This window comes from Pedobacter polaris (assembly GCF_005116505.1).
Taxonomy (GTDB): Bacteria; Bacteroidota; Bacteroidia; order Sphingobacteriales; family Sphingobacteriaceae; genus Pedobacter; species Pedobacter polaris.
The window spans coordinates 346,027-403,697 of the sequence record NZ_SWBR01000001.1 but is presented as its reverse complement, the minus strand read 5'-3'; the positions used below and the strand labels follow the sequence as shown (position 1 = coordinate 403,697).

53 protein-coding genes (2 of these 53 only partly in view) are annotated in these 57,671 nt (G+C 33.8%); 22 read left to right on the top strand and 31 right to left on the bottom strand.

All coding sequences use genetic code 11. The features are described 5' to 3' along the window. Positions 1-173, top strand: the end of a protein-coding gene (locus FA048_RS01810) for a superoxide dismutase family protein (RefSeq protein WP_136838367.1). The gene continues 355 nt to the left of window position 1, outside the view; only the last 173 of its 528 coding nucleotides appear in the window; its start codon lies off the left edge, out of view; its stop codon occupies positions 171-173. Between the two features lie 96 nt (positions 174-269). After that, complete coding sequence (locus tag FA048_RS01805) at positions 270-803, top strand: ExbD/TolR family protein (protein ID WP_136838365.1); 534 nt, start codon at positions 270-272, stop codon at positions 801-803. Between the two features lie 51 nt (positions 804-854). Here FA048_RS01805 and FA048_RS01800 read toward each other — a convergent pair whose 3' ends face one another. The 3 genes from FA048_RS01800 to FA048_RS01790 all read right to left on the bottom strand — a co-directional run bounded on the left by FA048_RS01800 (position 855) and on the right by FA048_RS01790 (position 3,968). Next, the gene (locus FA048_RS01800) at positions 855-2,150 is read right to left on the bottom strand and encodes an inorganic phosphate transporter (protein WP_136838363.1); all 1,296 of its coding nucleotides are present in this window, start codon (positions 2,148-2,150) and stop codon (positions 855-857) included. Positions 2,151-2,159: 9 nt separating this feature from the next. Continuing rightward, positions 2,160-2,801 carry a DUF47 domain-containing protein gene (locus FA048_RS01795; RefSeq protein WP_205943408.1) on the bottom strand — a complete coding sequence of 214 codons (642 nt, stop codon included), beginning with the start codon at positions 2,799-2,801 and terminating at the stop codon, positions 2,160-2,162. Positions 2,802-2,942: 141 nt separating this feature from the next. After that, entirely contained in the window at positions 2,943-3,968 is a 1,026-nt protein-coding gene (locus tag FA048_RS01790) for a sensor histidine kinase (RefSeq protein ID WP_136838359.1), read from the bottom strand. A gap of 48 nt (positions 3,969-4,016) precedes the next feature. Between FA048_RS01790 and FA048_RS01785 the strand changes: the two genes are divergently transcribed. Further along, positions 4,017-4,511, top strand: a complete 495-nt coding sequence (locus FA048_RS01785; protein WP_136838357.1) for a hypothetical protein — start codon at positions 4,017-4,019, stop codon at positions 4,509-4,511. Between the two features lie 41 nt (positions 4,512-4,552). Here the strand turns inward: FA048_RS01785 and FA048_RS01780 are convergent, their stop codons facing one another. The 5 genes from FA048_RS01780 to FA048_RS01760 form a co-directional block, all read right to left on the bottom strand. Then, on the bottom strand, positions 4,553-5,314 hold the full coding sequence (locus tag FA048_RS01780; protein ID WP_136838355.1) for a TIGR03915 family putative DNA repair protein: 762 nt from the start codon (positions 5,312-5,314) through the stop codon (positions 4,553-4,555). Beyond that, positions 5,314-6,570, bottom strand: a complete 1,257-nt coding sequence (locus tag FA048_RS01775; protein WP_136839381.1) for a putative DNA modification/repair radical SAM protein — start codon at positions 6,568-6,570, stop codon at positions 5,314-5,316. The genes FA048_RS01780 and FA048_RS01775 overlap by 1 nt, the downstream gene beginning before the upstream one ends. A gap of 88 nt (positions 6,571-6,658) precedes the next feature. Further along, positions 6,659-7,306, bottom strand: a complete 648-nt coding sequence (locus FA048_RS01770; protein WP_136838353.1) for an HD domain-containing protein — start codon at positions 7,304-7,306, stop codon at positions 6,659-6,661. Between the two features lie 65 nt (positions 7,307-7,371). Then, positions 7,372-7,629, bottom strand: coding sequence for a helix-turn-helix domain-containing protein (locus FA048_RS01765; protein WP_136838351.1), 258 nt, complete (start codon positions 7,627-7,629; stop codon positions 7,372-7,374). 95 nt (positions 7,630-7,724) lie between these two features. Continuing rightward, positions 7,725-8,915: a THUMP domain-containing class I SAM-dependent RNA methyltransferase gene (locus FA048_RS01760; RefSeq protein ID WP_136839380.1), complete on the bottom strand. Its 1,191-nt coding sequence runs from the start codon at positions 8,913-8,915 to the stop codon at positions 7,725-7,727. A gap of 192 nt (positions 8,916-9,107) precedes the next feature. On the opposite strand from FA048_RS01760, the gene FA048_RS01755 reads away from it, so the two are divergent. From FA048_RS01755 to FA048_RS01745, 3 genes are all read left to right on the top strand, one after another. Beyond that, on the top strand, positions 9,108-9,476 hold the full coding sequence (locus FA048_RS01755) for a DUF3127 domain-containing protein (protein WP_136838349.1): 369 nt from the start codon (positions 9,108-9,110) through the stop codon (positions 9,474-9,476). A 308-nt stretch (positions 9,477-9,784) separates the two neighbouring features. After that, the gene (locus FA048_RS01750; RefSeq protein WP_225872453.1) at positions 9,785-11,596 is read left to right on the top strand and encodes a sensor histidine kinase; all 1,812 of its coding nucleotides are present in this window, start codon (positions 9,785-9,787) and stop codon (positions 11,594-11,596) included. Positions 11,597-11,636: 40 nt separating this feature from the next. Beyond that, a complete protein-coding gene (locus FA048_RS01745; protein ID WP_136838345.1) occupies positions 11,637-12,332 on the top strand; it encodes a response regulator transcription factor in 696 nt (231 codons plus the stop codon). An 80-nt stretch (positions 12,333-12,412) separates the two neighbouring features. Here FA048_RS01745 and FA048_RS01740 read toward each other — a convergent pair whose 3' ends face one another. Both FA048_RS01740 and FA048_RS01735 read right to left on the bottom strand, forming a co-directional pair. After that, positions 12,413-13,201: a GLPGLI family protein gene (locus FA048_RS01740; RefSeq protein ID WP_136838343.1), complete on the bottom strand. Its 789-nt coding sequence runs from the start codon at positions 13,199-13,201 to the stop codon at positions 12,413-12,415. A gap of 4 nt (positions 13,202-13,205) precedes the next feature. Beyond that, a complete protein-coding gene (locus tag FA048_RS01735; protein WP_136838341.1) occupies positions 13,206-16,016 on the bottom strand; it encodes an outer membrane beta-barrel family protein in 2,811 nt (936 codons plus the stop codon). A gap of 396 nt (positions 16,017-16,412) precedes the next feature. Here FA048_RS01735 and FA048_RS01730 point away from each other — a divergent pair, with 396 nt between their 5' ends. After that, entirely contained in the window at positions 16,413-18,710 is a 2,298-nt protein-coding gene (locus FA048_RS01730; protein WP_225872452.1) for a helix-turn-helix domain-containing protein, read from the top strand. Positions 18,711-19,172: 462 nt separating this feature from the next. On the opposite strand, the gene dapF is transcribed toward FA048_RS01730, so the two are convergent. Further along, positions 19,173-19,955, bottom strand: coding sequence for a diaminopimelate epimerase (gene dapF / locus FA048_RS01725; protein WP_136838340.1), 783 nt, complete (start codon positions 19,953-19,955; stop codon positions 19,173-19,175). Positions 19,956-20,206: 251 nt separating this feature from the next. Between dapF and FA048_RS01720 the strand changes: the two genes are divergently transcribed. The 4 genes from FA048_RS01720 to FA048_RS01705 all read left to right on the top strand — a co-directional run bounded on the left by FA048_RS01720 (position 20,207) and on the right by FA048_RS01705 (position 25,549). Next, positions 20,207-21,757, top strand: coding sequence for a trypsin-like peptidase domain-containing protein (locus FA048_RS01720; protein WP_136838339.1), 1,551 nt, complete (start codon positions 20,207-20,209; stop codon positions 21,755-21,757). 226 nt (positions 21,758-21,983) lie between these two features. Next, complete coding sequence (locus tag FA048_RS01715; RefSeq protein WP_136838338.1) at positions 21,984-22,682, top strand: succinate dehydrogenase cytochrome b subunit; 699 nt, start codon at positions 21,984-21,986, stop codon at positions 22,680-22,682. A 30-nt stretch (positions 22,683-22,712) separates the two neighbouring features. After that, positions 22,713-24,692, top strand: a complete 1,980-nt coding sequence (locus FA048_RS01710; RefSeq protein WP_136838336.1) for a fumarate reductase/succinate dehydrogenase flavoprotein subunit — start codon at positions 22,713-22,715, stop codon at positions 24,690-24,692. An 86-nt stretch (positions 24,693-24,778) separates the two neighbouring features. Further along, a complete protein-coding gene (locus tag FA048_RS01705) occupies positions 24,779-25,549 on the top strand; it encodes a succinate dehydrogenase/fumarate reductase iron-sulfur subunit (RefSeq protein ID WP_136838334.1) in 771 nt (256 codons plus the stop codon). Positions 25,550-25,708: 159 nt separating this feature from the next. Here the strand turns inward: FA048_RS01705 and FA048_RS01700 are convergent, their stop codons facing one another. The 5 genes from FA048_RS01700 to FA048_RS01680 all read right to left on the bottom strand — a co-directional run bounded on the left by FA048_RS01700 (position 25,709) and on the right by FA048_RS01680 (position 30,159). Then, positions 25,709-26,230, bottom strand: coding sequence for an energy transducer TonB (locus FA048_RS01700; protein ID WP_225872451.1), 522 nt, complete (start codon positions 26,228-26,230; stop codon positions 25,709-25,711). 4 nt (positions 26,231-26,234) lie between these two features. Next, on the bottom strand, positions 26,235-27,047 hold the full coding sequence (locus FA048_RS19885) for an energy transducer TonB (protein WP_136838330.1): 813 nt from the start codon (positions 27,045-27,047) through the stop codon (positions 26,235-26,237). A gap of 27 nt (positions 27,048-27,074) precedes the next feature. Next, positions 27,075-27,800 (bottom strand): energy transducer TonB, encoded by a 726-nt coding sequence (locus tag FA048_RS01690; protein ID WP_136838328.1) that lies wholly within the window; start codon positions 27,798-27,800, stop codon positions 27,075-27,077. 5 nt (positions 27,801-27,805) lie between these two features. Continuing rightward, entirely contained in the window at positions 27,806-29,623 is a 1,818-nt protein-coding gene (locus FA048_RS01685) for a TonB family protein (protein ID WP_169306793.1), read from the bottom strand. A gap of 158 nt (positions 29,624-29,781) precedes the next feature. Beyond that, positions 29,782-30,159, bottom strand: coding sequence for a BlaI/MecI/CopY family transcriptional regulator (locus FA048_RS01680; protein WP_136838324.1), 378 nt, complete (start codon positions 30,157-30,159; stop codon positions 29,782-29,784). A 164-nt stretch (positions 30,160-30,323) separates the two neighbouring features. On the opposite strand from FA048_RS01680, the gene FA048_RS01675 reads away from it, so the two are divergent. Next, the gene (locus FA048_RS01675) at positions 30,324-31,724 is read left to right on the top strand and encodes an MBL fold metallo-hydrolase RNA specificity domain-containing protein (protein ID WP_136838322.1); all 1,401 of its coding nucleotides are present in this window, start codon (positions 30,324-30,326) and stop codon (positions 31,722-31,724) included. Between the two features lie 12 nt (positions 31,725-31,736). Here FA048_RS01675 and FA048_RS01670 read toward each other — a convergent pair whose 3' ends face one another. The 3 genes from FA048_RS01670 to FA048_RS01660 form a co-directional block, all read right to left on the bottom strand. After that, positions 31,737-32,378, bottom strand: coding sequence for a response regulator transcription factor (locus tag FA048_RS01670; protein ID WP_136838320.1), 642 nt, complete (start codon positions 32,376-32,378; stop codon positions 31,737-31,739). Between the two features lie 3 nt (positions 32,379-32,381). Then, complete coding sequence (locus tag FA048_RS01665; RefSeq protein ID WP_136838318.1) at positions 32,382-33,173, bottom strand: sensor histidine kinase; 792 nt, start codon at positions 33,171-33,173, stop codon at positions 32,382-32,384. 614 nt (positions 33,174-33,787) lie between these two features. Next, complete coding sequence (locus FA048_RS01660; RefSeq protein ID WP_136838316.1) at positions 33,788-34,327, bottom strand: hypothetical protein; 540 nt, start codon at positions 34,325-34,327, stop codon at positions 33,788-33,790. 225 nt (positions 34,328-34,552) lie between these two features. Here FA048_RS01660 and FA048_RS01655 point away from each other — a divergent pair, with 225 nt between their 5' ends. The 4 genes from FA048_RS01655 (at position 34,553) to FA048_RS01640 (ending at position 37,310) form a co-directional block, all read left to right on the top strand. Continuing rightward, a complete protein-coding gene (locus FA048_RS01655) occupies positions 34,553-34,849 on the top strand; it encodes a hypothetical protein (protein ID WP_136838314.1) in 297 nt (98 codons plus the stop codon). Positions 34,850-34,851: 2 nt separating this feature from the next. Beyond that, positions 34,852-36,033 (top strand): hypothetical protein, encoded by a 1,182-nt coding sequence (locus FA048_RS01650; protein ID WP_136838312.1) that lies wholly within the window; start codon positions 34,852-34,854, stop codon positions 36,031-36,033. A 76-nt stretch (positions 36,034-36,109) separates the two neighbouring features. Beyond that, positions 36,110-36,955 carry a hypothetical protein gene (locus FA048_RS01645; RefSeq protein ID WP_136838310.1) on the top strand — a complete coding sequence of 282 codons (846 nt, stop codon included), beginning with the start codon at positions 36,110-36,112 and terminating at the stop codon, positions 36,953-36,955. Positions 36,956-37,085: 130 nt separating this feature from the next. Beyond that, a complete protein-coding gene (locus FA048_RS01640; protein ID WP_136838308.1) occupies positions 37,086-37,310 on the top strand; it encodes a response regulator transcription factor in 225 nt (74 codons plus the stop codon). 45 nt (positions 37,311-37,355) lie between these two features. On the opposite strand, the gene FA048_RS01635 is transcribed toward FA048_RS01640, so the two are convergent. After that, entirely contained in the window at positions 37,356-38,936 is a 1,581-nt protein-coding gene (locus FA048_RS01635) for a M28 family metallopeptidase (protein ID WP_225872450.1), read from the bottom strand. Between the two features lie 175 nt (positions 38,937-39,111). Between FA048_RS01635 and FA048_RS01630 the strand changes: the two genes are divergently transcribed. Continuing rightward, positions 39,112-40,464 carry a M20/M25/M40 family metallo-hydrolase gene (locus FA048_RS01630; protein ID WP_136838306.1) on the top strand — a complete coding sequence of 451 codons (1,353 nt, stop codon included), beginning with the start codon at positions 39,112-39,114 and terminating at the stop codon, positions 40,462-40,464. A 59-nt stretch (positions 40,465-40,523) separates the two neighbouring features. Here the strand turns inward: FA048_RS01630 and FA048_RS01625 are convergent, their stop codons facing one another. The 3 genes from FA048_RS01625 to FA048_RS19660 are packed head-to-tail and all read right to left on the bottom strand — an operon-like array spanning position 40,524 to position 42,452. Further along, complete coding sequence (locus tag FA048_RS01625; protein ID WP_136838304.1) at positions 40,524-41,318, bottom strand: ABC transporter permease; 795 nt, start codon at positions 41,316-41,318, stop codon at positions 40,524-40,526. Between the two features lie 47 nt (positions 41,319-41,365). Next, positions 41,366-42,274, bottom strand: coding sequence for an ABC transporter ATP-binding protein (locus FA048_RS01620; RefSeq protein WP_136838302.1), 909 nt, complete (start codon positions 42,272-42,274; stop codon positions 41,366-41,368). A 1-nt stretch (position 42,275) separates the two neighbouring features. Continuing rightward, entirely contained in the window at positions 42,276-42,452 is a 177-nt protein-coding gene (locus FA048_RS19660; RefSeq protein WP_169306792.1) for a hypothetical protein, read from the bottom strand. Positions 42,453-42,706: 254 nt separating this feature from the next. Between FA048_RS19660 and FA048_RS01615 the strand changes: the two genes are divergently transcribed. Both FA048_RS01615 and FA048_RS01610 read left to right on the top strand, forming a co-directional pair. After that, a complete protein-coding gene (locus FA048_RS01615) occupies positions 42,707-43,735 on the top strand; it encodes a sensor histidine kinase (protein WP_136838300.1) in 1,029 nt (342 codons plus the stop codon). Beyond that, complete coding sequence (locus FA048_RS01610) at positions 43,732-44,484, top strand: LytR/AlgR family response regulator transcription factor (protein WP_136838298.1); 753 nt, start codon at positions 43,732-43,734, stop codon at positions 44,482-44,484. Before FA048_RS01615 ends, FA048_RS01610 begins: the two co-directional genes overlap by 4 nt. Positions 44,485-44,572: 88 nt before the next feature. On the opposite strand, the gene FA048_RS01605 is transcribed toward FA048_RS01610, so the two are convergent. The 5 genes from FA048_RS01605 to FA048_RS01585 form a co-directional block, all read right to left on the bottom strand. Beyond that, positions 44,573-45,451, bottom strand: a complete 879-nt coding sequence (locus tag FA048_RS01605) for a TraB/GumN family protein (RefSeq protein WP_136838296.1) — start codon at positions 45,449-45,451, stop codon at positions 44,573-44,575. Continuing rightward, positions 45,448-46,194, bottom strand: coding sequence for a lysophospholipid acyltransferase family protein (locus FA048_RS01600; protein WP_136838294.1), 747 nt, complete (start codon positions 46,192-46,194; stop codon positions 45,448-45,450). The genes FA048_RS01605 and FA048_RS01600 overlap by 4 nt, the downstream gene beginning before the upstream one ends. Positions 46,195-46,199: 5 nt before the next feature. Next, positions 46,200-46,754, bottom strand: a complete 555-nt coding sequence (locus FA048_RS01595; protein ID WP_136838292.1) for an NUDIX domain-containing protein — start codon at positions 46,752-46,754, stop codon at positions 46,200-46,202. A gap of 383 nt (positions 46,755-47,137) precedes the next feature. Beyond that, complete coding sequence (locus tag FA048_RS01590) at positions 47,138-49,549, bottom strand: TonB-dependent receptor domain-containing protein (protein ID WP_136838290.1); 2,412 nt, start codon at positions 49,547-49,549, stop codon at positions 47,138-47,140. Between the two features lie 20 nt (positions 49,550-49,569). Beyond that, entirely contained in the window at positions 49,570-52,017 is a 2,448-nt protein-coding gene (locus FA048_RS01585; protein WP_225872449.1) for an outer membrane beta-barrel family protein, read from the bottom strand. A gap of 144 nt (positions 52,018-52,161) precedes the next feature. Here FA048_RS01585 and FA048_RS01580 point away from each other — a divergent pair, with 144 nt between their 5' ends. Next, positions 52,162-52,764 (top strand): thioredoxin family protein, encoded by a 603-nt coding sequence (locus FA048_RS01580; protein WP_136838286.1) that lies wholly within the window; start codon positions 52,162-52,164, stop codon positions 52,762-52,764. A 45-nt stretch (positions 52,765-52,809) separates the two neighbouring features. Here the strand turns inward: FA048_RS01580 and FA048_RS01575 are convergent, their stop codons facing one another. Then, entirely contained in the window at positions 52,810-53,091 is a 282-nt protein-coding gene (locus FA048_RS01575; protein WP_090991709.1) for an ATP-dependent Clp protease adaptor ClpS, read from the bottom strand. 122 nt (positions 53,092-53,213) lie between these two features. Here FA048_RS01575 and FA048_RS01570 point away from each other — a divergent pair, with 122 nt between their 5' ends. Together FA048_RS01570 and FA048_RS01565 are read left to right on the top strand one after the other, a co-directional pair. After that, positions 53,214-54,260, top strand: coding sequence for a 3-oxoacyl-ACP synthase III family protein (locus FA048_RS01570; RefSeq protein ID WP_136838284.1), 1,047 nt, complete (start codon positions 53,214-53,216; stop codon positions 54,258-54,260). Positions 54,261-54,410: 150 nt separating this feature from the next. Further along, the gene (locus FA048_RS01565; RefSeq protein ID WP_136838282.1) at positions 54,411-55,355 is read left to right on the top strand and encodes a Smr/MutS family protein; all 945 of its coding nucleotides are present in this window, start codon (positions 54,411-54,413) and stop codon (positions 55,353-55,355) included. Here the strand turns inward: FA048_RS01565 and FA048_RS01560 are convergent. Together FA048_RS01560 and FA048_RS01555 are read right to left on the bottom strand one after the other, a co-directional pair. Further along, positions 55,352-55,795, bottom strand: a complete 444-nt coding sequence (locus FA048_RS01560; RefSeq protein WP_136838280.1) for a DUF1569 domain-containing protein — start codon at positions 55,793-55,795, stop codon at positions 55,352-55,354. The two genes, FA048_RS01565 and FA048_RS01560, sit on opposite strands and share 4 nt — an antisense overlap. Continuing rightward, positions 55,796-57,671, bottom strand: partial view of a hypothetical protein gene (locus FA048_RS01555; protein ID WP_136838278.1) — the 3' portion only. The gene runs 974 nt beyond the window's last position; only the last 1,876 of its 2,850 coding nucleotides appear in the window; its start codon lies off the right edge, out of view; its stop codon occupies positions 55,796-55,798.

Sequence of the window (57,671 nt, the reverse complement as noted above, 5' to 3'; positions counted from 1 at the left end):
GGCATGCTACACTTAGTGTAAGTACAGATAGATGGAATACCAATACCGGAAATATTAAAAATATTATAGGACGTGGAATAATTGTACATGGAGGTACAGATGATTACACCACACAACCAACGGGAAATTCTGGCCCTAGAATAGGCTGCGGGGTTATTGAAGTAATAAAATAAATCTTCATTTAAATTAATTAAAAGCGATTTAGAAATAAATCGCTTTTTTTATGCAATTGAGTATTAAAAAACATCATGCTTTAAAACCTAAACAAGATGGCAACACTCAACGTTCCTGAAAGCAGCAAGGCTGTAAAGGGAAGAACTCAAAAACCACTTCCAAGAGTAGATTTAACTGCAATGGTTGATCTGGCATTTTTACTAATCACATTTTTCATGCTCACTACGTCCTTATCTAAAATGAAAGCTTTAGATATAGCTAAGCCTGTTGCGGTTAATCCACCTATTTTTGCCGATTATCCAGCCTCAAGAACGATGACCATTCTTTTAGGTAAGAATAATCAAGCAGTTTACTATATGGGCGAGACAGCTAAAGCTATAATGAAAACCGTTGACATGAAAAGTTTGAAAACAGAAATACTAGCTAACAAACGGATGGTTGAAAGGACACATGCTACCCCAAAAGATAAGGAGATGCTAGTGGTTATCAAGCCCACCAATACATCAAACTATAAAAATTTTGTAGATGCGATTGATGAAATGAACATTGCTAATATTCAGTCTTATGCAATTGATGATAAATACATTGCTGAGAAAGAAAAAACTTTTATGAAGTCAAAAGGGATATAAAAAAAATGTCCCGACTAACATCGGGACATTTCTCAAATATTTTATAACAGCTTAGCCCAAAATAGGATTAAGGAGGTAATATATAATGGCAGCTAACAATGCTGATACAGGGATTGTTAATACCCATGCCCAGATTAATTTTACCGTTACACCCCATTTAACAGCCGATACACCTTTTGTTAAGCCAGAACCGATAATTGAGCCAGTAATGGTATGTGTTGTACTTACAGGGATTTTTAAGTGTTCTGTAAAGTATAAAGTCAAAGCACCTGCTGTTTCTGCAGTTACCCCTTCAAATGGAGTTACTTTAGTGATTTTTGAACCCATTGTTTTTACAATTTTCCATCCACCACTTAATGTTCCTGCAGCTATAGCACTATAGCAGGCTAGTGGAATCCAAGATGGCATATGGCCAGCAATTTCTTCGCCATTAGGTCCTTTAGAAGGTAAAGAAACATGTAGCCAAGTAGGAAGAGAATCCATTGCTACGCCACTGGTATGTATATAAACTACAACAGCTGCGGCAATAATACCCATTACTTTTTGAGAATCGTTACCACCATGCCCTAAGCTAAATGAAGCTGAAGATAGCAATTGCATTTTTCTAAGCCACTGTGTAGACTGAGATAAATTTAAACTGCTAAAAATTAAACAGAAAAAACTAATTGAAAGTATAATAAAGGCAACTAAAAGCCATTTAATATTGTGGGATTCTAAAATCACGCTTAAAAAATGAGATTCGAAACGAGGTTTTGCTATTTCACTATAAAACAACATCTGTTTTGTAACAAACCAAATTGTTCCAATGATAAGGGCTGTAGTAAATACTTTAGGCCAAATGCTTTTTTTGGATGAGTGTAATAACCAAATTGAAATAAAATAGGAGACGATAGCTCCAATAAATGGGGCTAAAACAATAAATCCAACAATAACCAATACACCAGTTGGCATTTCACCTGCTTTACCTTCTTTATACCAGTTTACTACATTAAAACCAGCATGTGCAATGGCAGCTCCAGCAAAACCACCAATCAAAGTATGAGAAGAACTAGAAGGAATCCCAAACCACCAGGTCAATAAATTCCAAAAAATAGCAGCAATAACACCGGCTAATATAACTGTTAAGTTAATCTCCATAGTATGTGCTGTTTTTGCAACCGTATCTGCAACACCAAAACCGAAAACCCAATAGGCTAAAAAGTTAAAAAATGCTGCCCAAACAACCGCTTGAAAAGGAGTTAAAACCTTCGTGGCAACAATGGTAGCAATTGCGTTAGCTGCATCATGAAAACCATTGATGTAATCAAAAACTAAAGCTAATGCTATGATAACAATAAGTAAAGTCATATTTTAAGCTTAAGCGTTTTTAACCAAAATAGATTCTAGTACGTTCGCTGCATCTTCACATTTGTCTGTTGCAATTTCTAGCGTTTGTAAAACCTCTTTTTGTTTAATTAATTCTATTGCGTTTGTTTCAAATTCGAATAAACGAGCTATAGCTAAGTTGCAAACGTAATCTGCTTGGTTTTCTGCACTGTTAATTCTTACACAAGCATCAGCGATTACGCGGATATTTTTAAAGTTTCTTAATTCTTTAATGGCTTTCTCTAAATCGCTGCACATTTCTACTAAAAGCTCAGCTAATTTAACCATAGCATCGCCAATATTGGTTACTTGATAAAGTTCAATGTTTCCTGCAGATGCGTGAATATAATCAGCAATATCATCAATAGCACTCGCTAAAGTGTGAATATCTTCTCTATCAAAAGGAGTGATAAAGTTTTTACTTAATTCTATAAAAATTGTGTGAGTAATGTCGTCTCCAACATGCTCAAGGCGTTCTACTTCCTTGATCGCTTCTTTTCTGCGCTCTAGATCATTTGTAGTCACAACAACCAATAAAGCTTCGGCAATTTTTAAAACGTTGCTTCCAGCCTGTTCAAACAGCGGTTGGAATTTTTTGTCTTTAGGTGTGAAGAAGGTAAAAATACTATTCATCTTAATTTATATATGGTGCAAAGCTACAACCCCAATGTTAAGTTAATGTTAATTCATAAATATAATAGCAAGAGTTAATGTTTGCTAAAACTTAAAGGATCTTAGTTTAAATATTTTCTATGTTTTGATGTGGAGATACAATTAATTGCTCTTCTGCAAGGTAAAAGCGAAGGTTGTTCCAATATTTGGTGTACTGCGAACAGAGATGGTTTGTTGATGGGCTTCTAAAATATGTTTCACAATTGCTAGCCCTAGTCCTGTTCCTCCTTGTTGTCTGCTTCTGTGCGAATCAATTCTATAGAAACGTTCAAATAATCTGGTTAAATGTTTTTCTTCAATTCCAATCCCATCATCGGTTACTTCAATAAGAAACTGATCATGCAGTTCGAAAACTTTTATAGCCGTAGATCCATTTTCATTACCATATTTAATAGAGTTCTGAAGCAGGTTAATCATAATCTGCCTAATCTTCTCTCTATCTGCGTAAACCATGGTTGGTGCAGTATATTTGTCTTTAAATGAAAGCTTAATTTTATGTGTTAAAGCACGATCCTCTAAATTTTCCATTACTTCTTTTGCTAAAATAACGAAATCAAATTTTTCAAAATTAATGGGCATCTCACCAGTCTCTAATTTAGAAATGGCATCCAAATCATTAATTAAATAACTTAATCTCTCTACGTTATTTTCTGCTTTTTTAAGAAATTTTACAGCCATCTCCGGATCATCAACTATGCAATCTTGCAAAGTCTCTATATATCCTTGAATTGCAAATAAAGGAGTTTTAAACTCATGAGAAACATTAGATAAAAATTCACGTCTAAATTGTTCTTGCTTTTTAAGTAGGTCAATCTCTTTTTTCTTTGCACCAGCCCATTCTTTTACTTCTTGCTCAACATCATTAATAGGGTCAGAACTCACGTATTCGCCTAAAGCCTCTTTTAAATCTTTTCCCAATTTTAAATTGTGAATCAGTTTGTAAATCAATTTGATTTTGGTGTAGATGTATTTTTCGAAAAGATAATAGAAAACCAAAAAACTGGTTATAAAAGAAATGGCAAATGAGACTAAAAGATAATACCAACTATGCTGAAAATAGAAATTTACAATGCCAATAGAAAGGCCAACAGCAAATGCGGTGATTAAAACAAGTATGCTTAGCTTCATGAAGCTAATTTACGCTTTATAAGTTAAGTAAACGTTAATGACAAATAAATGCTAGATTTATCACTAGGATTTCAAATATTATTGATTTTTATGAGGTCATTTTTTATAAGCATGCTGCTTTTTATTGGTTGTTTCGTTTTGGTAAGCTGTAATAAAAGAGTTGACCATTTCTATTCTCCTGACAAAAAACAATGCATTAGTATAATAACAGAGGGAAATATTAGATATATAATGGATGGTCGCCATAATTCAGTACCAAAATCTGACTTTGTTAAAATAGATTTGAGCAAGATAGATCGACATGTTGCAGATGAAATTGTTGGATGTTGGAGCCGGGATAAGCTAAAATGGATTGTGATTATGGATAATGTTACAATTCTGGAGAATAAATTAGATCAAAATAAATTCAGTTTTGTAGAAAAATTTCCAATAGACAGTAAAGGTATTCCAACATTAATTGATTATAATGGTAAAGCTAATTGTTTTAACATAAGCTATGAATACAGAACTTTAATTAGGATTAATGGCTCTATATCGGAATAAAGTGGATAAAGAAATAACGAAAAAGCATTTGTAATTAATCTTTACTCCAACTGTTTTTCTGTTAAATATTTCCAATACCTTTTTGGTACATGTTTTACATGAAGTTTAGTGTTCTTTCTCGATTCGATATTGGTGCTTTTAAAATAATCTTTCCATAAATTGGCATACAACTCTTCTTTTTCACTTAATTGATTACTAGAAGGTTGCTTAAGATTTTGATTGCTCAGTTCTATGCTAATTTCCTCAACTGATAACAAATTATAAAACAACCCGTAGTGTCTTTTCAAATCATATATTATCCATTGCTGATCTGCATAACGGTCTTTAAAATGCTTAACAATTAAAGGCAAAACATTAAAATCTGGATCTATACCACAATAGAAAATTCCATCAGCAGTATGCTGAAAACGGATAAATGCTTCCATTCTATGTTTTTCTCTTTCTACTTTGGTTGCAATTTGTGAAGTCACTAAAACATATGGATTGCCATAGTTTTTTTCAGCACCAGCTTCATTTGAGAAAATGTAACATGCAAAATGGAAAAGGGAATTGTGAATTTCTGGTAATTCTGATAGATAGGCACAATAGAATTTCCTACTCCATTGTCCATCCAATCTTTTCTGCAAGCCTTGCCAAACTCTATCTGCTTTCTTTCTATCGTTTACAATGTGCAATGTTTCTGTAAAAGCATCTGGCTGAAAAAGTTTCCCAGTTTTTAATGCAATAGACTTTGGTTTTCTTTCAAAATATTCAAAAATCGCGGTGAGTAAGCCTTCTAAACTTCCATCAAACACATAAATCATTAAAAAAGAATTAGTTGTTGTATATCGGTTTTCAAATATTTGCTTTGACTTTCTGCCAGTATAAAGGCTTTAATTTGTGTAGATTGGAAATCTTTCATTTGAAAAGGTGTGTCCGCACATTTAATAAAATGTTTTGCCCTGTTATAAGATACCCCTATATTTTTCAACTGATAAATGTGAAGCTTTCCAAATTTTCTTGCCTGTACTATTTTATTTGCCGAACCAACACCAATACCTGGAATTCGTAAAATCATTCGGTAATCTGCTGTATTAATATCAACTGGAAAATGGTGTAGATTTCTTAAGGCCCAACTTAGTTTTGGATCAATGTCAATATCTAAATGAGGATTTGCATCATTTAAAATCTCTCTAACATTAAAGCCATAAAAACGCATTAACCAATCGGTTTGATAAAGTCTGTTTTCTCTTAATAAAGGGGGCTGAGTTCCCAGTATCGGCATTCTCGTATCGTTACTAATTGGAATATAACCAGAATAATAAACCCTTTTTAAGGAGAAGTTTTTGTAAAATCTATCAGCGGTATACATAATGTCTTTATCAGTTTCTGGCGTCGCGCCAATAACCATTTGTGTGCTTTGTCCGGCAGGCACAAATTTCGGAACACTCTTAATTAGCTTTTTCTCATCTTTAAACTGAACAATTTGGTTTTGTACAAAGGCTAAAGGTTTAATTACATCTTGATGGCTTTTTTCTGGCGCTAGTAATTTTAATCCGCTTTCAGTAGGCATTTCTAAATTAATGCTCATTCTGTCTGCATATAATCCAGCCTCTTTAATTAATTCATCACTAGCTCCGGGTATGGTTTTAAGATGTATATACCCGTTATAATTTTGTTCCAAGCGCAGTTTTTTAACTACTCTTAAAAGCCGCTCCATGGTAAAATCGGCATTCTTAAAAATTCCAGAGCTTAAAAAAAGACCTTCAATGTAGTTTCGTCGATAGAAATTCATTGTCAATTCTACCACCTCATCCACTGTAAAAGCTGCTCTTTCAATGTCATTGCTCTTTCTAGATACGCAGTATGCGCAGTCGAAGATACAATGGTTGGTTAATAAAATTTTAAGAAGAGACACACAACGACCATCTTCTGTATAAGTATGGCAAATACCTGATGTATGTCCGTTGCCAACACCTTTGTTCGTGTTTTTTCTATCACTACCGCTAGAAGAACACGAAACGTCATATTTTGCTGCATCTGCTAAGATGTTTAACTTCTCTCTCAATCGCTCAGACATACCAATTTTATATACTAACAAAAATAGTAATTAAACTAAAAATATTAGCTTTTAAAAGTGTATAACGTAAAGCTTTTAAGAATAAAGATTACTTTTTACCATTCCATTCCGCATAGAACTGGTCAAGATAATCAAGCATAAACTGATGGCGCTGAGTGGCCATTGCTTTTCCGGCATCTGTTTTCATCAAATCCTTAAGGAGCAGCAATTTTTCATAGAAATGGTTGAGCGTGGGTGCGGTTGTATTTTTATATTCTTCCTTGCTCATATTTAAATTTACTTCAATTGCTGGATCATATAAAACCCTGTTCTTGTAACCGCCATAAGTGAAAGCCCTAGCTATACCAATAGCTCCAATTGCATCTAATCGATCAGCATCTTGTACAATGTCTAGTTCCTTAGATTTAAAATTAATTACACCTAGGCTTGCTTTGTAAGATAAATTTCTGATTATTTCTTGTACATGCAAAGTGATATCAGCTGATACACCAATGCTTTTTAAAAAATCACCAGCTATTTTTGGACCAATCTCCTCATCGCCATTATTAAACTTACTATCAGCAATATCATGTAATAAAGCTGCCAACTCAACTACTAATTTATTCCCTTTTTCTAGGATATTAATTGTTTGAGCAGTTTTATACACTCGCTCAATATGAAACCAATCGTGCCCAGTTTCTGCGTTGGCTAATGTAATTTTAACAAAATTGATGGTTTGGTCGATGATAGCTTGCATGATAGAAATTTGAGTGTGCAATTTATCTCGAAAAAAATTAGAAAATCTCTTATGTTGAAAAGTAGTTACGCAAAGGGGCCCAGTTTATTGAAGCTATCTTTATCAAAATAAAGCAACTGCATTACTTGTACTTCTAAAATTAGAGCAATGTGAAATAACCTATCTAGTGTTATTTTGCTATATCCAAGCTCTATTTTACTATAAGCGTTTTGAGAGATTTCAAGTTTTGCAGCCAAATAATCTTGCGTATAATTTCTAAACTCCCTCACTTTTCTAATATTGGAGGCTACCTCCTTCATTTCCAATCTTAATTTTTCTTTCATTGAATCATAGGTTGACTTGTGACTCTATAAACGAAATTTAGTGTAGAAAGGTTTTAAAGCATTTTTGGTGAGCTTAATAAGAGAACTTTATAAGCTTAATTTTTAGCTTTAGGACGTTCTTCTTCAGGCCTTCTAGTGCCATCATATAGTTCGTATTCAAGCATCCTGCAATCTAGCTTGCCATTGTAGAATTCTATTTTTTTATCAGCTTTTAAGCCGATTTTTTTTGCTAAATCAGGATTTCCAGTAAAAATGTACCCATGATATCCTTTGCAATTTTTCTTCATAAAATCGCCAATGCGTTTATAAGTTAATTCTAACTTGCTATGAACTCCTAAGCGCTCACCGTATTCTGGGTTAAAGACAACAACACCTTTGCCACCTTCAGGAACTGGAGTTTCTTCGAAATCACAAACTTCAAATGTAATTAAGGTATCAACGCCTGCTGTTTTTGCATTTCTACGTGTTACATCAACAGCATCTTCAGAAATATCTGATGCAATTATTTGTAAGTCGACATTTTTAATTACTTGATCTTTTAATATTCTTCGTTCTGCAAAAAAAACTTCTTCATCATAGCCTAAAATATGCATAAAACCATAATTCATTCTATATAAACCTGGTCTACGGTTTGTTGCCAATAGTGCAGCTTCAATTGCCAAAGTTCCAGAACCACACATCGGATTAACGAATGGTGATTTTTGATCCCATTGCGTTGCCATGATAGTACTAGTTGCTAAAGCTTCTAACATAGGGGCTTTCCCTGGTATTTTACGATAGCCATGTTTAGCAAGGGTTTCACCGCTGGTATCTAAGAAAACATCTGCTTCATCGTCTTTCCAATACAAGTGTACAACAGTTTTGTTGGCATCTGAACCTGAGTTAGGGCGAATATTTTTCTTTTCTCTAAACCGATCTACAATAGCATCTTTAACCTTTAAGTTTGCAAAAAGTGGGGTTGTAATTGTAGGATTGTCTACGTTGGAGGTAACTGAGAAATAGCCTGCAAAATCAATTAATTCTTCCCATTCCATTGCTACAAGATTTGTATACAATTCGTCAGGTGTGTTAGCTTTAAAGCTATTTATGCAATATAAGATCTGACTGGCACATCTTAAATTTAGGTTTAGCTTAATACATTCAGTTAAAGTGATATTTAACTCAACACCTGTTGGAAAATCTCTTACAATCTCATAGCCTAAAGCTGTAACTTCTTCTTGTAAATAAGGCGAAAGCCTTTTATTGCAGGTAATAATTACCTTGCTTTTGGTTTGGAAAACTTGCATCATATTAATTGCAAAGTTACCAATAAAAAAAGAGAATTAATTTTTAAGAATATATTGGATATTAAAGCACTATGAATTTCGTTATTAATTAAATAATTAACTATTAATTGTGTGGAAAACTTGATGTTATTGCATGCTTAATTATCAATAAAATTTAGGAAATTTGATTTAGGTATAATTATAAGTATTGAAATGGAAATTAAAGGCAAAGTACACGAAATAGGTGCATTACAACAAGTAAGTGAAACGTTCAAAAAACGTGATTTAATTATAGAATACGCAGAAAACCCTACATACCCTGAATATATCAGGTTTGAGGCTATACAAGATAAAACAGCATTATTCGATGTTTTAAAGCCTGGTGACGAAGTTGAAGTTTCTTTCAATTTACGCGGTCGCCCTTGGACAAACAAAGAAGGTGTAACTACCTATTTTAATAGTTTAATAGTTTGGAGATTAACTCAATTAACTAATACGGCAGGTGCTGCTGCTGCTCCAGCTTATGCTGCTCCAGTAGATTTGAACACACCAGCTGGTGAGGAAGATGATCTTCCTTTTTAAAGATCTTTTTTAAGATTACAAATTAGTAAGCTAAGCCGTTCAGACATACTGAACGGCTTTTTGTATTTTAACTAATTGGATGCTACTCTGTTAAAAAGTGTTAAAACAAGCTTTTTTGCTTATGAATGGTTTATTTTTGAATTACTTTAAATGAATTCATTATGATTAACCTATTATTCAATGTTAGCACAAACATGATAACTTCATCCAAAATAATAAACTGAGCTTGCATTCTCATTGATAATAATAAACACATTAAATAATTAATACGGTTGAAAAAGAGAAGCCTTTGGGTAATAACGGCCTTAATGACCCTAGCATTGCTTGGGGTTTTTGTAATGCAATTGTATTACATTAAGGAATCGTATAAACTAAAGTCTCAATTGTTTGAACAGGATGTAAATCAGGCATTAAATGCAGTAGTTAATAAAGTGCAAAAGCGCAATGTTGCTGGTCATATTAACAGAAAAGATGTTGAACTTAAGGCGCAGAGAGAAAAAGGAATAAGAAGCCAAACCGATACCATTGTTGCTTTTAGAGTTAAGTTTAAAGAAAATGAAAATCTTAGGAAGATTAATCAGCAACAACAGATTATCAATTATTTAAATTCTCAAGATAGTATCATCAGAAGTAATTATGTCCAGCCGCAAATTATTTCTGAAGAAACCTTTAGGCTTTATAAAAATCCTAATGCAGACAAAATTAACAAACCAACCCTAGATATTGTTGATGTTAGAGATCCGTTTACAGGTGAACTTTTGGGAAGATCTGTAAATCCGCGAAAAACGAAGACTATGCCACAGATGCAGGTTGGCAAGCTTCCTGATACAATTAGATATCTCGTATATAGTAAAATTGACGGTTTGCCGCTATTGGTTTCATTACCAAGTATGGAGCCAGATTTAATTTCTAAATTTAAAGTTGAAGATGCAAAAGCCCAACTTAAATATGAGATGGAATTGAATCGTTTGTATGCAGATACTGTAAATGTTTTAAGCAATGAAAGTGTAGATTTAGTTCGCGATGTTGCTAAAGAAATAAACAATAGTGACGTTCCATTGGCTCAACGAGTACCCGAAAGAGAAAGCTTAGATACCTTAATAAAAAGCGAATTATTAAGCAAGGGTATTACTTTGGACTATGACTTTTGGATAACACCAGTTAATAACAACAGAAATATAATTTATAGAAAAGTTTCGAATTCTTCAGTTGAGCCAATTGCCGATAATACATATTCTCATGTGTTGTTTAGTAATGATGTTGCAACAAAAGATCCAGGGATGATTTACTTGAGATTGCCAAGTAAAAATGCAGCAATTTTTAGCAATATGTTCGCAACTTTAGCATCATCTGTTGGCTTGCTATTGGTGCTTATATTTATATTTACGTATACAATTTATGCCATCATCCGTCAGAAAAAACTTTCTGAAATGAAAACGGATTTTATCAATAACATGACCCATGAGTTTAAAACTCCGGTTGCAACAATTATGATTGCAAGTGAGGCTTTAAAAGACCCAGAAATTGTAGAGGATAAAAATAGAATCAGTAGGCTGGCCAATATAATCTATGATGAAAACGTACGGCTTGGTAATCATATTGAACGAGTTTTAAGTGTAGCCCGATTAGAAAGGAAAGAAATTGCCCTAGAGTTTAATCCAGTAAATGTGAATGATTTAATTACCGCAGTTGTAGATAGCATGGGGCTACAGCTTCAGAAGAGAAATGCAACAATAGCATTAAACTTAAATGCTAAGGAAGATGAAATAATGGGAGATGAATTACATCTCTCGAATGTGATTTATAATTTAATAGATAATGCTAATAAGTACAGTATGAATGCCCCAAATATTAGCATTAATACAAAGAACACTGCAAAAAATCTTTACATTGAAGTAATTGATGAGGGCATTGGGATGACAAAAGACCAAACAAAACGCATTTTTGATCAGTTTTATAGAGTTCCGACAGGAAATTTACATGATGTAAAGGGTTTTGGTTTGGGATTAAACTATGTGCAAGATTTAGTAACTGAAATGGGTGGCACTATTAAAGTAAGTAGTGAAAAAGACAAGGGTACCACGTTTGAGGTATGCCTTCCATTTAAATACAACAATTGATTAAACTGAAACCATCATCATTAAAAATAAATATACACAGATGAAAAAAATTCTATTGGTAGAAGATGATCCAAATTTAGGGCTATTATTACAGGATTACCTGCAATTAAAAGGCAAGTTCGATGTTATGTTGTGCACAGATGGAGACGAAGGTTTAAAAGCTTTTAGCAAGCAAAATTTTGATTTATGTATACTTGATGTAATGATGCCGAAAAAAGATGGCTTTACATTGGGTAAAGACATTAGAAAGGTTAATCAAGAGGTGCCAATTATTTTTGCGACAGCAAAAGCAATGATGGAGGATAAAGCTTCTGCTTATGATCTTGGTGGCGATGATTACATTACCAAACCCTTTCGTATAGAAGAATTATTGCTTAGAATTAACGCATTATTAAAACGCGTTTCTAGTAAGGATTCAGCAAATAATGAACCAGTACAAACGCAATTTGAGATAGGAAAATATACTTTTGATTATACTACCCAACTTATTCATTTCGAAGGAAAACAGCAAAAGCTTTCTACTAAAGAAGCTGAACTTTTGCAACTGTTGTGTCTAAAGAAAAATACTGTTCTAACGAGAGAGGAAGCCTTATTAAGTATTTGGCATGACGATAATTACTTTAACGGCCGCAGCATGGATGTTTTCTTGAGTAAATTGAGAAAGTACCTAAAAGAAGATCCTAAAGTTGAAATTTTAAATGTACACGGAAAAGGTTATAAGTTATTAGTAAACTAAATAAGTTAGAACTTACAATTAAACAAAAAACTCGTAGTGTGTGCTACGAGTTTTTTATTGAGTTTTATTTGGGAATTAAATTATAATGCAAAAGCTTTTAGATATTCCTTAGCATAATCTCCCCAATCTTTTAATGCGGCTTTTAATGTTGTCATGAGTTGGGTTGCATTTAAAGGCTTCCCCTTTGTTGGCACCTTCATTTTATCATCTGTTACAGGCTGATCGGTTACTGCAGTTGCAAACCATGTAGTATGCTCATAAGGTAAAGCCACGCCTAAGATCATCCCTGGTAATCCGGTAAATGATTCTGGTCCGCCAGAAACAGGGATTTCCTCAGTATAAAATGCCACAACATAAATCGAATCCATAATCACAGCATTTGCCCTGCGACAGTCGTAACCAGCAATATTTCTCATTTCGTTGGTAATTTTCCAGTTTATTTTACGGGTACTATCTTTTACCAAATAGGTTTCCTCATAAACTTTTTTCTGGCTAGTGCTTGTTCCTGCTGCAGTATTTGTTAGTATAGTATTATTTTGTTGTGCAGCTGGATAATCACCCCAGTAATTGTTGCTTTGCGCTAAATTTACTTCCTCTGGTTTAAATAATGTTTGATCTTTACTAAAAGTCAGCACACTTTTTAAGGTCTTAAACTGAGGTTGAGTTTTCTGATATTCCTCAAACATCCTAGGGTAATAAGAACTGTTCGGATATTTTTTGATTTCTTGTTTGATTAGTGCATACATGTTTACGCGCTTCTCAAATTCAATAGTACCTTGAGTAGCAAAACGAGCATTTTGTGCATTAGCAAGCTGTATTGTAAACAACAATAAACAAGCAATTATAATTTGATTAATTTTTATTTTCATGACCTTATTTTTTAACACCTGCACCCATTTTACTAAAATCCCATGTTAATGAAAACATAAAAAATCTCTTAATGGTAATATAGCTTTCTTGCGTAATGTTGTTATTGTTTGCTCTTCTGCTAAAACCTCTATTTTGATTTAGTAAATCGTTCCCTTTAATCGAAAGTTTTAGGTTTTCACTTTTAAAGAAAGATTTAACAATAGAAGAATTTAAAATAAATACTGTTACATCTTCATTAAAAGATTTTGTTTTGCCTGTATATTCTACATTCGCATCAGATTTTAATTGCACTTTTCCTGGTAAGAACAAGGTAAATGATCCACTACCATATGCGCTATAACCATCATTATTTTGATCTGGCTGTAATGAAGTTTGTGATTTATTATAACTTGGACCTCCATACAATTGAAAATCATATTTCTTTTCTTTCGATTTATAAAGGCTAAGACTTACCGAATAAGAAGAGGTTGTTGTTTTATTAATTTGAGTTATGTTAGATAAACCAGTTACATAGTTATAATTAGTTCTTCCATACACGTTAAAGCTTAAACCTGCATTAATATCTAATCCTTTTATTTTCCTATTAAAATCTAAATAAGCACTATAATTAATAGGTGTTTCATCTACTAAATTTACTGCTTTATAAACAGATTTTCCACCGGCACTTGTAGTTGTACTATTAGTGATTTGATTATTTGTAAAACCAAACCTTCCACTCAAATAAATACCTTGGTTACTAATTACTTTATAAGAGTTATAATTGATGCTAAAACTGTTATTATATGATGGTTTTAAATTTGGGTTTCCCTCTGGAATGTTAAAATCATCAGTGTTTACCCGTATAGGTTGCAACTGATCTACAGTAGGCTGATTGGTATTGCCATTGTAATTGAACCTTAATGATTTTTGGTTAGAGAATTTGTATTGATAAGAAGCTTGAGGGATCCAGTTTATAAAACTACGATCGTAACTAGATTTTGTATAAGCCTCATATTGATCAAATTTTACCGCACTTACCTTTGTTCCCCAAGTTAAAATGGTTTTATTTTTTTTGTAGTTAAATACAGCTCCACCTTGATTAATCAATTGGTTCGCATCAAAATCATTACTAAATTCTAAGTCTAGTGCATCATATCTTCCCGGTGCCGATTGGTTCAAAGATTTCCGATCAGAACTGCTATTGTTGAAACTTAAGCCATAATTTAATACCAATGCCAATGATTTTGTTAAAGGCTCGTTATAAGTAATGTTTGAGCTAAAAATAGAACTTTTGGTGCGGTTCGTTTTAAACTGGTCTATTAAATTTTGCGTTTCAGATGTTTCATCTTCATTAAAAGTTCTGTTGTCAGACTTTAAGAATCCTTCATCATTTTTTTCGTTTATTTTCTGGCTAACGCTGATTGAATAATTTCTACCTAATTTCTTCAATTTTTTAGTGTAGAAAGCAGAGGCATTAAAAGAAGATTCATCGCCTTCATTATCGATTGTTCGAATGCTTGAGTTTAGGATGGTACTGTCACCTCTTCTGCCGATAGATTTAACATCCAAAAAAGTTTCGTTGTTTTTTAAACCACCATCAACCATTATTTTTAAGTTAGAGGTTGTATCTAGTTTAATTTGGTAGGTAACATCTAGCTTTTGTCTAAAAATAAAGTTGTCGGTTGTTTGATCACTAACAGAGTTAATAATTCTATCTGGTTGGTTGTTTTGGTTTAACGTATTCTTAGTCCCTTTAACACCTAATGAGCCTATTTTATAATTGGTATTGATAGATTCTTTATCGTCATTCCATTTGGTGTCATAATGCGCTCCACCTGTATTTGCTCTTGGTATACCTTCTCCATAATAGCTTCCGCCATAAGAATCTAAATCATCACCGCCCCCACCACTAATGTACATTCCGCCATCAATAAACTCAACATTATCACCTCCACTCGAGCCATATTTGTTTCTATCTTCCCAACCTAAGCCAATTTTACCTGTATTACTAGAGATGCCGTATATAGAAAATTTCTGTTTGGCTTTAAACTTGTTAAACATTAACTGACCTTCATAAAAGCCATCTGTTCCAATTCCGCCATCAACCTTACCAAAGTAGCCGCTCTTCTTATCTTCCTTCAACTTAATGTTTAATGTGGTTGTTTTCTGTCCATCATCTACTCCGGTAAAAGTAGCTTGGTCACTACTTTTTTCAAACAGCTGAACTTTATCTACCATATCAGCACGTAAATTTTTAGTAACCAACGTTGGGTCATCACCAAAAAATTCTTCACCGTCTACCAAAACTTTAGAAACAGTTTTTCCTTGGGCGGTAATTTTACCGTCTTTATCCACCTGCATTCCTGGGAATTTTTTTAATAAATCTTCCACTTTATCATTGGGTTGTATGGTATAACTCCCCGCATTAAACTCTGTGGTATCTCCTTTAATTTTTATTGCAGCTGCTTGCCCTTTAATAATTACCTCATTTAAAAGAGTGGCTTTAAGCTTCATGTTAATCTGCTTAAAATCTACAACGCTTTTTGTAGAATCTAGCGTAAAAGTAGACACGAAATCTGCATAATCTGGATAAGTGAGTAAAAGAATAAAGTTGCCTTTTCTCATCGAATTGATTGCAAATGTACCAGTAGGTGTGGCTCTAGTGAACTTGTACAGCGTAGAGTCTTTTGAATTTAAAATGCTAATAGTTGCATTATGTAGTTTGCTGTTGTTAGCTGTGTCTGCAACAATCCCTTTAATTGAGTAAGGATTTTGCGCAAAGAGAGAACTAAAAAAGCATAAGGATAGCAATGTTGCCAGGCTTATAAATTTCATTCGTTAGGTGTTTTGTATGGTTAGCACAAGATATAACTAAATGTTTAATACTAAAAATTTAGTTTGTTTATTTTAACATTAAATAACATTATTTAACAATTGGTTTTGATGGTAGGTCAAGAATAATTTTGATACATATATTTTTTTTTGCTTGCCCAAACTTAGCTACAATTAAGGCCCGATAAAATCTAAAACTAGTAAGTGGCCTATTTAACTGTGAATTTGGAAAGAATAAGCTATTTTTCTGTAACTGCTTAGGGCATATAGTTTTTATTAACTAGCATAAAGCCGACATTTGTATTAAAAGAAAGTCGTTTAAACGAAGAATTATTATTTAAATTTTAACATTAGAAATTTGAAAGATGTATATTGGACAACCTGTGAATAAACAATAAAATGTTACAACCAATAGAAGAACTTCAGCCTGCACAACTTGCAGCAAAATTTATAAATTTAACCTCTCGTCATATTTTCTTAACCGGAAAGGCAGGCACTGGTAAAACTACTTTTTTAAGAAGTTTAATTGCGCTTACCCATAAAAAGGCGGTTATAGTTGCTCCTACAGGTATTGCGGCAATTAATGCCGCAGGTGTAACTATTCATTCTCTTTTTCAATTGCCATTTGGTACTTTTTTACCAAAAGTGTTGCCAACTGTAGATGTAAAAGAATACCAACATTACCATACCCCAAAGTCTATTATCAAGCATTTAAATATGAATGCAATTAAAAGACGCATTTTGCTTGATCTAGAACTCTTGATTATTGATGAGGTGAGTATGCTAAGGGCAGATTTATTAGATGCAATTGATATGGTTTTACGCTATATCCGTAAAAACAATGCAAATTTTGGTGGTGTACAGTTACTATTTATTGGAGATTTACATCAATTGCCGCCAGTTGTTAAAAACGAAGAATGGAATTTACTTGGTTCTATATATAAAAGCGCATTTTTCTTCGATGCATTAGCACTGGAAAAAAATCAGCCTGTGTATATTGAATTGGAGAAAATCTATCGTCAGGCTGATGAAACATTTATACATCTCTTAAATAATTTAAGGAATAACCAAGCTACTGAACAAGACATCGCTCTGCTTAAAACCTATTATAAAGAAAATTATAAACCGGTATTAACAGACAATTATATCACTTTAACAACGCACAATAATAAGGCAGATACGCTTAATAAAAACAGTTTGAATGAATTGGCAGGCAAATCTTATTTTTATAAGGCAACTATAGAAAAGGAATTTGTTGAAAGCGCTTTTCCAGCAGAAAAATCATTAGAATTAAAGGTTGGGGCGCAAGTAATGTTCATTAAAAATGATCCTACTGGAGAACAAAGATTTTTTAATGGGAAAATTGCTGTAGTTAAAAAATTAAGTGAGGATAGTATTGAGGTTTTGCCAGATGGTGCTCGGTATAATTTGGTGCTAGAAAAGTATACCTGGAAAAACATTAAGTACAGTGCAAATAAAACCACGAATGAAATTGAAGAGGAAATAGCAGGTACATTTACACAATTCCCTTTAAAATTAGCTTGGGCAATTACAGTTCATAAAAGCCAAGGCTTAACGTTTGATAAAGCCATTATAGATATTGGTGATGCTTTTGCGCCGGGACAGATTTATGTAGCCTTGTCTCGTTTGCGTTCACTAGATGGTTTGGTGCTAACATCTTTAATTTCTAATAGAGGAATTAGGCAAGATCAGAATGTTACCTATTTTGCACGTACAAAAGAACTTCAAGAAGATCTAATCGTTCAGATTAGAAAAGAAAGTGATGCGTTTTTGAAACACTCATTATTACAGAGTTTCAGTTTTACCACATTAGATAATTATGTTTTTGAACACGTATTTAGTTATACCAAAGACGAAAAAAGATCTACAAAGCAAACACATTTAGCTTGGGCCGTTAAGTTGCAGCAAGATTTAATTGCATTAAAAGTTAATGCTGATAAATTTTTAAAGCAGATTGAGCGGCTGTTCATTCCGGATAATGCAGAAAGTTTAAACTTGCTTTTGGAGAGGACAGAAGCTGCCGAGAATTATTTTAATCCGCAGTTACAGCAAATGAGTGACTTGATTTTTGAGCTAATAGAAACGGTAAAAACACAAAAACAAACCAAAGAATACTTGGTAGAATTATTAGACATGGAAGCCATGTTCTACGAACAATTTAAAAAAATTAAAAAAGCAAAAGCAATGTTAGTTGCGGCAAATGCGCAAGCAGAATTAACAAAAGAGGATGTATTGGCCTTGTATGCCAGTACAAAAAGAGAAGAACAAATAAAGAAAGCTTATACATTACCAAATAAGGAAGAGTTTAAGGGGAGTACCGAAGATTTTTATAGTAAGCCGAAAGCACTCAGGAAGCCGAAATCAACAAAAGAACCTAAAGAAGATACCAAAGAAATAACATTAGCTTTATTTAAAGAAGGGAAAAATATAACTCAAATTGCTGCAAAGCGTAAGATGTCAATAGGTACAATTGAAGGGCATTTAGCCCATTTTGTAGCTAAACAAGAAGTTAAAGCGACAGACCTTGTTCCTGCAAAACGATTGGAAGAAATTACAGGTGTAATAGCTAAACTAAAATCTATCAAGTTAAATGAAGTCCGTGATGCACTTGGAAAAAGCTATGCGTTTGGCGAAATTAAAATCGGTATTGCTGCTTATTTAGCTGAAGGGAATTAATATTTTGCCATGGTGATCACGTTCTTAGGAGAAGCTATCATAGAACGTCATGTTCAGCTTGACTGGGCATCTTAAACCAAAAGTAGGCTAGAGCGCATTAGGATTCTCATTCATGGAAATGACGGCATTTTTTTTTTCTGACAAGTTGTGCAAGTAAACCATACATAGTAGCACAAGAATTTGCAAAATAAACCTGATTGAGCGAAAAGCCCGGAGACCAATCTTCATTGGTTGAGGACTTGAAGCGAAAGCGGGACTACCAATAATCTGATTACTGCTTTTGCTTTTCTAAAAATAAGATTCTTAACTGCTTTCTGAATTATAAAACTTTGCGTTCTTCGCTTCTTTGCGGTTAATTATTTATTAGAGATTATCGTCATGCTCAGCTTGACTGGGCACCTTAATCCGAAAGTAGGTTACAATACATTACGATTCCCATTTTCATGGGAATGACGCTTCTTACTAAAAGTTAACTTCTCCCTCAAAAACTTTTTCTGCTGGCCCGCATAAAAATACATTGGTAAACTTCGATCCATCGTAATCAAAGTTGATTTGCAGTTTGCCGCCCAAAACCTCAATTGGAGTTTCGATGTGTCCAGGTTGCTTTTGTTGCGCCATTGCCATTGCAACAGCGGTAACGCCAGTGCCACAAGCATAAGTTTCATCCTCAACACCACGCTCAAAAGTGCGCACAAATAAATGGTCGCCTTTATCTTCTACAAAATTTACATTAATGCCATTAGTTTTATAAGTATCGTTATTGCGAATTTCTTTGCCTTTGTTAAATACATCAAGCGAAGCTAAATCTGTAACCTGTTTTACATAATGAGGAGAGCCAGTATTTAAAACAAAAGCGTTTTCATCAGCTGTAATCGTATCAACATCAATCATTTGTAACTCAACCCAGTTTCCTTCGGCTGTAATTTTGGCATAATGTGGGCCATCAACTGCCAAAAAATTAGTTTCATTTTCTATTACTCCTAAGTGTTTGGCAAAGGCAACAATGCATCTGCCTCCGTTACCACACATGCTACCAACATTGCCATCTGAGTTATAATATACCATCTCAAAATCATAGTCTTTATGCTTAGTTAAAAACATCAAGCCGTCTCCACCAATTCCAAAACGGCGATCGCAAAGTTGCGCTACAAGCTTACTATCAATGTTTTTTAACTCGCCAACCCTATGGTCTATTAATACAAAATCATTGCCGGCACCTTGATATTTTGAGAATTTAATGTTCATTATTTCTTCATTTTAGAATAAAATATTTGCTGTTACTTAAATGATAAATCTAGCGCTAAATTGATTTTAACATTTTTTAACACAAAATCATATGTGTTGTGCATACAAATATCGTTTATATGGTACTAAATTTGAGTAAGTCATTGTAAAAAAATATATTTTGAAGAAAAAGCTACTGAATAAAAATCGAGCTTTCGAATTCATAATTAAAATAGAAAAATAATAACCATATTAATTAACAAATATCAAAAATGAAAAAAATAGGATTAATAGTGTTGGCTGCATTTTTGGGAGGTGCAGTTGCAATTGGCGCTTATAAACTATTAGAGCGCAATAGTGATAGTTACACATTGGCAGAAAAGCAAAATATGATGTTCGCCAATAACCCAATCAAAATAGGTTCGTCAGGCTCAGTAGATTTTGTGCAAGCAGCTGCTGCAGTTTCTCCGGCGGTTGTTCACATTAAAACAACCTATGGAAATAAATCATCGGATGATAATGCCAGTAGCGGTAACATGGAAGACATGTTTGAACAGTTTTTTAGAGGTGGTGGAGGTAGAAGATCCGCTGTGCCGAGAGCAGCTTCAGGTTCTGGTGTAATTTTAACATCTGATGGTTACATCGTGACAAATAATCACGTTGTTGATAATGCAGATAAAATTGAAGTTATTTTATCTAACAGACGTAAAGTAACGGCTAAGGTTATTGGTAAAGATGCCAATACGGATTTAGCGTTAATTAAAGTTGATGTGGATGGTTTACCTTTTGTGAAAATGGGTAATTCTGATAATGTACAGGTGGGTGAGTGGGTTTTAGCTGTAGGTTTCCCTCTAGATTTACAAACTACAGTTACTGCAGGTATTGTAAGTGCAAAAGCTCGTAAAATTGGCATTTTAGATAGAGCACAACAGCAGCCAACTAGGGAAGAGATTGAAGAATATCAAAGAACTGGTATAATGCCCGAACGTCCTGCAGGTACTTCAATTGAATCTTATATTCAAACAGATGCTGCTATTAATCCAGGTAATAGCGGTGGTGCATTGGTAAATGCAAACGGAGAATTGGTTGGTATTAATGCAGCAATAGCTTCAGAAACTGGAAGAAATGAAGGTTATGGTTTTGCTATTCCTGTAAATTTGGCCAAAAAGATTTTAGAAGATTTCAAAGAATTCGGAGTTGTTAAGCGTGGTTACATCGGTGTAACATTTCAAGCTTTAGATGCTGATGCTGCAGAGCGTTTAAACGTTAAGGATATCAATGGTTTATATGTAAACAGTGTTGTTCCAAATGGTGGTGCAGCTGCTGCCGGAATAAAACAAGGTGATATCATCAAAAAAATTAGTGGTGTTGAAATTTATGAAGCACCAGATTTACAAGAAAAAATTGGACGTATGCGTCCTGGTGATAAAGTTGCTTTAACAGTATTAAAAACTGATGGTTCAACTAAAAATGTAACGGTAACATTAGCCCCAGAAAGTAAAGTAACGCTAGCTTCTGCTCCTACTGCAAAAGCAACTGGAGCTAACGTATCTAAATTGGGTGCAAGTTTTATTCCTGCATCAGAAGCTGTAAAATCGAAATATAGAATTCCAAGCGGTGTTGTTGTAACTAGTGTTGTGCCAGATAAGCTATTGTATAACATGGATGTTGCTAAAGGCTCTGTAATTACAAAAATTAATGGTAAGCCAGTTAATAGTGCTATAGATGTAGAAAAAGCATTACCTACTTCTAAAGATGGTAAGATTACCATTGCAGGTGTTGGTGAAAATGGATTTTTTACAATTTCTATTAACGGCAACTAATAAATTTTCTTTTAAATGAGAAGGGGAAGCAGTATACTGTTTCCCTTTTTTTGTGCCTTAAGGGTGAGTTATTTACCGTTTTTAACATAAAGCTTGATCAGCAAAAATAACAAGTTTTTTAGAACGTTTCTAAATAGCTCCTTTATTGTGTTTTTATGTCAAGCATTTCTAATTTAAATCATATTTTAAATACTTTTGCACTAACTGAATAAAAAAATAAAAGCTAATGGGTAGTATCGCAAATGCTTTTTCCTCATCCATAGGAAAAAAATTAATAATGGGGCTTACAGGCCTTTTTCTAATCTCTTTTTTACTAGTGCACTGTTTCTTAAACTGTTTTGTGTTTTTTGATAAAACTGGAGTATTGTTTAATGAAGGTGCTCATTTTATGGCAACTAACTGGATCATTAGGGCTATGGAAGTAGTATTAATGTTGGGGTTGTTATTGCATATCGTACAAGGTATTAGGTTAACACTTGAGAATCAAGCAGCAAGACCAGTTAAATATGCATATAATGATGGTAACGCGAACAGCAAATGGTATTCTCGCTCTATGGGTTTATTAGGTACATTATTGTTAATGTTTTTAGTAGTTCATTTGTCAGATTTCTGGATTGTTTCTCGTTTTACAGGGATAGAACATTTTAATGGCGGAACTCCTGTTGATGCAAGTGGCCACGAAGATTTATATGCAGTAATGCTTGCTAAATTTAGTCATCCTTGGCGTGTAATCTTATATGTGCTAGCAATGATTTCTTTAGCTTACCACTTATTGCATGGATTTGCTTCAACCTTTCAGACTATGGGTTGGAACCATAAAAAATATACACCAATCATTAAAACAATGGGGGTTTTGTTTTCAATTCTAATTCCCTTGATTTTTGCTCTAATGCCGATAGCGATTTATTTCGGTTTGGGTCTATAAATAATTTTGAACGAATAAAGCTAAAATATAATGTCAGCAATAAATTCAAATATACCAGAAGGTGAGTTAACCACTAAGTGGACGAAATACAAATCGTCTGTTCCTTTGGTTAACCCTTCAAACAAAAGAAGCTTAGAAGTAATTGTAGTAGGTTCTGGATTAGCTGGTGCATCTGCAGCGGCAACGTTAGCAGAAATGGGCTATAAAGTAAAATGCTTTTGTTTTCAAGATTCACCTCGTAGAGCGCACTCTATTGCCGCTCAAGGGGGTATCAATGCCGCAAAAAATTACCAAAATGACGGCGATAGCACATATCGTTTATTTTATGATACTATTAAAGGTGGAGATTATCGTGCTCGTGAAGCAAACGTTCATCGTTTAGCTGAAGTTAGCGCTAATATTATTGATCAATGCGTGGCTCAAGGTGTTCCTTTGGCACGTGAATATGGTGGTTTGTTAGACAATCGTTCATTTGGTGGTACACAAGTTCAAAGAACTTTTTATGCAGCTGGGCAAACTGGTCAACAGTTGTTATTAGGCGCATATTCTGCATTAGAACGCCAAATTGGGATGGGTAAAGTAGAAATGTTTACTCGCCATGAAATGCTTGAAGTTGTTAAAATTGATGGCAAAGCTCGTGGTATTATTGCCCGTAATTTAATTACAGGAGAGTTAGAACGTCACTTTGGTCATGCTGTAGTTTTAGGAACAGGTGGTTACGGAAACGTATTTTATCTTTCTACCAATGCAATGGGAAGTAACGTTACTGCTGCTTGGAAAGCAAATAAACAAGGTGCATTTTTTGCAAACCCTTGTTATACTCAAATTCACCCAACCTGTATTCCAGTTTCTGGAGACCATCAATCTAAATTAACCTTAATGTCTGAGTCGTTGCGTAACGACGGACGTATTTGGGTTCCTAAAAATAAAGATGATAATCGTAAAGCTTCAGAAATTCCTGAAGATGAAAGAGATTATTATTTAGAGCGTCGTTACCCTGCTTTTGGTAATTTGGTACCACGTGATGTGGCTTCTCGTGCTGCAAAGGAAAGATGTGATGCAGGTTATGGGGTAGGTACTTCTAAATTAGCAGTATACCTAGATTTTAAAGCGAATACAGAACGTTATGGTAAAATAGAAGCTTCTAAAGCTGGTAACCATAATCCTGATAAGGAAACCTGCATGCGTTTAGGTTTAGCTGTAATCAAAGAGAAATACGGTAACCTATTCGATATGTATGCGCAGATTACTGGAGAAAATCCTTATGAAACGCCAATGCGTATTTATCCAGCAGTTCACTATACCATGGGTGGTTTATGGGTAGATTATAACTTGATGACAACTGTACCTGGTTTATACTGTACTGGAGAAGCTAATTTTTCAGACCACGGTGCTAACCGTTTAGGTGCATCAGCATTAATGCAAGGGTTAGCAGATGGTTATTTTGTACTTCCTTATACCATTGGAGCATATTTATCTAAAGAAATTTCTGTAAAAGCAATTCCAACAGATCATCCTGCATTTGTTGAGGCAGAAGCTAAAGCAAAAGGCATTTTAGATACTTTAATTAACATTAAAGGAACTAAATCTGTTGACCATTTCCACAAAAAATTAGGTCTAATTATGTGGGATAAATGCGGAATGGCTCGTAATGCCGAAGGTTTAAAATCAGCAATTGCTGAGATACAACAGTTGAAAAGGGATTTCTGGAGTGATGTACGTGTTCCTGGAACTGCAGATGAATATAACCCTGAGTTAGAAAAAGCGGGTCGTGTTGCAGATTTCATTGAACTAGGTGAGTTGATGTGTATCGACGCATTAAATCGCAATGAAAGCTGCGGTGGTCACTTCCGTGAAGAATACCAAACAGAGGAAGGTGAAGCATTGCGTGATGACGAGAATTATGCTTACGTAGCTGCTTGGGAGAATAAAGGTGATGGAAATTTTGAGCTTCATAAAGAAGAATTGAAATTCGAAAATATTAAAATAGCACAAAGAAGTTATAAATAGTAGCAAGATGTGAGTATCAAGTATCAAGACTTGAATAATTTTCTTGATACTCGATACTTGCTACTCGATACATAAATCTCTATACAATGAGTACAGGAAATATGAACTTAACGCTAAAAGTTTGGCGTCAGAAAAGCACAAAAGACAAAGGACAAATGGTAGACTATAAAGTCTCTGAAATTTCTCCAGATATGTCTTTTTTAGAAATGTTCGATGTTTTAAACGAAGATCTTATCACTAAAGGTGATGATCCTATAGTTTTTGATCATGATTGCCGTGAAGGTATTTGCGGTATGTGTTCAATGTTCATCAACGGTCGCCCGCATGGGCCAAAAGATGCTGTAACTACTTGCCAATTACATATGCGTTCTTTTAAAGATGGGGATACAATTGTAGTTGAACCATGGAGAGCAAAGGCCTTCCCTGTAATTAAGGATTTAACTGTAGATAGATCTGCATTTGACCGCGTTATTGCTGCAGGTGGATTTATTTCAGTGAATACAGGTAATGCTCAAGATGCAAACGCACTCCCTATTCCTAAAGCTCAAGCAGATGCGGCATTTGAAGCAGCAGCTTGCATTGGTTGCGGTGCTTGTGTGGCTACATGTAAAAATGCATCGGCTATGTTATTTGTTTCTGCAAAAATTTCTCAATTGGCTTTGTTACCGCAAGGACAACCTGAGCGTTATAAACGAGTACAAAACATGGTTGCGCAAATGGATGCTGAAGGTTTTGGTAATTGTACAAATACAGGTGCTTGTGAGGCAGAATGCCCTAAAGGGATTTCTTTAGAGAACATTGCTCGTATGAATAGGGATTTTTATGCTGCTAAATTTATAAGCGAAGAAGAAGGATAATTCATGCTAAGTTTATAATTAACAGTTAAATAGTAAATTGATTTGTTTTTATTCTATTAATTTACTAGATTTAAATATCGAGACAAAGGAGATTTATCAAACAACAAAAAACCCCGACCATTTGGCTGGGGTTTTTTGTTGGAGTATTAATTTGTTTGGTTATTTTGCTAACGTAAATTTAATAGGAAGACTGTATTTTACGCGAACTGGCTTTCCATCTTGCATACCTGGAATCCATTTTTTAGCTAATTTTAAGACTCTAATTGCCTCTTCATCTAGCCCGTTCCCTAACTTGCGGTCTACTTTTATATCGGTTATACTTCCATCTTTTTCTACTATAAATGAAGTAAAAACAGGCCCTTGTACATTTTTTGCTGTAGCATCAGCAGGGTATTTAATATTCTGACCAAGAAATTTATAGAATGCAGCTATTCCTCCAGGATATTTTGGAGGGTTCTTCATACTTACGAAACTATAAACAGTGTTGTCATCTGCTGCTGTAGCTTCATTAGCTACAGGTGGAGGAGGCGCAACTGAATCTTTTGCTGTACTATCATCTGCTGCTACTGGAGTTGGAAATTTTGTAGTGTCTGTTTTAACCTGTTCATCTTTTTTAACTTCGTTCTGGCAAGAGCTGAGTATAAATGTGGAAATCAGGGCTAAGAAAGCTATATTTTTCATAATTTTAATTTTTAAATTCAGGTTTAGTAAGAGAGAATCTAACTGGGATATTGTATTTAACTCTAACAGGTATGCCATTTACGCTTGCTGGTATCCATTTTTGACTTGATTGTAAAACTCTTATTGCTTCTTCATCAGTACCAGAACCTAACTTACGGTCTACTTTGAAAGTAGATAGAGAACCATCTTTTTCTACAATAAACGAAACAAATACATTTCCCTGCACTTTATTGTTTTTTGCTTCCGCAGGATATTTTATGTTATCTCCAAGAAATTTGTAGAATTCCATAAGGCCACCAGGATATTTAGGAGGACTTTCCATAGAAACAAAAGTATAAATTGTAGTATCTGTTAAGGTTGGTGTTGCTGGTGCACTGCCAGGATTAACTGGCCTAGGTGTCATTGCTTTTCCTGGGATTTTAAATTTAACGGGAATGTTATATTTAACCCTAACTGGCTTTCCATTTAACAATCCTGGGTTCCATCTCTTACTTAGTTTAAGTGCCCTAATGGCTTCTTCGTCTGTTCCTGCACCTAATTTCCTGTCAACTTTCATGTCGTTTAACGAACCATCTTTTTCTACTGTAAATGAGACAAATACATTACCCTGAACATTTTCATCCTTTGCCTGTTGAGGGTATTTGATAGTTTCTCCTAAAAATTTATAAAAATCAGCTATTCCACCAGGGTACGTGGGCGGGGTTTCCATAGCTACAAAATTATAAACTGTGTTATCTTCTTGTTGTGCGTTGGCTTTGTTAAGGCAAAAGCCTAGCAGTAACATCGCAAATAGCGATGAATAAATTAACTTTTTCATGTTGATTGTTTTTAGTTGAGGTTGTTGCTACTTTATATTGGGTAGCGCAGTTTTTTTGGTGGTGATTAGAATTGTACCTTGTTTTCCTTCTTTACCATAAAGAGCTAAAGGGATAGAATCTTTTAAAACGCTAATACTTTCGATGTTATCTGGCTTTAGTCTTTGTAATGTAGCATTGTCAATTACATTTCCATCTAATATGATTTGTAATTTTTCTAGCCCTGCTTTGCTATTTTTAGAGCTGAAAAAAGCATTAAATTTTGTATCATCGTTTGAATTCCACTTAACCTTAAATGAATTTCCTGTTGCTTGAGCAACTATGGCGTTAGCTAAAATTGTGATGTTTAATTCTTTGTAGCCTTCAGGTATTTTTAGGTCGTTGTTCTTAAACTCAGCAGTACTACCCTGTAACTTAAAGGCAAGTTTTAATGCATAATTGCCGTTTTTTATCACCTTATAATCAGAAAATGATAGTATTTTGTTTAATGCCTCAATATCACATCCAGATCCAAGTTCACTCTGTATTTTTAAATCCTTTAATTTTCCCTCATTAACTGTAAATAGAATGAGGCTATTACCTTGAATATCATTAGACCTTGCAGCAGAAGGATACATAATGTTATTTCCAAGGTGTTTATAAAATTTATCTAAGCCAAGATCGGTTTTAACACTTATACTAGCAGTTAAATTTTCTTTTTGAAAAGAAGAAAGCAATAGTATTGCAATTAGAGAAGAGAAGATTAGCTTTTTCATAAATTTTAATTTTTGTTAATCAATGTAGCAGATGGTTTAATAGCTTTTTTTGAGGTAATAACAATTGCTCCATTTTCAGCATTTTTTCCATATAATGAAGTAGCATTTGCTGACTTTAGTACTGTTATTGACTCTATATTTCTAGTATTAAGATCTTTTAAAATACTCGGGTCTTTTACTTCACTATCTAAAACTACTAAAGGAGCATCCTTACTACTTTCACCATAATTCTTAAGTCTGACACTTCCAATGATATTATCCTTACTTTCTCTTTTATCAGCTTCTAAAGAGAACTTAATAGGGATATTATATCTCACTCTTACAAGTCTGCCATTTTGCATTCCAGGATTCCATCTTTTACTTAATTTTAGTACCCTTAAGGCTTCTTCATCAGTACCAAAACCTAACCTGCGGTCTACTCTTAAATCAGACAATGATCCATCCTTCTCAACTACAAAAGATACAAATACATTTCCCTGAATATCATTGTCTGCAGCAATAGCAGGATATTTTATGTTTTTTCCCAAATAATCATAAAATTTTCCAACTCCGCCTGGGAAAGTTGGTGGAGTAGACATGGAAACGAAACTATAAACAGTTTGATCTGATACCTCTTCTTTTAATGCATAAGAAGTTATTACAACATTTTGCAAAGCATTATAATCATCAGAATTAGAAACATTCTGATTTTTCATTTCAGTATCAACACCTTCCAGTTTAAAGGTAACTTTCAAGCTATAATTTCCATCTTTCCCAAAAAACTCATCAAAATTAGAGATGCTATTAATTACTTCATCATCACAGCCTTCGCCTAATTCATTTTGAGTGAAAACATTCATTATTTTACCAGATTTAACCGTAAAATTAACGATGGTATTGCCTTGGAGTTTCTTTTTAATTGCTGCTGTAGGGTATTTGATATCGCCACCAATATATTTGTAAAAACTATTCCATGAGTTAGATTTGTCTTGGGTTTCTATATCACTAACCAAAACATTACCAGTAGTTGGATTTTGAGTTTGAACGGTTACCTTATCTTTGAGTGGAGGAGGGGGAGATTTTATATTGACTACACTTAATGGTGCTTCAATAACTTGATTTACAACTAAGTTTACATCATCTAGTGGTATACTTTGTGCTACAGCTAAAATTTGATGATTTTTGCGAATCGTTGCTGATGATAATACTAAAGTAAGCGCAAATAAAGGCACAAATAGACCATACTTTAAAATGGCGACTTTAGTAGAACGTTGCTTGTGCAACATATAGATTCTTTTTTTAATCATTGATTTTGTTAAAAAACCATTGGTTAAATTATTAGGCTTAACACCAAAAGCATGACTCAATAATAACAAGGCATACATCTCTTTATCGCCCTGAAACTTGGCGGCTGCTTCGTCTGCTAAATATTCATGAATGTTTTTAATCGACTTTTTGTACAAATAAATAACCGGGTTAAACCAAGTAATTATTCCTAAAATCTCAAAAAAGATAACATCAATAGTGTGTAATTGCTTAACATGTATGTCTTCGTGCAAATCTACAGTAGCTCTTTCAGGTAAATTTTCGGCAACCGATTTTTTGTTAAAAAATGAAAATGCATCATTTGCATCAGCTTTATTAAATAACCGATTGATTGCAAATAACTGATAGGCAAAATTTAACAAATAACAAAGTGCACCTATCAAGTAAATGATAACTATTAACCGCCCCCAATCATATTGTTCTTGCGTTTGTGGCAAAACGGCATAATTATTTACCATGGTATTTAACTCGCTTACACTGATATATAGTTTATCACTTACTACTTTTTCGCTAAACATCTCGAACCTTAAAAAAGGTATAGCCAAGGAAAATAATCCTGATGAAACAAGATATAATCTATTTAAAACAAAATAGGTCTCCTTATCTAAAAGTAGCTTATAGAAGCAATAAAATATAACCAAGTAAATGTTTACCTGTAAGAGATAATGCGCCCAGGTCATTTTGGTTTATTTTTGAACTTATTGATCATTTTTAAAATTTCATCTACATCACTAACATCCAATTTTTCTTCTTTAACAAAGAATGAAAACATACTCTCTACCGAGTTTTCGAAATAGTTTCCTAATAACTTTTCTGTGGCATGGCGTTTATATTCTTCTTTACTAATTAAAGGATGATACTTGTGCGCTTTCCCAAAAGCTTCGTGGCCAATAAACCCCTTTACTTCTAAAATTCTAATGATAGTAGAAACGGTATTATAAGCTGGCTTAGGTTCTGGCAAATAATCCATTACTTCTTTTACAAATGAATTTTCTAGTTGCCATACAATTTGCATGATCTGCTCCTCTGCTTTCGTTAAATCTTTAATATCCATGATAATTGTTGTTTTATAATATATTTTGGTGTCTTTATAAAAAACTAAAGTATAAATTAACAACCTTAGCTAAAGAACTTAATATAAACTTAAAACTAATATTTTAGTTTACAAAACTTTTTGACAATTATTTTCTTATAATTATAAAAATAAATCAAATACTTATGAAGATAGCCTTTCATGGCGCTGCAAGAAACGTAACAGGCAGCAAGCATTTAATCACTTTAAATAATGGAATAAAAATATTGTTAGACTGTGGAATGTTCCAAGGAATGGGTCAGGAAACAGATGAACTGAATACTGAGTTTGGGTTTGATGCATCAACAGTTGATTTTTTAGTACTTTCTCATGCACATATAGATCATAGTGGATTAATTCCTAGATTAATAGCCCAAGGTTTTAAAGGAGTAATTTTTGGCACAGAGGCAACAAAAGAACTCACCAAAATTTTATTGTTAGATTCTGCCAAAATACAAGCAGGTGATATCAAATACAAAAATAAAAAAAGACAACAGCGTGGTTTGCCATTAGAAAAAGCTTTATATGATGAGGATGATGCTTTAAAGGCAATGGAATACTTTGTTGCAGTAGAATATCAAAATGTAACGAGATTAACTGATGATGTTAGCTTAGTATTTATTGACGCTGGACACATTATTGGAAGTGCTTCAGTTCATTTAACCATTAATGAAGATGGCAAGACAACTCAATTGAGTTTTAGTGGAGATGTTGGGCAATATGGAGATTTACTATTGAGATCACCACAGGAGTTTCCACAAGCTGATTATATTTTATTAGAATCTACTTATGGAGATAAATTACATAAAGATGCACAACCAACCAAGGAGGCATTTTTAAAGGTGATTTTAGATACTTGTGTGCAGAAGAAAGGCAAAGTAATTATCCCAGCATTTAGTGTGGGTAGAACCCAAGAATTACTATATATTTTAAATAATTTAGAACTTGAGGGGAAACTGCCAGACATTAAAGTATATGTAGATAGTCCTCTATCGGCCAAAGCCACAAAAATAATTGAAGAACATGCCGAGGGTTATAATGATGAGGTTTTAGATATTTTAAAAATTGATGATAATCCTTTTGATTTTAAAGGATTACATTACGTAGCTGATGGAGAGGAATCAAAGGCTTTAAATGCCAAAACAGAGCCATGTATTATCATCTCTGCTTCTGGTATGGCAGAAGCTGGCAGGGTAAAACACCACATTAAAAATAACATTGGCGATAGCAAAAACACTGTTTTAATTGTGGGCTACTGTGAACCACGCTCATTGGGTGGGCAATTGAAAAATGGTGCACAACAAGTGTATATCTATGGTGAGCAATTTCAAGTAATAGCCGAGGTACAAAGCATTCAATCGATGAGTGCACATGGCGATTATGAAGATTTAATTCAATTTATGTCTTGCCAGGATCCGGCTAAGGTTAAAAAAGTATTTTTAGTGCATGGTGAGTATGATGTACAACAAATATTTGCAGCCAAGTTAATTGCTAAGGGATTTCAACATATAGAAATTCCAGATAGGCATCAAGAATTCGAGTTATAGAGGGGTCGATTATCAAATTGTAATTAAATTATGTTTTATGCCATAAACCACTAAGCCAGTTCTTGATTTGATATTTAATTTTGCAAAGAGTGATTCGCGATAATTATCTACTGTTCGTGGACTGATATTCATTTCTGATGCAATTTCCTTGTATGTTAATTCGGTACTGCAGAACTGAAGAAATATAAGTTCTTTTTCAGAAAAAGTAGCTTTTGGATTTTCGTTTTTTAAAGAAATCAATAACCTGCCCGATACTAGATCGTTGATGTAAAATCCTTTTTCTACAATGGTTTTAACTGCAGTTAGCAATTCTGATGGTTTTGATTCTTTTAACATGTAACCTCCTGCTCCAGCTTTCAACATTCCTATAATTGCTTTTTCATCTTCAAACATGCTTAGTGCAAGAATATGAACTCTAGGGTAATTTGCCTTGATCCACTTTGTGGTGTCATAGCCATCCATTATTGGCATATTGATGTCCATTAGAATTACTTGAACATTAGCCTCATTTTTGATTTTTTCTTGAAGATCTACACCGTTTTTAGCTTCAAAAATGACACTAATCTCTTTAAATTCTGATAAAAGGCTAGCTAAGCCAGAACGAAACAGTGTATGGTCGTCTACAATTGCAATATCTATTTTTTCATTTTCCATAGTTTAAGGATAAGGTATTTCTATAGAGATTGATGTTCCGGTTAAAGGTGTGGAGTTTATTGAAATTTCGCCATTGATTAAAGCCACTCTCTTAAACATAGAATTTAATCCCATACCAGATTTTTTCATTTGCACATTGTCAATATCAAAACCAATCCCATTATCTTGTATGCTTAAAAATACTTTTTCATCAGCTGTATATACATTAAATTCTATGTGTGTAGCTTTTGAATGTTTTATAATGTTGTTTATGATTTCTTGAAGCAAACGTAAAATAATAAGATCCTTATTTGGAGAAGAAATGTCTATGTTAATCAGTTCATTTTTGACCTTTAACTTGTAATTTCCAAACTTTTTTAAACGATCTAATTCTTGTTTAATTGCATTGCCTAAACCGGTTTGTACAATAAGTTCGCCATGCATCAGCTTTGCCAATCCTCTTAATTCTTTTATAGAGCTATTAACTAAACTTAATGATTCTGATACTTTTTTTTCAAGGCGCTGGGGTTCTTTTAAATTGATTGAGTTTAAAGTAAGGGCTGTTAGACTTAACAATTGACCAATATTGTCATGCAGGTCGGATGCGATGGTTTGCATAGTTTGCTCTTGTACTTCGATTTGTGTTTTTAAGAGTTCGGAATCAAACTGGTGTCTCATTATTTTTTTTTCAGTAGCATATTTTTTTCGACGTTGTTGAAGGAGGATTACAAGAGTAATTAATCCTATGCAAATCATCAGAAATATCAATGATATGATAATTATTGCTGAAAATAGATTTTCTTGTCCTTCAGGCATAAAAATGATTTAATCCAACATCCATACATTATAATATTTGCAATGCTAACGATAATATACCTAATTGGAAGAATACCCATCTTTTGATTAAGCCATGGTAACTGATCAAAAAAGGCATTGACACTAGTGGTAGCTGAATAGAAAATCAAACAACCTGTAACAAGCCAAAATTCAGATTGTTTCATTTCATCTTGTTTAAATAGACCAAAGTAATATATAATCGATAATAAGATAATCATACCACCAAAAACGGTATTTGTGATGGAAAAAAAAGAGTGCAAAGTAAATTGCCATTCAAAGAAATAAATTCCAAGCAGCAAAGTCAAACAAAGTAAGGCTATTTTATTTGCGTATTGTAAATTAATTATTTTCGAAAATAAGTAAATATGGAAATTGAGATAGATGAAAAGAAAGATATTATAAAGGTTATGAGTGCTTTTATTACCAAATTGAGTTATTGATACATATGCATATGTTTCTATGCCCACGGTAATGATCAAATAAGGGATAAAAATTTGCCAGAACTTTGGAGAAGCCTTCCAAAGCAAAAGAATGGATGTGATTAAACACACCCATTCAGTAATTAGCCCATATGGAATAGTAAATAAGTTCATTTACAAACCAATGTCATTAACGCAATAACCAGTATAACTAGGATCTGATGGGTCTGATGGAATCATTATACATTCTGATGGGCAAGTTGTGGGACAGATATAAGTTTGATCTAGCGCATAACCATAGGGATTTCTTACTTTTTCTTGCATTGGGAGAGCAATTGTATCATCGTCTTTTAACAGGTCATGAAACTCTCCCTTTTTTGGGTCTATCATTACTGTATTACATAATATAGTGGTGTTATAACCTAAATATGCACTTGAACCAACTGGACAAGTATTTATATTATGATGATTACCGATATAAATCCTAAGACCATAAGGCCCGGTTATTGGATTAGGATTACGTACATAAGAATCGATAATTTTATTATCGATAAATAGCTGAAGAATTTCATCAACCTCGAAGTGTGCAAACTTAAGCGAAGTAAGTTTCGTGTCTGCGTGCTTACGATAGGCATCTACCATCGCTTTTACGTCTTTGGCAGTAAGTTTAGCTGCGGGAGCAACTTTAGTGGAGTCGTTTAATTTAAATAACATAGCGTTTAATTTATAAGGTTAAAATAATGATTTTTTATAAAATTCACTAATTATCAGTGGACTAACAACGGTATAATCGCCTATCGTGTTACCGTAAAAATACCTTGTTAAATTGGGTAATTCTTGCTAAAACTTTAATTGCTTACCAGTTTAAATTTGAATATATAAATCAAATTAACCTCCCGGTAAGCCGAAAAGGGGACATAGAGTAGGCGAGCAATAACGATGAAAACAATAACTATTAGAGGAGAATTTCCTAACAGCGGAAACAATTCATTAAGACTCCTAGTGTACAGCAATGATTTTCCAGCAAAATCTGATGATTTTACAAAACTATATAAGAAAAGTTTTGAAGAAAAAATTACAGGCATGGGTGATAAATCAATATATCATATTGGTCTTGGAGGTAGAACTACTGGAGAAATAAAGATATCAATTACTGGAGATTTTGACAATCCGAATCCCATAGTGGAAATCGTTGAAACGGGTTTTGTAAGAGCATTCACCATTAAAACATTGTAATTATGAAAAGGGAAATTTTAATGCTTTTAGTCTTACTCTCATTCGCTACTGTAACTTTAGCTCAAAATAGTAGAAATGATTTAGCAGTTGCTTTAATTGATGGAGAGAAAACGGCTAATAGTAAAGATATTTTAACTAATTTGTTTAGAGCGAGTATTGATAATTTATTAGGTAAAGATCGAACATACAGTCTTAATTCTTCATTCCTTGGCTTCTATGAAATTTTTCATAAAAAACAGGAATTACCTTATGAAAGATTACGTGTCTTAAAGCAAAATTCTTTCAATTTAGGATTAACGGGTGGTGATCAAAATAATATTACAAAGATCTCTACAGGTTTTACATTTTCAGTTATAAATGATACTGATATAAAATCTGAGAAAAAAATGGGAGAAGAGTTTAGTAAATTAGATCATGATGTAGATATTTATATAACACTTTACAGACAAGTCCTGAGCTATTTACAGAGAATTGATACAACACTAAAAAGTGATGTGTTCAAAATACAGTCACTAAATAAAAGCTGGAGTGATGCAAGTAATAAACATGATTTCTCAAATCTGAGTCCTCAAATAGAATTAGCATTAAAGAATGCAGATTTTATAAAATCTCTAAGATCAGATGCTAACATAACAACACTAGAATTACAAGGGGCAATAAGGGAAGTATTGAGTGGGAAGGATATTTTGTATGAAGAATATCAAAGAATTGCAAAAATTTACGCTCAAAAACTGCTTTGGACACTTGCTCCATCCGTTAATTACGATCGTGTTAATAAGCAGGGTGAATATATTTTGGGTTCTAATCTAACATTTGGTCTTTGGAAAAAAACTGCTCAAAAACCTTGGGAATTTGAAATTAAGACCCAATTTAAAATCGCTAATGATTCTACGCTAACTCAATCCAATTATAATGATAAGCCACTATCCTTAAGTGTTGGTTTGAATAAAGTATTGCTAAAAAACAAGGAGAAGGAATCTGCAATGGAGCTTAAGGTCTTTACTCAGTACAACCATCAGTTTGGGTCTACACCAAGTCTTCAAAGAGAAGATATTTTTACATTCAATACTACATTAAGGGTAAATGTTTATAAATCGTTTTGGCTACCCCTTACTTTAAAGTACGATGTTAAAAATGGGAATTTGTTAGGTCTATTTACGTTAACTGCAAATCTCGATAAATAATTCTTACCATTTGGGGTGATAATGTGGCAGTTGAAATTATACAAGAAATTAATTTTTACCTATTTAGAATTTGAAAATGGAAAATGAACAATTACCAAATCCAGTGTTTCCGAACACTGGGCAAGAGTTTCAAGTACCAATAATCGAAGACAAAACAGAAGAAGTAAATGGTGCTGGTTTTGAAAAATTTAAATATAAAGTCGAGGTTGCAAAATGGCTAATTGGAACTGTCGGATTAACATTAATTACTTATTTTATCAACTGGGGTTTTAAAGATCGTGAAAGCGGTATGTTAGAAATATCACAGTATGATAAATACGCAACAGAATTAATTGTGCTAAATGATAATCCAATTAAAAGGAGAATGTTAGCTCAATTTTTTGCCAATGTTACTCCTTCTGAAAAATTAAAGGATGGTTGGACAGATTATTACCGAGAAGTTAATAACGAATATGTAGCATTCATTAAATCAGACTCTTTAAATAGGGCAAGGTTGGTTAAAATAAATAGAATTGATTCTAATAAATTGTCACAATCTGAAAAGATTGAAAAAGATCTTCGGGAAAAAAAAGCTAAACAAGATGCCGAAATCATCAACGCATCAATAGTAATACCAGAAAACTCTATTATTACTCAAGCAACTGTATATATTCAAGCGGTATCAACTTCAAAAGAATATGCTGAAAAGATTAGATCCTTGTTAATTAGTAGTGGTTTTAAAGTCCCTTCAATTGAGTATATGGATAGGACAAAGTACATTATGAGTAGTAATCAAATAAGATATTTCAGAAATGAAGATGTTCTAATAACTGATCAACTAAAAACGATTTTAGAAAGTGATAATGTTATAACAAATACAAAGTATTTACCTGTGCTAAATAAGAATACAAAACAAGGTATTGTAGAATTATGGTTAAAATAAAGTCTTGTTAAAATCAATGAGTCATTCAATTTTAAATTGTTACTGATCCAGCAGATGTTGATTTATGTATCTTAACTAATCATAAGAGACACATTAATAATCGCACTAAAAAGGTTAAAAAAATAGATTTATGACTTTAGATATATCCTATAAGGCTAAACAGATTAGCCAACGAGAACTAGAAATATTATACCTAGTTTGTATGGGCTATAATAGTAGGCAAATTGGCGATCAGCTTTTTATTAGCGAATTTACTGTACAAACGCATCGCCGCAATATGGTAAAGAAATTGGGACTAAGAAACTCGCACCAATTGATAGTTTGGGCATTTAAAGAAAGAATGCTCTCTGTATAACAAAAAAGCCACGTTTATGAAACGTGGCTTTTTTTAAATCTTTTATTACATTCTTGGAGCCTGTGGTTTAGGCATCTCTTTACGAGGTAATTTCTCCGCTCTTTCTGAAGTGTGGTAAACAAAAGAAGCTATAATAGTTGCAGATTTTTTCAAGTCTTCTATATCTAAGCGATCAAACGTATCCATGTTAGAGTGGTGAGTACGTGTGTTATAATCCATTGGATCTTGAATAAATTGGAAACCAGGTAAGCCAACACCATCATAAGCTTGGTGATCTGTACCACCAGTATTGCTTATGGTAATTGTTTTAGCACCCAAATCTGCAAATGGAGTTAACCAACTTTGAAATATGTCTTTAACAGCAGCATTTCCTTGCAAATAAACACCACGAATTGTTCCTGTACCGTTATCTAAATTATAATAAGCAGATAATTTTTCGTGCTCTGGTTTAGGTTTCATATCTGCAGGGTCTGCGAAGTGAGATTTTACATAACCTCTAGATCCGAAAAGACCTTGTTCTTCAGAACTCCATAATGCAATGCGAATGGTACGTTTTGGTTTAAAATCAATAGCTTTTAAAATACGCATCGCTTCAATCATTACAGCAGAACCAGCAGCATTATCAGTTGCACCAGTTCCAGAGTGCCATGAATCATAGTGACCACCAAGCATTACAATTTCTTCTTTTAATTTAGGGTCAGTTCCAGGAATTTCTCCAATTACGTTGTAACCCTTAGGATCTTTATCATAAAATGAAGTTTTTACATCAGCTTCAATTTCTACTTTTTCACCACCACGTAATAAGCGTAAAATGTGCAAATAATCTTCGCTGCTCACTTCTAATTCTGGATTAACTGGTTTGGCATCTAGTTTATAAGATGCGCCATTGCTTGTAAAAAAAGTACCATGACTTCCACGAGCATAAGTTAATTTTAAGCCAATCCCTTCAGCTAATAAAACACTGTCAATAGCAGCTCTCATTCCCATCATTCTCATCATCATTGCCCTTTGGTTTCCACCTTGTCCACCACCTTGACGATTACCTGGTGCACCACCTGCAACAGGAGGGGTTGCTTCAGCCATCTTAGCCAATTCTTCATCTGTATAACGAACCGCATCGGCTTTGTAAGAGTTTTTTAAAGGCTGTACTAAAGCAGACTCAATCATTACGATTTTGCCTTTTAGCTTGCCTTTGTATTTAGCTAAATCGGTTATGGTATCAGCTTTAATTAAAATTACTTCAGATTTAATTGGGCCATTTGTTCCAGGTGTCCAAGCTTTTGGAGAAGCAATAATTGGACGGTAAAAAGGTTTGGTCGTAGCAGCATAATATTTATCAACTTGCCATCCTTTACCAAAATCACCCCAAGCTTCTAAATGAACATTTTTTAAGCCCATTTCGTTAAAATATTTAACTGCCCAGTCTTGTGCTCTTTTTAGACCCGGAGAATTAGACAAACGTGGACCTGCTACATCGGTAATTTGGTAAGCAATGTCATAAGCTTTTGATTTATCTAATCCTTCTGCTCTGATTTTTTGCACTGCAGCAGAATTAACGGGCTCTTGTGCAAAGGTAGTTAAGCATAACCCTAAGGCTAATGCGCTAAAAGTAAATTTTTTCATCATAGTTTTAATAGTTTAGTTTTAGATGAAGTATTCACAAGCAGATATAATGATTTCTGCTGCATGTAATGTTTCATCATATAATAAGTTAAGTATCATTATTGATGGTCAATTTACAGTTAATGATAAATAATTGTACCTTTCTATTCATATTTTTACACTCCTTATGCTTATCAGAATGAAATACTTAGCCCTATCAATGTTCTTTTTACTTTGCTTTTCAAACAAGCTAATTGCGCAGCAAACAATTGTTAGAGATATGAACATTACAAGTTTAGTTAACGAAGTATCTGCTAATAACCAAGAGGCATTGATTAAAAAATTGGTTTCTTTTCAAACGCGACATACTTTAAGCGATACTTTGAGTAAAACAACAGGCATTGGTGCTGCCAGAAATTGGATTAAGAGCGAGTTTGAAAAATACGCTGCTGCTGGAGGAAATAGACTTCAGGTTTCATTCGATACTTTTATACAACCTGCCGATGGAAGAAGAATAACAACACCAGTTGTGCTAAAAAATGTAGTAGCTATTTTGCCTGGTACAGATCCTTCTGATAAAAGGATGCTCATGGTTTCTGGTCATTATGATTCGAGGATTACCGATGTAATGAATAGTAAGGATTTTGCTCCAGGGGCAAATGATGATGCTTCTGGTGTAGCGGCTGTTATGGAAATGTGTAGGATAATGAGTAAGCAAAAATTTAATTGCACGCTAATTTTTGTAGCTATGGTTGGCGAAGAACAGGGATTATATGGTGCCACAAACTTGGCTAAAAGGGCAAAGGAAGAAGGATGGAATGTTCATTTATTGTTGAACAATGATATTATAGGAAATTCTTATGAAATGGAAACTGATATTAAAGACAATAAAAGTGTGCGTGTTTTTAGCGAAGGTGTTTCTGCTTTAGAAACTCCTGCTCAAGCTGCTGCTAGGCAATCTGCCGGAACTGAAAATGATGGAAAAGCACGCCAGGCGGCAAGATATATTAAAGAAGTTGCGGAGCGATATGTAGATCAGTTAGAAGTTAAGTTGATTTACAGAAGGGATCGTTATTTACGTGGAGGTGATCATACACCGTTTTCTCAACAAGGTTTTGCAGCTGTACGAATTACCGAGATGAACGAAGATTTTAATAGGCAACACCAAGATGTAAGAACAGAAAATGGTTTTAAGTATGGTGATTTGCCAGAATATATAGACTATAACTATTTGCAAAAAGTAACTAGAATGAACCTGTCTGTAATGGCAAATTTAGGTTTATCTACCCAAGAGCCGGAAAATGTAACAATCCTTACTGGGGGCCTAACTAATAAAACTACTTTAAAATGGGAAGAGCCAAAAGGGAAAAAACCAAAAGGCTATTATGTTTTAATGCGTGAAACAACTAGTCCGTTTTGGGAGAAGAAAATTTTTGTAAAGGAAAACTCAACAACGTTAAGCTATTCTAAAGACAACTATTATTTCGGTGTTCAATCTGTTGATGAAGATGGGCACGAAAGCTTAGTAGTAACTCCTAAGGCTGGGCGTTAGCTTAAAGAACAAAAAAGGCGGTAACTAACCGCCTACTTAACTAAAACTAAACTAAAATCTTATTTGATATTTCTTTTTAATAAAATGAAATAACCTATGATGAACATTGCAGCTGCAAATATTACGCTTACCCAAATTTCTTGTGTAAATATTGGAAAGTCTTCAACTTTAGCTCCTTTTGCTCTTGTAACTCTTAATGCTAAAGTAGGGTCGCTGTAAGGAATTAGGTACGCATATTTCCAGCCTACGTTAGCGGTAATTATTCCCATAATTGTTCCAATAAATCCTATGCCCATTGGTTTTAGAAAATCAGACCATATTAAACTCAATACAAATTGCAGGGATAGGATGCCTAATGATGCCAAGAATAACTTACTATAGAATTTGGTTAAAATTAGCATTGGGTTATAATCGTTAAAAGTATATTTTGGCACCAATACCTGAAGTAAATACCCTGTTGCAAATGTTAAAACAACAAATAAGAGTAAACAGATAAACAATAACATTACCGCATATAAATATTTCGCAGCATATATAGAAAACTTGTTTAATGGCTGGGTAAAAAGTGTTTTCCAAGTATCATTTTTATGTTCTATGTTATTGACAGAAAAAGCCATAAACATTACATAGAACGGTAAGATTAACATCCCCATAACATTTAAAGCTGCACCACTATATTGTGCCCAAAGTGCTAACCCTGGGTAATTGTTTTTTAAAACTTTATCTGCACTGGTATAAAAACCAAAAGCTATAAGACCACAAATAAGAACTGGTAAAATGATTGCAGCCCAAAAAGCTAGGGTTTTGCGAGATTTATAAAATTCTGAGACTAATGATATGTATAATGAACGCATATTATTGATTTATATTTATTTTGGTATCCATGAGCTTACAAGCTCGGTTAATTTTTTGAAGTAATGTCTAAGAATAAATTTTCTAGATCTTTCCTTTCTTTACCTATACTATAAACTGAGATGCCATTTTGTATTAATAGAGCATTCATATTGCCCATGTCTTCTTTGGTTTTAAAAATTACTGATACCGTTTGCTCATCTTCTTGAACAATTTCTGCACCTGCTTTTGTTAAAATTTCAATTGCTTTTTCTTGATTATCTGTTTCAATTTTTACAGAAGGCTTGCTTAGATCATGTAGGTCACCAATTGTTCCCTGAAACAACAGCTCGCCTTTATTGATGATACCAACATGTGTGGCAGTTCTTTCAATTTCTGCTAATAAATGGCTTGATACTAAAATGGTTTTGCCATGTTTAGTTGTCAAATCAATCATTAAATTTCTTATCTCGATAATTCCGTTAGGATCTAAACCATTAGTGGGTTCGTCTAATAGCAATAACTCAGGGTCTGATATTAAAGCCAAGGCAATTCCTAAACGCTGTTTCATGCCTAACGAATATTTACCAGCTTTTTTATTTGCAGCATCTGTTAAACCAACTAAGCTTAACATTTCTGCACACTTGCTTTTTTTAATCCCTAAAAGGATGCAACGGTTAACTAAGTTTTCTTTTCCTGTTAAGTGTGCATATATTGCAGGTTGCTCTACCAAAGCTCCCATTCGTTTTAAGCTCGCAATGCGATTTGAATTTATCTCCTTACCAAAAATAAAAACTTGGTCTGATGGAGATTGCAAAAGATTTAAAAGAATTTTTATAGTAGTAGTCTTTCCTGCACCATTTGGTCCTAAGAAACCATAAATGCTTCCTTTCGGTACTTGCAAAGACAAATCTTTAACAACAGTTTGCGAACCGAAATTATAGTTTAGGCCAACAGTTTCTATAGCGAAATTGCTCATGTTATTTTAAAATTGCAGTTGTAGCTTTAACAATATTGTTTGTAGCAGTAGTTGTTGTTTTTAAAGCAACTTCTTCATCTTGGTTATTAGTTGTGCTAATAGCAAAAGCTAACACCATCATGATAAACACTGGAAATAATAAAAGTAAGAAAGGCGATACGTTCGATAACTTTTTCATGGTCTTTTTATTTAGGTTTTATGTATTCGTTTTGTTTTGTTGAACAAATAGAATAATTAAAAAAAACCTACTAAAATGTTTTAGACGAAGTGCAATTTATTATAGATAAACGGTCAAAAAGGCTAGTTTTGTAGGTGGTTGCCTGAATTAGCCTTTTGGTAGAATAAAAATGCCAGTTCGTCGAAAGTGGTAGCATAAAATAAATAGTATATTTACTTTGGATGTGATTAGAGGCACAATTAAAATATAAACTTATGAAAAGTAAAGGTGCAATAATAATGCATTCCTTGTTCTGGCTAACCATGTTAATGATTGCATTGGCAACTATTTTCTTTGGCCAAAAACATACCACATTAGATTTGGTATATTCTTATGGCTTATTTAGTGTTTTAAATCTATCGGCATTTTACATTAACTATATATTCTTAATTCCAGAATTTATTCAAAAACGGAAAAAGTATTGGTTATATGTATTTAGCTTTGTTTTTATTTTAGCTGCGAGTGTATTAATTAAAACTACAATTGCCGTATTAAATCCTGAAGATTTGCTTCAATCTATTGGCAGAAAAGGAGAAATACACCATATATCAGTTAATGAATATGTAATTGTTTCTACTTTTTTTTCTGGCTTTGTATTGGTAAGTAGTTGTATTATTAAATTTTCTGTCGATTGGTTTTCTAATGAAAAAATTCAACGCAGTTTAGAAAGCGAGAAAAAGGATATGGAATTACAATTCTTAAAGTCTCAACTCAATCCACATTTTTTATTTAACTCTTTAAATAATATCTATTCTTTAGCCTATCAGAAATCTGAAAAAACTGCTGATGCCATTTTAAAACTTTCGGAGATTATGCGTTATATGATTTATGAAAGTAATGACAGTTGGGTAGATTTAAGTAAGGAAGTAGAATATGTAACAAGTTTTGTAGAATTACAGAAATTGAGATTTAAAGATGGCGCTGCGGTAAATATCACCATTAATGGAGAAATTGATGGACAGAAAATTGTTCCTTTAATTCTCATCTCATTTGTTGAGAATGCTTTTAAGCATGGGGTTGCAAACGATCCTGAAGACCCGATTAAAATCAACATTATTGCCAATCAAAAAATACTTCATTTTAGTGTAAGCAATAAGAAAAATAAAACCAATAAAGATGCCATGGGTGGTGTTGGATTAAACAATGTAGAACGAAGGTTGCAGTTACTTTATCCCGATAGGTATAAATTAAATATTGTAAATTCGGCTACTCATTATACCACAGAATTGATGCTAGACTTATGATATTAAAATGTATTGCTGTTGACGACGAGCCTTTAGCGCTTGATATTATTGAGGATTATGTTTCTAAGGTTCCGTTTTTGCAACTGGTGAAACGTACCGAAAATGCAATTGAAGCTTTACAGCTGGTGCAAGCAGGAGGAGTAGATTTAGTGTTTCTAGATATCCAAATGCCAGATTTAACTGGAATTCAGTTCTTGAAGATTGCTAGCGGAAAAGCCAATTATATTTTAACTACAGCTTACTCGCAATACGCGCTAGAAAGTTATGATTTAAATGTTTCTGATTATTTATTGAAACCTATCGCATTTGATCGTTTTTATAAAGCAGTAGAGAAAGTTCACAATCAAATGCTAAAAGCCGAACCTGTAGCTCCTGCTCCAGAACCACCACAAATTCAGGGGATAATGTCTGCGCCAGTACAACAACAGGTGCAAGATTTTATTTTCGTAAAAACAGAACATAAAATTCAAAAAATTCAATTAGACGACATTCTCTATATCGAAGGACTAAAAGATTACATTTCTATTTTTACTAAAACTGAACGGATTATTACGCTACAGAACATGAAAAAGATGGAAGAAACTCTACCTAAAGGTGATTTTATTAGGGTGCACAAATCTTATATTATAGCATTAGATAAAATTGAAAGTATAGAACGTAGTAGAATTTCAATTGCTTCGAAGATTATTCCTATTGGAGATACTTACAGGGATGAGTTCTTTAAACTGATAGACGGAAAGAATATTTAAATTACATTGTCATTCAGAGCGAAGCGAAGAATCTATTGGTTTAACTCATCTTTATAGATTGCTCCAAAGCCGGAATGACAAAACGTTTTTAATTCGTTGACACAGGTTTAACCGTATAACCTTGTGCTCTTAATCTTTTAATTAAGCCATCTTTACCAACCAAATGCCCTGCGCCAACTGCAATAAATAAACTTTTATTCTGCATTAATGTAGGTAGCTTTTCAATCCATTTGATATTGCGGTTTTTCAATAATCTATCAGCTTCTTCTGGTGTAAAGCCATCGAGTTTGGTGAATGTTTTTTCGGTAGCTTTCAAGTTCTGTGAAATGTAATCCTTGTAGAGTTTCTCACTTGCAATTTTATTCTTTTTTTCTTCTTTAACGTAGTTAACTAGCATTTGCTTTTGTCTTTCTATGCTGCTTCCAAACAAAATTTGACCTTGTTCTTCTATAGTTTCTAAGCCTATTACCTCCTTATTATTCGCGTTGCCATAATCCTGAAAATATTGGTCAATTGCTGGATTAGTATCGGTAAAAGTTTTTGGAGCAGTCATTTGAATGATGAATGCTTGCAAAGCCATTGGGCTAAACATATTGAACATTTTAAGCTTGTACTGCCCTAATGTGCTTAAATAGTCATCAACCATTTTATATTCGGTTGGCGATAAAATTTTGTCTAATGAATTGTTTTTCAAAATCATATATGGCATTAGTTTCACAGCCATCTCTTTATTGATAATCAATTCTCCAACTACCATGTCTGCTGCCGCTAACTTCTCATTAACCACTTTCATGGTGTCTACAAAACCTTTATCTGCAAAATGATATGTGCCAAAAATGTAAGATGGTTTGGTTAAAGAGTTGCCAGAAATTTCCCAAAGTAAAGTGTTGTCTGGGTTTTTGGTTTGCGCATTAGCACATAAGCCGAGACCTAAAAAGCAGATTAAAATGTATTGGATTAGTCTCATAATGGTAATAGTTGATTTAGTTTTGCTCTAATCGCATTTTCTGCTGCTAATACTATTTCCTCAGCATTTTTATCTGTTTTGTCTATAGGAGTTAAAACTGACCATCGGATTGGATTTCCAACGGTTAAAGGAAACATTCCATAACGCACAATTTTCCATGAATTTTCTATAGCTACTGGAACAACCAAAGCATCAGGTGCCCCTTTTAAAAGAGTTGCAATTCCGCCTACCTGAAATGGCTTGAGCTTACCATCTTTTGCCCTTGTGCCCTCTGCAAATATCACAGCGCTCCAAGTATTTTCTTTCATTCTTCTACCTAACTTTATCAATTCTGAAACGGCTTGTTTACTGTCTTTTCTGTTGATATTAGCACCGCCGCCAACTCTTAAATTATAAGAAATGGAAGGAATGTTTTTAGTCAATTCTATTTTAGATATGAACTTAGGGTGGTGCTTTTTCAAGTTCCAAATCATTCCAGGAATATCATACATGCTTTGGTGATTTGCTACAAAGATAATTGGTTTATCTGATGACAGATTTTGATGATTGATAAAAGTGACTGAGTTAAATAAGGCCCAATTGCTATAAGTTAAAAAAAAGTTTAAAAAATCTACAGAAACTTTATGTGCATTATAGCCAAAAAATTTATAACAAACCCATTGTATAGGGTGAAAAATACAAAGAAATCCAAAAAATAAAATATAAAATATGGGAGTGAATATATAGCCTAAAAATTTGCTCATGTAATTTAAATTTTTCCTTCTTGTATTAATATTTTGGTTTTTAAAATGGCAGCTACACTTATGCTATCTATTATTTCTCCGTCAATAACCATTTGGTAAGCTGCTGTAAAAGGTACTTTTCGAATTGTCAATTCTTCGGTTTCCTCAGGAGAAGATTGTCCCATTTGTAATTCTTGAGCTATGAAAATAATTGCCAATTCATCGCTAACAGAATTTGATAAATGCATTTGCTGTATTTCTGTAAAGCGATTGGCAATTATTCCAGTTTCTTCTACAAGTTCTCTTTTCGCACTTTCTATAGGATCAATTCCTAATGGTCCGCCACCCTCCACAATTTCCCAACTGTAATTTTTTGTTGGAAAGCGATATTGTCCAACTAACCAAGTGTTGTATTCATTATCTAATGGTAAAATGCCAATAGCAATGTTTTTAAAGTGAACTTCGCCATAAATTCCTTTGCCACCAGCAGGGTTTAAAACTTGATGTTCAGTTACCGTAATCCAGTTATTGTCATAAATTTCTTCACTGCTTAAAACTTTCCATGGATTGCTCTCGCTCATGTTTGCAAGATACGGAGCTTTGATGAAATAATATAGTTGACTACAAAAGAAACAAGAGGAAAAATGTTGTCCATAGCATACTTGCTGTAGAAAGAAAATAAGCATAGTTATCTTTTGAATCAACATGTTTGCGAAAATCAGTGAGCAATTTTTGCATTGGTTATTCAGATGTTTATCGATTATATATTGATAAACAGTAAAAAAACTATTGTCCTCATTAAGTTAATAATAATCATTCAAAGTCACCTACACTGCTAGTTAGGAAAGCAAGCTCATTAATGATATGGTTGAGTACTTGTCTTTCGTCCATCTTACGTCCATCTTTCGTTTGAATAATACTTGTATTGGCTCTGAGTAGGAGGTTTATGATGGCTTACAATTGTTTATTGCTTGCCTGGAGGTGGTGGAATTGTAGGTTTTGTAGACTTAATTTTAGTGAAACGATAATTTAAACTCAAATTTACATTGCTTGAGTTGTTGGTAGAATAATTCTGCGAGATAAAGTTTAAACCTTGACTTACCGAATTGTTATTTCTTCGCCCAAATGGATCACTAGTACTTATGCGAACCGACCACATATTTTTGAAGAAGCTTTTGCGAGCGCCAAAACTACTACTGATAGAACCTTTATTTCTACCTTGGGCTGTGATGTTATTATTGTAATTTAGGTTAGATTCGAAAGCAGTTTTGTAAGGTAATTGCATAGAAAAACCTATTGTTGCACCATGGCTTAAGCCGTCTCTATTTAATGAAGAATTTAGATTAGATGAATAACTCCCCTGTACAATATTGAAACTAGCATTGGCAGTAATTTTATTAGTTGGACGGAAATTCCCATTTAACCAAAAAGCGATTCTAGTATTTGAACCAACATTGGAAAAAGTACTTTCTGAAATGCCATTCGGATTTACGATGCGATATCTTTCAATTACACCTTTACTAATTGAATAAGAAATTCTTGGAGTAAACGACCACTTCTGACCAAAAGCACCAAAACTAAAATCCATTTGATGGGTATAATTCGGCTCTAGATTAGGATTTCCATAAGAAATATTCAAGGTGTCTGCATTGTTTACCTGGGGGTTTAATGCATTTTCTCGAGGTCTATTGATGCGAACGCTATAAGTAGCACCAAAGTTATAACGTTTCTTAAAAAAGTGATTGATAGAGATATTGGGAAATAAGCTTAAATAAGGATTAACATTATACTTTTCACCTGTAGACAGATCAAAATTAACGTTGGTGTATTCTGCTCGTAAACCTGTTTTTAGGCTCCATCCATTTTTGCGGTAGTTATATGCGGTATAAGCCGACAGGATGTTTTCTTTAAAGAAAAACTTATTGGTAAGTTTTTGGTTGGTAATGAATTCTTGAGTTGTGTAATTGAAATTTTCTACCAAAAGATCATTGTTATTTTTACGATAATTGTAGGCTAACCCAAACTCAAATTGATCACGCTTTTTAAATACGGGTTTATCGTAATCAAGGTTAAAAGTTATACCATCGTTGCCAGTTTCATTGTTATTTTGCTGTAAACTTGGATTTAAATTACTTGGGAAAGCATAAGTTCGGTTATAAGATGTAAAATCACTATTGGAGTTGGTATTTAAGGTTACACCAATTGCCAATTTACCACCTGTTGTATCTGTTTGTAGGTTATAATCTGCATTAAAAACAAAATTTTTATTATCGCCGTCACCCAAATTAGCTTGATTACGAAGGCGGCTTTCTATATAATCTTCATTTAGATAATGAAATTGATTACCAGACACCCGATCACTACTATTTGCATTGTAATTGGTTGATAAGCGAAGGTTTTGCTTCGGGGTGATATCCCAATCAAATCCTATTCTAAAGTTGCCGCCGTTATTTTTGTTATCGTAATTATTAAACTGGTTATAATAAAAAGTAGTATCTGGGAAAAAGTTAGTTCTATAACTTTCTCCGTTGCCTTTTCCAATATTTTGCCTATAAGCAGCACTTCCGCTTAGGTTATAGTTTTTACCTTTATAAGCTGCATTTCCATAAGTATTAGTATTGCCCTGTAAACCAACATTAATACCTAAGTTGCCATTAAAACCAACCTTAAAGCCTTTTTTCATTACGATATTAAGGATGCCTTCACCATCTCCAGAATATTTTGATGGAGGATTTGTCATTACCTCAATCTTATCAATTGCATCTGATGGAAGTACGTTTAGTAAGTCTGAAATGTTGGAAGTCATGTACTCAGATGGTTTGCCATCTATAAAAACCCTAGTACTTCTTTTGCCAGCAATGGTAGCTTTTCCATCAATGTCTACTGTAACCATTGGTACATTTTTAAGTACATCTGTTGCTGTACTTCCCTCTGCTAAAACAGATGAACCAACGTTATAAGTAATTACATCTGCACCAAATTCTACCAAAGGCTTTTGAGCAGTAATTACAACTTCATTTAAGTTACTTTGCTCACTTGCTAGCTTTAAGTTACCGAGGTTCTTGTCGAAATCTTTTTCTGTGATAATAATTTCATTTATAAAAAGATTGGTAAAGCCAACGTAGCTAACTTTTACCTTGTATGTTCCGGGCTTTAGGTTAATGAACTTAAAATAACCACTTTCATCTGTTTGAATGGTTAATATTGGTTGTTCTGCCACCTCTTCAGAAACAGAAACAACGGCAAATGGAACAGCTAAGCCTCCAACTTCTTCTACAACTTTTCCTTTAATAGTACCTTTTTCAGCGGCATAAGCGCTAAAAGAAAATATATTTATAAATGCAATAGTAAAAAAATAGGGAAATAGCTTTTTCAATGTGCAGTTAAGATAAAAATTTAAAATGATTCTTCATCAGGGCGTGAACCCTGATCATCTGCTTTTTTAGTTTTCTTAAAGCCGAAATCGGTTTTGCCGAAACGGTAAGAGAAAGTTAAATTTGCCATAGTACCTTGCATATATCTACTAAAATCTACTACAGACGTAGTGCCAGTAGTTTGCATTTGCCACTTTCTGGTTGAAAATACATCTCTAACATTTAAACTTAAACTTGCCTTTTTATTTAAATCATATTTGGCACCAGCATCAACTCCATACATCGCTTTCCTAATGCCTTGTGCCATTACTTCTCTAGAACGATATTCTCCCCTAACCTGAAGTGTTACTCCGTAGGGTAATACAAAATTATTGGTTAAATTGGTGTTATAGCTAAAACCAGAGTTTTCTACAATACCAAACGCTGGTACACCCTGTATTTTACTTTGGTAAAGATTAACGTTTGCTGTAAAGTTCCACGATTTAAATAGATCGAATTTTCCAATTAACTCTAAACCACTATTGATACTTCTTGTTAAGTTTTGAGGTGTAGTAATGGTAATTCCATTTGCATCTGGTTCTGTTCTAATACGTTGTATTACATCATTAGTTTGGCGCATATAAACCGATGATATTAACGAAAACTTTGTCCAGAATTTGCTATGGCTTAACTCAAAAGCATGTACATCTTCTGGTAATAGATTCACATTCCCTTGTCTGTAATTTAATGGATTAGACACATCTAAAAATGGATTGGTATCCCAGCCTCTAGGTCTATTTACCCGACGACTATAACTTAGTTGAACTTGCTGATCACCTTTAAGTTTTTGAGTTAAGAAAACGCTTGGGTAAAGACGGGTGTAAGCTACCCTGCCTGGAATATAGTTGAGGTTAGAGTTAATGTCATAAGCTCCTAAACGTGTATCTAAAGCTGCATCTTCTGCTCTTAAACCAATTTGATAACCAAAATTATTAACCTGGTTCTGATAGTTAACATAAGCAGCATGTACCTGATCCTTATTATTAAACTCATTACTCAATGCATAATTAAAGTTGAACTGACTATTAACTGGACTTAATTCTTCGGCGTAAGTAGAGCTCTCAGCAATACGAATTTGGCTACGTAAACCAGCTTCAATTTTGCCTAATTTACCAAAAGGCAGGGTATAATCTAATTGTGCATTATAGTTTCTATTAAAGCTAAACCTATCGGTTTGTTGCACATCTAAATCGTTAACTGTTGTGCCGTTGCTATTGTAGATGTTTGTATTATAAACTTGGAAGCTATTGTTATCTCCTTGTGAAAAACCAAAATTGAATGTAAGTTCTTCTTTTGGGTTTTTAAATTTTTGTGAGAAATCTAAGTTTAAGTCAAGACTTTTTCCATCACCGTTTTCTACATTTCTTCTTCTACTTAATTCTATAGGATTTCTTGCGGCACCTAATCTATCGATGCTTAAAAGCTCATTTTCATCTTCATTTCTAAGATTAAAGCCAGTTGAAAAGCTGATTACACTTTTTTCGGCTAGGTAATAATCAATCCCTGCTTTTAAATTATGACTCTTATTTAGATCATTAGAGTTAGAAAGTTGGTCTGCAAAACTAGTAGGAACAGTTGGATTGGCAGGATCTATATAATCTATATTATTGTAACCACCACCTAAACGATTGCCATATCGATAGCCATAATTCCCGTATAGGTTTATTTTTTTGTTTTGAAAACTTAAGCTTGTGTTTGCATTGTAATTATCACGATTACCGGCTGATAATGCCAATGAACCATTAAAACCTAGTTTTTTGTTTTTCTTTAAAACAATGTTGATGATGCCTGATTGACCTTCGGCATCATATTTTGCAGAAGGGTTGGTAATTAACTCAACACTTTCAATTGAGCTTGCCGGAATAGATTGCAAAATTTGAGCGATATTACCACCAGCAATTAGCGATGGTTTTCCATCAATTAAAACCCTAACACCGGCCGAACCGCGTAAGCTTACATTTCCATCTATATCAGTTTGCACAGATGGAACATTTTGCAATAAATCTGATGCAGAACCACCTTCACTTACCAAACTTTGATCAACTGAGAATACTTTTTTATCAATCCCCAATTGCATGGTAGTTTTTGGAGCAGTTACGGTAACCTCATTTAAAATGTTTCCTTTAGCAGTTTTCATTTTTATATTTCCAAAATCAACTACTTTAATAACATCTGATATAGAAACGGAGTCTCTAACCATGGTTTGAAAGCCTACATAACTTGCTTTAAAAGTAAAAACACCTTTTGGAAGGTTAGTCATGGTAAAAGCACCATCAACATCTGTTTGAACAATTTTAACGGTTACTTTTGTTTTTCTATCCAATAGAATTGCCGAAGCAAATGGAATAGTTTCGTTGGTTTGTGCATCAACAATTTTTCCGCTTATTTTACCTTCTCCTGTAGTCTGTGCAGAAAGTTTTACCGTTATCATACAAAAAGTTAGTACGAATAATAGAACTTTGCTAGTAATGTGTCTCATCTAAAATCTTTATCGTTGTGTTTTCCTTTTAAAAAGACAAAGGTCGAGCATGAAGGTTTAAAAAAAGAGGCGTAACTATTTTATTACAGCTATTTTATGCTTAATTACGGTAATATTTTTGATAACGAAGGGATAAGTTATACAACATTTAGAGCACTGGTAACACAACTTTTACTAGAAGGAAAAACCACTGGTCCAGATCACTCTGAAGCGATGTTGCATTACACCAAAATGAACAATCAGCGAATGAATAGGGTTGAAAAAACAACTTCCTTATCAGATGAAATTTTGGAAACCGTTGCTAAGATAAAAGTTAAATATCATTTTTTGGTGATTAGTGAAGGATGGTGTGGAGATGCTGCTCAAATTGTACCAGTAATTGACAAAATAGTTTCATCTGCGCCAAATAAATTTGATTTGAAGCTAGTTTTGAGGGATAAAAATTTGCCCTTAATAGATGCACACTTAACAAATGGTGGAAGGGCAATTCCTGTGTTGTTAATTTTAGACGAAAATAAAAATCTAGTTTTACCAAAGTGGGGACCAAGACCTGCTGTTCTGCAAGCTTTATTGGCTGATTGGAAACGAGAGACTGAAGACATGGGGCTAATTGCAGAAAGATTGCATGGATGGTATGCTAAGGATAAAACTCAAGCTACACAAGCCGAATTAGTAGCGGTATTAAGAAAGTTAAAATAGTTTAATGAATAATGTATCGCTCACAGCGAAAATCTCATTTGAATACTAATCAACCGAAACAGTTAATCCTTCTTGTTGTAAAATTTTACGGTAAACTTCCATCTCTGTAAAAGATCCTTCTAAAACAGCACATTTGCCTTTGTTGTGTACTTCCCAAGCAATTTTTTCGCCTTGTGCCTCACTGTAATCCAAGTATTTCATCATACACCAAATTACATGTTCGAAAGTATTTACATCATCATTCCATAATATTAAACGATGAACAGTTTTTAAAGAGGTTAATATCTCTTCAAGTGTAAATGTTTCTTCCTTGGTTTCTGTAGACATAGTGCAAAAATAAACAAAAGTAACAAGTAGTTGGTATCAAGTAGGAAGATTAATGCAATTCAAAAATCTCGTCGCATACATCTTTTGAAATTCGTTACATTTGTTATTCAAATCAAACCAAAATGCATAGTTCAAGAATCGCTGGTATCGGCTATTACGTTCCGAAAAATGTTTATACCAATAATGATCTTTCTCGTTTTATGGATACCAACGACGAATGGATCCAGGAAAGGACTGGGATAAAAGAACGTCGTTTCGCTGATAGATTGGAAGAAACTACCACTACTATGGGCGTAGAGGCAGCTAAGATTGCAATTGAAAGAGCTGGCATTACGGCACAGGATGTTGATTTTATCATCTTCGCCACCTTAAGCCCAGATTATTATTTTCCTGGTTGTGGCGTTTTGCTACAACGTGAAATGAAAATGAAAGATGTTGGTGCATTAGACGTGCGTAATCAATGTTCTGGATTTTTGTATGCTTTATCTGTAGCAGACCAATTTATTAAAACTGGAATGTATAAAAATATTTTGGTGGTTGGCTCAGAAAAACATTCATTCGCAATGGATTTCGAAACCCGTAGTCGCAACGTTTCTGTAATTTTTGGAGATGGAGCAGGGGCTGTGGTTTTACAGCCAGCTAAAAAGGAAGGACAGGGAATTTTAAGTACACATTTGCATAGCGATGGTGCAGATGCCGAAATACTGGCTATGTTTTACCCAGGAGCGGCAGCAAATAAGTGGCTTCCAGACAAACCAGGTTATCCTGAGCAAGAATTGGGCGGTTTGTTTATGACAACAGAACAATTGGAAAGTGGAGCCGCATTGCCGTACATGGATGGGCCGGCAGTGTTTAAAAAGGCTATTGTGAAGTTTCCAGAGGTAATTAAAGAAGCATTGAAAGCTAATAATCTGGCTGAAAAAGATATTGATATGCTGATCCCTCATCAGGCAAATTTGCGTATTAGTCAGTATGTGCAAAACTTACTAGGTTTAAGTGACGACAAGGTTTTTAACAACATTCAAAAATACGGTAATACAACTGCTGCCTCTGTGCCAATTGCTTTATGTGAGGCTTGGGAGGCAGGAAAAATTAAAGAAGGCGATTTGGTTTGTTTGGCTGCCTTTGGCTCAGGTTTTACTTGGGCAAGTGCTTTAATTAGATGGTAAACTGATGTACGATTTTAGATTGACAAATTACGATTGCCTATTACAGAATAAGTTGCGTAAAGCTTATCTAAGCTTTTTTATCTTTGGTTTTTATAATTAACTATATCTTTCTGACTTCGGACATCTGACTTTCGGACTAAAAAATAAAATATGTTTAAACTAGGTGATTTTGTTCGTTTTGTAGACGAAAAGAGAGAAGGATATGTGACGCGTTTAATCGATGCACAAACTTTGGGGGTAACTGATACAGATGGATTTGAAATTCCGGTAGCAATAAGTAATTTAACGCATGTTCATGGACATACTTCAAATCCAATTACGCAGGGCGATAATCAAAAGCAAGTTACAGTTGATGATGAATTTAAAGAAGTAGGGATTTATCTGGCAGTTGCCGAAGACTCTAAAGCTAGTGCTGTTGCTCATTTTACATTGATCAATAATACTTCGTATCAACTTTTGCTAAGCTTAAAAACTGATAAAAAAGGCATTTACAAAGGTGAATTCGCGAGTGTGGTACAGGCTAAAACAGCCACGCAATTATATAGTGCTAACTTAGGTGATTTAGAAGTTTGGCCAGAGTTTATATTTCAAATTCTCTACTTCAGCACAGCGAATGTTAAGCCAAAAGACCCAATAAATTTAATTAGAAAGTTTAAAGCGAAGGATTTCAGTGGCGCAAAAAAGCAAGTCCCAGAAATTAATAAATACGCATGGCTAATTCAATTAGACGAACCTGTCCCTTTAATTGATGCCCAAAAATTAAAAGAAAGTTTTTTTAAGGTGCCTTCAGAAAAACCAAAAGTTGCCCAACCATCACCTGAAATAGATTTACATATCGAAAAAATTAGAGACGATTATCAATTCTTAGGTCAGTCTGAAATTGTGGATATACAATTAGCTTATTTTCAGCAAATGCTGGATGCGGCTATCGTGCACCAAATGACATCAATTGTGTTTATACATGGCGTGGGTAATGGAACATTAAGGCATCATATTCATAAAGCCATAAGTAAACATCCGCAGGTACGAACTTTTATGGATGCCCGAAAGGAAAAATTTGGTTTTGGTGCTACAGAAGTTTTTTTTAAGATTTAAACTCCAAATTGGCGCAGGTGATGATCAGTATGTTTCCATAATAAAACATCCCACTGTTGTGTGCTCATTTTGCCAAAGATGGGATGTTTTATGGCTAGGCTATCTTTTTGGGCATCAAATTTATTAATCAAGTTGATAAGATTTTGTTTTTCGGCTTCTAAGTTTGGATCAAAGCTGACTATAAAACTTTTATGGGTTGGTAGATTTTTCTCAAATGGCTCTTCCTTCATTAATTTCTTTTTAATGATTGGGCCTAAAATCATAAAAATCAAATTACGGTGTAGCTTCAATTCGCCAATGCCAACTTTTATTGGGGCTTGTGCATGCAATAACATTTGTGAAACGGACATTTTGCCCCATTCCCTTTCGCTACCCTCATTTAAAGAGGCAATGCGATCAATTATCTCTTGACGTTCTTTGGCGTTGAATAAAGATTTCATTTATTTAGATTCTGTTTTATTGACAATTTTAATTGTACTTTTTTGATAACCAAACCTGCCAAATAAATCAGTCCCTTCAATTTTTAAGGTATAAGTACTTGGTTTATCAGCAGCATAAAATGATATGTTTGCTTTTCCATTTTCATCGGTTACTACATTCGCATCCCAAAATATGGTAGCTCTTAGATCTGGTGTTTTAACATCTTTGTTAACAGCGTATTTTGGACTGTAAAATTCTTTTGCCATGTAGATAGGTAATGGTCTGTAAACATAAATACCAGGTGTGGTAACTACCCATGGCCCTTTACCACTACGAGTTTTAATATCTAAATAATAATGACTTATTCCTCTAAAGACTTTAATATTAATGATGTCTTCTGCGCTTAGGATATTAAAAATTTGTTTATTTACTAAGAAAACATCTGGAAGAACAGCAGTTCTACTAACCTGAAATGGATGTGATTGATAAGGCACATTGTTTATTTGATCATCCGTTCCAGAAGCAATAAAATGTGTATTAATTCCATCTATCATTACATGAGATACGAGATAACCACCAATTAAAAAATTATAAAAATTATGCCTTCTTGGTCTAGAAGGAGCGCCATAGCTCACTCCTTCAACATCAAAAGTATCCTTTTGAATTCCAAATGCTCCATCTGCATAAAAATTGCCTATGGTAAATGCAGGGATTTTTTCATTCATTAAATCCATTAGTGTCTTGCGAGGTACTTTTTTCAATTCCTCTTCTGTTATTTCTTTCATGAACTTTGCATCCCAAGCGGTCTTCAACCTAAACTCTTTAAGTTTGGCTTGGCCTTTTATTTCTACTTCTTTTAAGGCGTTGCCTTCTAATGCTAATTGTTGTCTTTGCGTTGGAGTTTTTCTCTGGTCTACATTTTTATAATAGCTTAAAATAGTGGTATCTGCGTTTACGTACCAAGGGCTTATTTTTTGTGCAAAATTGATATCCTTTGCAGGTGTAAACTCATCAACAGTAATTGTTGCCAAAGCAGTTTTTCCTTTGGCATTTTTGATTTTTATAGTATAAGCGGCACTATCTAGAAATGGGAGTTCTTTAAATTTAAAAGAGCCATCGGCATTGCTAACCGTATCTGTTAAAAAAATGGTTTTACCGAGTGACATTAGTGTCAACTTGATATTTGGCACAGGATTTTTAAGCAGGTTAGTAAGTCGACCATTGATTTCGTTACCCTTTTCTGCCTTAAATTGCACTTGTGGAGTTTTTTTCAAAACCTCATCCCAATTATAACCTACCCAGCCCTGGGTAAGCAACAGATGATCTAAAGCCAACAAAGTAGAAGGATTCTCATCCTTGAAATACCATGATGGATTTTCGATATTTCCTTTTAAATCACTCTGCAATAAAAAATAACTGGTAATGTTTTCTTCGTCATTCGTATGTTTCACTTGTGCGTCATCGGTTACGGTAATAGCAAAACTTCCGCTTAATGGCGAACCGTCCTCTTTTGTTACCGTAAGCTCCAAGTTCACACTATCCCTTGGTTTGTAAATGCCGCTGTTTGTTGCAAATTTTAGATTGATCTTAAGTTTTCGGTTGATGAAGACTTGGCGTTCATTTACAGGTGTTCCCTCTGGAGAGAATAATGTGAAATGGATAATGCCATCAGGGAAATCTTGTTTAGCTAGCTTTAATGTACTGAAACCATTTTTCAAATTAAGGTCAACTTTCATTATAGTTTCTCCAGAAACTTGGGCCAACAACTGGTAACCATCTAACCTTTTGCTATCGCTGGACTTAATATACACGTACAGCGAATCGTTTTTAGAAAGCTGGTCTATGCGTAGGGTAGTACCCTCTTCTTTCGCTGTTGGAAGAAGCTGCTTCTGTTCT

Excerpts from the sequence above, each read along its gene's own strand:
- FA048_RS01685 (WP_169306793.1), bottom strand. The coding sequence starts at position 29,623 with ATGTTTAGCGAAAAAGTAGTAAGTGATAAACTATATATCAGTGTAAGC.
- FA048_RS01690 (WP_136838328.1), bottom strand. The coding sequence starts at position 27,800 with ATGAAAAAGCTAATCTTCTCTTCTCTAATTGCAATACTATTGCTTTCT.
- FA048_RS01625 (WP_136838304.1), bottom strand. The coding sequence starts at position 41,318 with ATGCGTTCATTATACATATCATTAGTCTCAGAATTTTATAAATCTCGC.
- FA048_RS01680 (WP_136838324.1), bottom strand. The coding sequence starts at position 30,159 with ATGGATATTAAAGATTTAACGAAAGCAGAGGAGCAGATCATGCAAATT.
- FA048_RS01645 (WP_136838310.1), top strand. The coding sequence starts at position 36,110 with ATGGAAAATGAACAATTACCAAATCCAGTGTTTCCGAACACTGGGCAA.
- FA048_RS01805 (WP_136838365.1), top strand. The coding sequence starts at position 270 with ATGGCAACACTCAACGTTCCTGAAAGCAGCAAGGCTGTAAAGGGAAGA.
- FA048_RS01600 (WP_136838294.1), bottom strand. The coding sequence starts at position 46,194 with ATGAGCAAATTTTTAGGCTATATATTCACTCCCATATTTTATATTTTA.
- FA048_RS01730 (WP_225872452.1), top strand. The coding sequence starts at position 16,413 with ATGTTACAACCAATAGAAGAACTTCAGCCTGCACAACTTGCAGCAAAA.
- FA048_RS01670 (WP_136838320.1), bottom strand. The coding sequence starts at position 32,378 with ATGGAAAATGAAAAAATAGATATTGCAATTGTAGACGACCATACACTG.
- FA048_RS01660 (WP_136838316.1), bottom strand. The coding sequence starts at position 34,327 with ATGTTATTTAAATTAAACGACTCCACTAAAGTTGCTCCCGCAGCTAAA.
- FA048_RS01560 (WP_136838280.1), bottom strand. The coding sequence starts at position 55,795 with ATGAAATCTTTATTCAACGCCAAAGAACGTCAAGAGATAATTGATCGC.
- FA048_RS01720 (WP_136838339.1), top strand. The coding sequence starts at position 20,207 with ATGAAAAAAATAGGATTAATAGTGTTGGCTGCATTTTTGGGAGGTGCA.
- FA048_RS01780 (WP_136838355.1), bottom strand. The coding sequence starts at position 5,314 with ATGATTTATGTGTTTGATGGAAGTTTAGAAGGCTTACTCACCGCGATT.
- FA048_RS01615 (WP_136838300.1), top strand. The coding sequence starts at position 42,707 with ATGAAAAGTAAAGGTGCAATAATAATGCATTCCTTGTTCTGGCTAACC.
- FA048_RS01635 (WP_225872450.1), bottom strand. The coding sequence starts at position 38,936 with ATGATGAAAAAATTTACTTTTAGCGCATTAGCCTTAGGGTTATGCTTA.
- FA048_RS01705 (WP_136838334.1), top strand. The coding sequence starts at position 24,779 with ATGAGTACAGGAAATATGAACTTAACGCTAAAAGTTTGGCGTCAGAAA.
- FA048_RS01740 (WP_136838343.1), bottom strand. The coding sequence starts at position 13,201 with ATGAAAATAAAAATTAATCAAATTATAATTGCTTGTTTATTGTTGTTT.
- FA048_RS01665 (WP_136838318.1), bottom strand. The coding sequence starts at position 33,173 with ATGCCTGAAGGACAAGAAAATCTATTTTCAGCAATAATTATCATATCA.
- FA048_RS01595 (WP_136838292.1), bottom strand. The coding sequence starts at position 46,754 with ATGAGCGAGAGCAATCCATGGAAAGTTTTAAGCAGTGAAGAAATTTAT.
- FA048_RS19660 (WP_169306792.1), bottom strand. The coding sequence starts at position 42,452 with ATGAAAAAGTTATCGAACGTATCGCCTTTCTTACTTTTATTATTTCCA.
- FA048_RS01785 (WP_136838357.1), top strand. The coding sequence starts at position 4,017 with ATGCTAGATTTATCACTAGGATTTCAAATATTATTGATTTTTATGAGG.
- FA048_RS01605 (WP_136838296.1), bottom strand. The coding sequence starts at position 45,451 with ATGAGACTAATCCAATACATTTTAATCTGCTTTTTAGGTCTCGGCTTA.
- FA048_RS01565 (WP_136838282.1), top strand. The coding sequence starts at position 54,411 with ATGTTTAAACTAGGTGATTTTGTTCGTTTTGTAGACGAAAAGAGAGAA.
- FA048_RS01620 (WP_136838302.1), bottom strand. The coding sequence starts at position 42,274 with ATGAGCAATTTCGCTATAGAAACTGTTGGCCTAAACTATAATTTCGGT.
- FA048_RS01775 (WP_136839381.1), bottom strand. The coding sequence starts at position 6,570 with ATGTCTGAGCGATTGAGAGAGAAGTTAAACATCTTAGCAGATGCAGCA.
- FA048_RS01800 (WP_136838363.1), bottom strand. The coding sequence starts at position 2,150 with ATGACTTTACTTATTGTTATCATAGCATTAGCTTTAGTTTTTGATTAC.
- dapF (WP_136838340.1), bottom strand. The coding sequence starts at position 19,955 with ATGAACATTAAATTCTCAAAATATCAAGGTGCCGGCAATGATTTTGTA.
- FA048_RS01655 (WP_136838314.1), top strand. The coding sequence starts at position 34,553 with ATGAAAACAATAACTATTAGAGGAGAATTTCCTAACAGCGGAAACAAT.
- FA048_RS01610 (WP_136838298.1), top strand. The coding sequence starts at position 43,732 with ATGATATTAAAATGTATTGCTGTTGACGACGAGCCTTTAGCGCTTGAT.
- FA048_RS01795 (WP_205943408.1), bottom strand. The coding sequence starts at position 2,801 with ATGAATAGTATTTTTACCTTCTTCACACCTAAAGACAAAAAATTCCAA.
- FA048_RS01675 (WP_136838322.1), top strand. The coding sequence starts at position 30,324 with ATGAAGATAGCCTTTCATGGCGCTGCAAGAAACGTAACAGGCAGCAAG.
- FA048_RS01570 (WP_136838284.1), top strand. The coding sequence starts at position 53,214 with ATGCATAGTTCAAGAATCGCTGGTATCGGCTATTACGTTCCGAAAAAT.
- FA048_RS19885 (WP_136838330.1), bottom strand. The coding sequence starts at position 27,047 with ATGAAAAAGTTAATTTATTCATCGCTATTTGCGATGTTACTGCTAGGC.
- FA048_RS01715 (WP_136838338.1), top strand. The coding sequence starts at position 21,984 with ATGGGTAGTATCGCAAATGCTTTTTCCTCATCCATAGGAAAAAAATTA.
- FA048_RS01575 (WP_090991709.1), bottom strand. The coding sequence starts at position 53,091 with ATGTCTACAGAAACCAAGGAAGAAACATTTACACTTGAAGAGATATTA.
- FA048_RS01580 (WP_136838286.1), top strand. The coding sequence starts at position 52,162 with ATGCTTAATTACGGTAATATTTTTGATAACGAAGGGATAAGTTATACA.
- FA048_RS01700 (WP_225872451.1), bottom strand. The coding sequence starts at position 26,230 with ATGAAAAATATAGCTTTCTTAGCCCTGATTTCCACATTTATACTCAGC.
- FA048_RS01585 (WP_225872449.1), bottom strand. The coding sequence starts at position 52,017 with ATGATAACGGTAAAACTTTCTGCACAGACTACAGGAGAAGGTAAAATA.
- FA048_RS01650 (WP_136838312.1), top strand. The coding sequence starts at position 34,852 with ATGAAAAGGGAAATTTTAATGCTTTTAGTCTTACTCTCATTCGCTACT.
- FA048_RS01790 (WP_136838359.1), bottom strand. The coding sequence starts at position 3,968 with ATGAAGCTAAGCATACTTGTTTTAATCACCGCATTTGCTGTTGGCCTT.
- FA048_RS01745 (WP_136838345.1), top strand. The coding sequence starts at position 11,637 with ATGAAAAAAATTCTATTGGTAGAAGATGATCCAAATTTAGGGCTATTA.
- FA048_RS01640 (WP_136838308.1), top strand. The coding sequence starts at position 37,086 with ATGACTTTAGATATATCCTATAAGGCTAAACAGATTAGCCAACGAGAA.
- FA048_RS01710 (WP_136838336.1), top strand. The coding sequence starts at position 22,713 with ATGTCAGCAATAAATTCAAATATACCAGAAGGTGAGTTAACCACTAAG.
- FA048_RS01755 (WP_136838349.1), top strand. The coding sequence starts at position 9,108 with ATGGAAATTAAAGGCAAAGTACACGAAATAGGTGCATTACAACAAGTA.
- FA048_RS01750 (WP_225872453.1), top strand. The coding sequence starts at position 9,785 with ATGACCCTAGCATTGCTTGGGGTTTTTGTAATGCAATTGTATTACATT.
- FA048_RS01770 (WP_136838353.1), bottom strand. The coding sequence starts at position 7,306 with ATGCAAGCTATCATCGACCAAACCATCAATTTTGTTAAAATTACATTA.
- FA048_RS01630 (WP_136838306.1), top strand. The coding sequence starts at position 39,112 with ATGAAATACTTAGCCCTATCAATGTTCTTTTTACTTTGCTTTTCAAAC.
- FA048_RS01765 (WP_136838351.1), bottom strand. The coding sequence starts at position 7,629 with ATGAAAGAAAAATTAAGATTGGAAATGAAGGAGGTAGCCTCCAATATT.
- FA048_RS01735 (WP_136838341.1), bottom strand. The coding sequence starts at position 16,016 with ATGAAATTTATAAGCCTGGCAACATTGCTATCCTTATGCTTTTTTAGT.
- FA048_RS01760 (WP_136839380.1), bottom strand. The coding sequence starts at position 8,915 with ATGCAAGTTTTCCAAACCAAAAGCAAGGTAATTATTACCTGCAATAAA.